The organism is Marinobacter halophilus (genome assembly GCF_003007685.1).
Classification (GTDB): Bacteria; Pseudomonadota; Gammaproteobacteria; order Pseudomonadales; family Oleiphilaceae; genus Marinobacter; species Marinobacter halophilus.
The window spans coordinates 275,071-318,728 of the sequence record NZ_PXNN01000016.1; the positions used below are offsets into that span (position 1 = coordinate 275,071).

The 43,658-nt window shown below is 55.3% G+C and carries 38 protein-coding genes and 1 pseudogene; 21 read left to right on the top strand and 18 right to left on the bottom strand.

Features of this window, described 5'->3' with window-relative positions; translation table 11 throughout:
• The first annotated feature begins 122 nt into the window (after window positions 1-122).
• On the top strand, window positions 123-2,966 hold the full coding sequence (locus tag C7H08_RS18565; protein WP_423793514.1) for an Ig-like domain-containing protein: 2,844 nt from the start codon (window positions 123-125) through the stop codon (window positions 2,964-2,966).
• An 80-nt stretch (window positions 2,967-3,046) separates the two neighbouring features.
• Here the strand turns inward: C7H08_RS18565 and C7H08_RS13715 are convergent, their stop codons facing one another.
• The 4 genes and pseudogenes from C7H08_RS13715 to C7H08_RS13730 all read right to left on the bottom strand — a co-directional run bounded on the left by C7H08_RS13715 (window position 3,047) and on the right by C7H08_RS13730 (window position 7,494).
• Complete coding sequence (locus C7H08_RS13715) at window positions 3,047-4,966, bottom strand: bifunctional diguanylate cyclase/phosphodiesterase (RefSeq protein WP_106672800.1); 1,920 nt, start codon at window positions 4,964-4,966, stop codon at window positions 3,047-3,049.
• 52 nt (window positions 4,967-5,018) lie between these two features.
• Window positions 5,019-5,774: a transglutaminase-like cysteine peptidase gene (locus C7H08_RS13720; RefSeq protein WP_227663400.1), complete on the bottom strand. Its 756-nt coding sequence runs from the start codon at window positions 5,772-5,774 to the stop codon at window positions 5,019-5,021.
• Between the two features lie 346 nt (window positions 5,775-6,120).
• A pseudogene (locus tag C7H08_RS13725) lies at window positions 6,121-6,291 on the bottom strand (SAM-dependent methyltransferase); the annotation flags it as partial.
• A gap of 201 nt (window positions 6,292-6,492) precedes the next feature.
• Entirely contained in the window at window positions 6,493-7,494 is a 1,002-nt protein-coding gene (locus C7H08_RS13730; RefSeq protein ID WP_106672801.1) for a sensor domain-containing diguanylate cyclase, read from the bottom strand.
• Window positions 7,495-7,766: 272 nt separating this feature from the next.
• Between C7H08_RS13730 and C7H08_RS13735 the strand changes: the two genes are divergently transcribed.
• A complete protein-coding gene (locus C7H08_RS13735) occupies window positions 7,767-9,086 on the top strand; it encodes a serine hydrolase domain-containing protein (protein ID WP_227663399.1) in 1,320 nt (439 codons plus the stop codon).
• Between the two features lie 22 nt (window positions 9,087-9,108).
• Here the strand turns inward: C7H08_RS13735 and C7H08_RS13740 are convergent, their stop codons facing one another.
• Window positions 9,109-11,301 (bottom strand): OsmC domain/YcaO domain-containing protein, encoded by a 2,193-nt coding sequence (locus tag C7H08_RS13740; protein WP_106672802.1) that lies wholly within the window; start codon window positions 11,299-11,301, stop codon window positions 9,109-9,111.
• Between the two features lie 24 nt (window positions 11,302-11,325).
• Here C7H08_RS13740 and C7H08_RS13745 point away from each other — a divergent pair, with 24 nt between their 5' ends.
• Window positions 11,326-11,553 (top strand): hypothetical protein, encoded by a 228-nt coding sequence (locus C7H08_RS13745; RefSeq protein ID WP_106672803.1) that lies wholly within the window; start codon window positions 11,326-11,328, stop codon window positions 11,551-11,553.
• Here C7H08_RS13745 and C7H08_RS13750 read toward each other — a convergent pair.
• Together C7H08_RS13750 and C7H08_RS13755 are read right to left on the bottom strand one after the other, a co-directional pair.
• Window positions 11,534-12,367, bottom strand: a complete 834-nt coding sequence (locus tag C7H08_RS13750) for a M90 family metallopeptidase (protein ID WP_106672804.1) — start codon at window positions 12,365-12,367, stop codon at window positions 11,534-11,536. The two genes, C7H08_RS13745 and C7H08_RS13750, sit on opposite strands and share 20 nt — an antisense overlap.
• Before the next feature lie 42 nt (window positions 12,368-12,409).
• Window positions 12,410-12,829 carry a universal stress protein gene (locus C7H08_RS13755; protein ID WP_106672805.1) on the bottom strand — a complete coding sequence of 140 codons (420 nt, stop codon included), beginning with the start codon at window positions 12,827-12,829 and terminating at the stop codon, window positions 12,410-12,412.
• Window positions 12,830-12,919: 90 nt separating this feature from the next.
• Here C7H08_RS13755 and C7H08_RS13760 point away from each other — a divergent pair, with 90 nt between their 5' ends.
• A complete protein-coding gene (locus C7H08_RS13760) occupies window positions 12,920-13,243 on the top strand; it encodes an antibiotic biosynthesis monooxygenase family protein (protein ID WP_106672806.1) in 324 nt (107 codons plus the stop codon).
• Window positions 13,244-13,334: 91 nt separating this feature from the next.
• Here C7H08_RS13760 and C7H08_RS13765 read toward each other — a convergent pair whose 3' ends face one another.
• Window positions 13,335-14,306: a ribonuclease Z gene (locus tag C7H08_RS13765; protein WP_106672807.1), complete on the bottom strand. Its 972-nt coding sequence runs from the start codon at window positions 14,304-14,306 to the stop codon at window positions 13,335-13,337.
• 71 nt (window positions 14,307-14,377) lie between these two features.
• Here C7H08_RS13765 and C7H08_RS13770 point away from each other — a divergent pair, with 71 nt between their 5' ends.
• The 6 genes from C7H08_RS13770 (at window position 14,378) to C7H08_RS13795 (ending at window position 19,820) form a co-directional block, all read left to right on the top strand.
• A complete protein-coding gene (locus C7H08_RS13770) occupies window positions 14,378-14,749 on the top strand; it encodes a YidH family protein (RefSeq protein ID WP_106672808.1) in 372 nt (123 codons plus the stop codon).
• Window positions 14,750-14,787: 38 nt separating this feature from the next.
• Window positions 14,788-15,642 (top strand): crotonase/enoyl-CoA hydratase family protein, encoded by an 855-nt coding sequence (locus C7H08_RS13775; protein ID WP_106672809.1) that lies wholly within the window; start codon window positions 14,788-14,790, stop codon window positions 15,640-15,642.
• A gap of 27 nt (window positions 15,643-15,669) precedes the next feature.
• Window positions 15,670-16,230, top strand: a complete 561-nt coding sequence (locus tag C7H08_RS13780) for a CPBP family intramembrane glutamic endopeptidase (protein WP_106672853.1) — start codon at window positions 15,670-15,672, stop codon at window positions 16,228-16,230.
• A gap of 32 nt (window positions 16,231-16,262) precedes the next feature.
• Window positions 16,263-16,868, top strand: a complete 606-nt coding sequence (locus tag C7H08_RS13785; protein WP_106672810.1) for a LysE/ArgO family amino acid transporter — start codon at window positions 16,263-16,265, stop codon at window positions 16,866-16,868.
• 95 nt (window positions 16,869-16,963) lie between these two features.
• Window positions 16,964-17,446 (top strand): DUF4442 domain-containing protein, encoded by a 483-nt coding sequence (locus C7H08_RS13790; protein WP_106672811.1) that lies wholly within the window; start codon window positions 16,964-16,966, stop codon window positions 17,444-17,446.
• Between the two features lie 88 nt (window positions 17,447-17,534).
• Window positions 17,535-19,820, top strand: coding sequence for a putative bifunctional diguanylate cyclase/phosphodiesterase (locus tag C7H08_RS13795; protein ID WP_106672812.1), 2,286 nt, complete (start codon window positions 17,535-17,537; stop codon window positions 19,818-19,820).
• Window positions 19,821-19,998: 178 nt separating this feature from the next.
• On the opposite strand, the gene C7H08_RS13800 is transcribed toward C7H08_RS13795, so the two are convergent.
• The gene (locus C7H08_RS13800) at window positions 19,999-21,069 is read right to left on the bottom strand and encodes an alpha/beta hydrolase (protein ID WP_106672813.1); all 1,071 of its coding nucleotides are present in this window, start codon (window positions 21,067-21,069) and stop codon (window positions 19,999-20,001) included.
• Between the two features lie 85 nt (window positions 21,070-21,154).
• Between C7H08_RS13800 and C7H08_RS13805 the strand changes: the two genes are divergently transcribed.
• The 3 genes from C7H08_RS13805 to C7H08_RS13815 all read left to right on the top strand — a co-directional run bounded on the left by C7H08_RS13805 (window position 21,155) and on the right by C7H08_RS13815 (window position 23,221).
• Window positions 21,155-21,469, top strand: coding sequence for a putative signal transducing protein (locus tag C7H08_RS13805; RefSeq protein WP_106672814.1), 315 nt, complete (start codon window positions 21,155-21,157; stop codon window positions 21,467-21,469).
• Window positions 21,470-21,559: 90 nt separating this feature from the next.
• Window positions 21,560-22,552, top strand: coding sequence for a CobW family GTP-binding protein (locus C7H08_RS13810; RefSeq protein ID WP_106672854.1), 993 nt, complete (start codon window positions 21,560-21,562; stop codon window positions 22,550-22,552).
• A gap of 9 nt (window positions 22,553-22,561) precedes the next feature.
• Window positions 22,562-23,221, top strand: coding sequence for a DUF2238 domain-containing protein (locus C7H08_RS13815; protein ID WP_106672815.1), 660 nt, complete (start codon window positions 22,562-22,564; stop codon window positions 23,219-23,221).
• Between the two features lie 33 nt (window positions 23,222-23,254).
• On the opposite strand, the gene C7H08_RS13820 is transcribed toward C7H08_RS13815, so the two are convergent.
• The 3 genes from C7H08_RS13820 to C7H08_RS13830 all read right to left on the bottom strand — a co-directional run bounded on the left by C7H08_RS13820 (window position 23,255) and on the right by C7H08_RS13830 (window position 27,277).
• Window positions 23,255-24,097 carry a DUF6160 family protein gene (locus C7H08_RS13820; protein ID WP_106672816.1) on the bottom strand — a complete coding sequence of 281 codons (843 nt, stop codon included), beginning with the start codon at window positions 24,095-24,097 and terminating at the stop codon, window positions 23,255-23,257.
• 94 nt (window positions 24,098-24,191) lie between these two features.
• Window positions 24,192-26,006 carry a choice-of-anchor D domain-containing protein gene (locus C7H08_RS13825; protein ID WP_106672817.1) on the bottom strand — a complete coding sequence of 605 codons (1,815 nt, stop codon included), beginning with the start codon at window positions 26,004-26,006 and terminating at the stop codon, window positions 24,192-24,194.
• Window positions 26,007-26,254: 248 nt separating this feature from the next.
• Window positions 26,255-27,277, bottom strand: coding sequence for an AraC family transcriptional regulator (locus tag C7H08_RS13830; protein WP_106672818.1), 1,023 nt, complete (start codon window positions 27,275-27,277; stop codon window positions 26,255-26,257).
• A gap of 189 nt (window positions 27,278-27,466) precedes the next feature.
• Between C7H08_RS13830 and C7H08_RS13835 the strand changes: the two genes are divergently transcribed.
• Complete coding sequence (locus C7H08_RS13835) at window positions 27,467-28,123, top strand: class I SAM-dependent methyltransferase (RefSeq protein WP_227663398.1); 657 nt, start codon at window positions 27,467-27,469, stop codon at window positions 28,121-28,123.
• A gap of 2 nt (window positions 28,124-28,125) precedes the next feature.
• On the opposite strand, the gene C7H08_RS13840 is transcribed toward C7H08_RS13835, so the two are convergent.
• From C7H08_RS13840 to C7H08_RS13865, 6 genes are all read right to left on the bottom strand, one after another.
• A complete protein-coding gene (locus tag C7H08_RS13840) occupies window positions 28,126-29,070 on the bottom strand; it encodes a PA2778 family cysteine peptidase (RefSeq protein ID WP_373284946.1) in 945 nt (314 codons plus the stop codon).
• A gap of 65 nt (window positions 29,071-29,135) precedes the next feature.
• On the bottom strand, window positions 29,136-29,537 hold the full coding sequence (locus C7H08_RS13845; RefSeq protein ID WP_106672819.1) for a PA2779 family protein: 402 nt from the start codon (window positions 29,535-29,537) through the stop codon (window positions 29,136-29,138).
• Window positions 29,538-29,628: 91 nt separating this feature from the next.
• Window positions 29,629-31,074, bottom strand: a complete 1,446-nt coding sequence (locus C7H08_RS13850) for a phospholipase D family protein (RefSeq protein ID WP_106672820.1) — start codon at window positions 31,072-31,074, stop codon at window positions 29,629-29,631.
• A 99-nt stretch (window positions 31,075-31,173) separates the two neighbouring features.
• Complete coding sequence (locus C7H08_RS13855) at window positions 31,174-31,899, bottom strand: YebC/PmpR family DNA-binding transcriptional regulator (RefSeq protein ID WP_106672821.1); 726 nt, start codon at window positions 31,897-31,899, stop codon at window positions 31,174-31,176.
• Between the two features lie 121 nt (window positions 31,900-32,020).
• Window positions 32,021-32,821 carry an oxygen-binding di-iron domain-containing protein gene (locus C7H08_RS13860; protein WP_106672822.1) on the bottom strand — a complete coding sequence of 267 codons (801 nt, stop codon included), beginning with the start codon at window positions 32,819-32,821 and terminating at the stop codon, window positions 32,021-32,023.
• A gap of 177 nt (window positions 32,822-32,998) precedes the next feature.
• Window positions 32,999-33,427: an SRPBCC family protein gene (locus tag C7H08_RS13865; protein ID WP_106672823.1), complete on the bottom strand. Its 429-nt coding sequence runs from the start codon at window positions 33,425-33,427 to the stop codon at window positions 32,999-33,001.
• A gap of 169 nt (window positions 33,428-33,596) precedes the next feature.
• On the opposite strand from C7H08_RS13865, the gene C7H08_RS13870 reads away from it, so the two are divergent.
• The 7 genes from C7H08_RS13870 to C7H08_RS13900 all read left to right on the top strand — a co-directional run bounded on the left by C7H08_RS13870 (window position 33,597) and on the right by C7H08_RS13900 (window position 43,618).
• Window positions 33,597-35,732 (top strand): type VI secretion system Vgr family protein, encoded by a 2,136-nt coding sequence (locus tag C7H08_RS13870; RefSeq protein WP_106672824.1) that lies wholly within the window; start codon window positions 33,597-33,599, stop codon window positions 35,730-35,732.
• A complete protein-coding gene (locus tag C7H08_RS13875) occupies window positions 35,725-36,558 on the top strand; it encodes a DUF4123 domain-containing protein (RefSeq protein ID WP_165793969.1) in 834 nt (277 codons plus the stop codon). Before C7H08_RS13870 ends, C7H08_RS13875 begins: the two co-directional genes overlap by 8 nt.
• A 2-nt stretch (window positions 36,559-36,560) precedes the next feature.
• Window positions 36,561-39,749, top strand: a complete 3,189-nt coding sequence (locus tag C7H08_RS13880; protein WP_106672826.1) for a hypothetical protein — start codon at window positions 36,561-36,563, stop codon at window positions 39,747-39,749.
• Window positions 39,750-40,763, top strand: coding sequence for a tetratricopeptide repeat protein (locus tag C7H08_RS13885; protein WP_106672827.1), 1,014 nt, complete (start codon window positions 39,750-39,752; stop codon window positions 40,761-40,763).
• Window positions 40,764-40,774: 11 nt separating this feature from the next.
• Entirely contained in the window at window positions 40,775-41,767 is a 993-nt protein-coding gene (locus C7H08_RS13890) for a tetratricopeptide repeat protein (RefSeq protein WP_106672828.1), read from the top strand.
• Between the two features lie 26 nt (window positions 41,768-41,793).
• A complete protein-coding gene (locus C7H08_RS13895) occupies window positions 41,794-42,486 on the top strand; it encodes a DUF3592 domain-containing protein (protein ID WP_106672829.1) in 693 nt (230 codons plus the stop codon).
• Window positions 42,487-42,530: 44 nt separating this feature from the next.
• A protein-coding gene (locus tag C7H08_RS13900) for an IS3 family transposase (RefSeq protein WP_106672347.1) occupies window positions 42,531-43,618 on the top strand; the annotation gives its coding sequence in 2 pieces (ribosomal slippage) (window positions 42,531-42,783 and window positions 42,783-43,618; 1,089 coding nt in all).
• Window positions 43,619-43,658: the final 40 nt, after the last annotated feature.

Genomic DNA, 43,658 nt, shown 5'->3' on the forward strand with positions numbered 1-43,658 from the left:
CCGGTACCAGCACCGACGTGGGTGCCGGTGAGACCGTCAACCTGACGATCACCGACCAGAACGGAAACACCGTGACGGCCACGGCCACCGTGGATGCGGATGGCAACTACAGCGNNGCCGGCGTGGACGTTAGCGGCCTGACCGACGGCCCGCTGACCATCGATGCGAGCACCGAGGACAACAACGGCAACACCATCACGGCCCAGGACAACGCCGAGCTGGACACCACACCTCCATCGATCGAAATCAGCGCCAGCGAGCAGACGTTAGCAGATGGAGAGGAAGCAGAGATCACCTTCACCTTCAGTGAGCTCGTAACCGGCTTTGAAGTTGGCGATGTGGATGTTAGTGGTGGAGCGCTCATTAACTTTAGTCAGGTGGACTCAATTACCTGGTCTGCAACCTTTACTGCAGATGCCAGTGGGCCTATCGAGATTTCGGTAGCTGATGGTAGTTTTACTGATTTGGCTGGCAACGCGGGCGTTGGTAACAATGTGTCGATCAACGCAGCTCCTATTGCCAACGACTTGCATGCGGTTACTGATGAAGATGTAGCGCTTTCTGGAAATGTTCTGAACAACGATACGGACCAAGACGGTGATGAGTTAACCGTTACGGTATTTGAAGTAGACGGAATACAGTATGTCGCTGGCGATTCCGCAACCATTGCCGGAGAAGGAACAATTACGCTCCAAGGGAATGGTGATTTCGATTTTGTTCCGTTTGAGGACTGGAGTGGAACTTTCCCTGATGTTGCGTACACGGTTGAAGATGGTCGGGGTGGTGTCGGATCAGCTGCTTTGCAGATTGAGGTAACCCCGGTAGCCGATACTCCCAACTTGTTGCTGGTTGCTGATAATAGTGTACCTGAGGGTGTTGGCTTAAAAATTGAGACTTGGGACGGTCTGTCTATCGGGAGCGGTGGCAACGGCGTAGATCCATCTACTCTTATAACAGCGTTTGATGACGCGGGCGAGCCAGCTTTAACGGCGATTTCGACAGAGGTTAATGTAGATCGCAGTAATGGTCTGGATGCCCAGCAGGGGACGAAAACATCAGGGTTGATCTATCTGGAAGCCGGCAAAGAATATACCTTTGGCGGTTATGCTGATGATAGCGGTGCGATTGTTGTAGGTGGTGATCTGGTGGCCGCTGGTCGCTGGGGTGTAACGGGAACCGCACCAAACGGTGAGGAAGGACCAGCACGGTATAGTGGTGCATTTGAACCATCTGAAAGTGGTTACTATTCCATTGATATCTATAAGCACAACAATAGTGGTCCTGGAGGGTACGATGTATGGATGTCTGTGGATGGTTCAACGGCGGAGATCTTGTCGACCGATAATGCGGCCTTGTTCCCCGATGTGAGTTCTCTGGAAGAACAGGGAGTACGTCCGTCAGAATTTGACGAAGAAGGTGGGTTCTATACGACTTTTGAAGTGAATGAAGGCGTTGCTGGCCGGTGGATTCCGCTCTCTGAGGTTGAGGCTGAGTTAACCGATACGGATGGCTCTGAGACTTTGACGGTCAGCATTGAAGGTTTGCCAGAGGGAGCTGTTTTGTCAGATGGCAATAATGCATTTACCTCGACTTCAACAAGTGATGTGGTTGATGTGACAGAGTGGGATCTGGACGAGCTTATACTCAAGACTCCTGAGGCTGTCACGGGTAATTTGGAACTCACCGTTACTGCAACGTCTACTGAATCAGCAAATGGCGATACGGTGACATCTTTCGATAGCATCTCGGTAAATATTGTTCCGCCTGCTGTTGCTATAGAGAGTGTTAGTTGGGTTACTGGAGGAGAGTCGACTGATATAATAGACACCGTTTGGAATGAGTTGTCAGATGCTGAATTTGGTGTTCGGCAATATGAGATTGACGTTACCGATTCCGGTGAGACTATATCTGCTGATTCTCTGAATGCATCGGCTACTAGAAATCTTACGATTCAGGCGACCGGCGAAAGTGCAGATACTTACCTGTTTGGCATAAACGATGTTTACTCGCTGACTTGGGAAGAAAACGTGGGGTCAGAGGCAAATCCTTATTGGATTAGTCGAGAAATGTTAGGTTCTTTGACGCGTTCAGATGTTTTTGCCAATGAATCGGGTTTTTTCGAAGATGCGGTAGTCATGTTCTCTGGTAGCATCAATGGTGCGAGTTATGCCCTGGCCGTCGATACACTTGGCATTGATAATTGGGGTGGCAATTACTTTACGAATGATCAGGACCCGTCTAGCGTGGTCGGATACCAAATGATAAGTATTGTAGGAACCTCACAGCCTGCAGCGTCGGTTGAGGTCTTCGATGAAAATGGTGACTTGATCGACACAGTCCTGGCAGATAACCAGGGCGCTTGGAGCACTGTAATATATCCTTCGACTAGCAACACTGGATCGGTTTCTGTCATTGCAACCGACACTGCAGGGAATACAACAAGTGATGTTAAGAACTATCTACTCGGTACCTCAGGAGATGATTCGCTCATCGGTTCGAGCAATTCGGACGTCCTTTACGGTGGTGAGGGTGACGACATCCTTGATGGCGGTGCTGGTAATGACGTCTTGATTGGTGGTGCCGGCGACGACATCCTGACCGGTGGCGCTGGAGCGGACGTCTTCCGCTGGGAGCTCGGTGACCAGGGCACCACAACAACGCCTGCACAGGATGTGATTCGAGATTTCACTGAAGGTAACTACACAGGCACTGGTGAAGCCGATCGTCTTGACCTCGCAGACCTCTTGCAAGGCGAAAACGAGACAAATCTACTCAACTACATCATCGCGGAAGAAAACGGAAGCGGGGACACCGTTCTGTACGTCAATAGCCAAGGTAGTCTGAGTGGCGAGACGGCTAACGCTGATCAAGTGATTACGCTTGAGAACGTCAGTATGGATGGCCAGACGTCTGAACAGTTCATCCAGGCATTGCTCAATAATGGTCAGCTAAATATTGACTCTTAAGGCTCATAATGCCCCGACGTGAGTCGGGTTCTTTGGAAGCACCCCGCCACAATTGCTGTGGCGGGGTGTTTTTTATGGTTTCAGTTTTTTCTGTAGCGGAACCCATCTACCCCGCACTGAAGCGCCTGTTTTTTCTGATCAATGGCAGGCTCATCAATAAACACTTTCATCCCGACTGAATGTGCAACGCTGCAGATTCGCTGGATGAATAGTTCTTCTTTGCCGTTGTTCATTATGTCCGTTGTGAGGTTTGGGTCGAGGTGGATAAATGACAAACCCAGTGACGGCAGCAAATCAGATGAGAGAAATTCCGCTGAGGCATCAACGAGGCCCACTTTGGTACCGAGCTCACTAACCATTTTCGCAAAGGCTGCGAAATGAATCGGGCTGGTAACGGCAGTGGATTCTCGGATCGCTAATGTCAGGCGGTGGCCCTGATCAGGATAGCGTTTTAGTTGCTCGGTCATATTGGACAGAAAGCTAACGCTTGAGACGGTATCTTGGGACAATCTTACGGAAAGCTGTTTGTCTTGATTGGTTTCTAATAGCGCGAGTGCTTCCGAGAACAGTCGTTGATCGAACGCTTCCTCAATGCCAAATCTGCGAGCCCACGGCCGGAAATGCTGGGCTGGAATGTTCCAGTTCGGAGTTGCAATAGTCAGAGTCAGCTCTTCCAGCACTATGTCATCAAATGACGTTTTGACTTGGTCAACGGCGAGGCCCAGATTTCCTGAGTCAAGTGCGCCAGTCAGAACGGCGCGCCACTGATCCACGGAAAAACCATAACCGGAGTATCTGGATTTCGAAATGACCGAATTCTGTTCGGGCCATTCCATTTCGGCTTGGGCTAAAAGGCCATCCAGATGTGTCATAATGGCCTCCCTCTGATCGTCTCCTTTTATGTTGGTTGCCGCGATAATAATGGGCACTCGTTGGCCTTCGCTCGGTAAACACTGCTCCCACGAGGTCCGTAGGGCTTCGTTTAATTTGGTAACCAGTGCTTTCAGATTAGCTTTGCCGCTTATAAGAAGAGCGAAGTCGGATCCGTTCAGCCGGGCAGCAACAACGGTTTGGGCGACATCCAAGGAACCCTGAAGTTGACTGAGGCAGTCAGCAACTCCACACAGTATCTGGTCGGTTTGTTTGCGACCCAGGCGCTGGTTAAGTTCGAGCAGGTCCATTACTCGGAACATTAATAGCCTGTGCTCCTGATCCGCCGAGCCCTCATCAAGGAGTGTTTGCAGTGATTGCATGAAAACCGAACGGTTCGCGAGCCCTGTGAGCGCGTCATATTGGAGTGACTTTCGGAGCGCTTCCACATGCTGTCTTTCGTTTACGAGGAGTTGTTTCACATTGCGTGACAGCAGATTCATCGACTTAACGACTCGTTTCAGCTCTTCTGTGTTCGGTTCTTTAGCCTCGATAAACTGCTGTCGGCCGATGGATTCTGCTTGCCGCACGACGTCTTCCAGTGGGCGAGTGATGGTTCTTACCAGATAGCGTGCAGCGATGGCGACAAGGATCAGCAAGGCCATCAGCCAAAGCATGGTTCGTATTATGTTGCTCCACAGGAGGCCATAGGCGCTGTCTGTGTCGCTGGCAACGCGCAACAAACCATATTCTCCCCACCCGTCCATCACCCTGGCCGTCGCCTCTGGTGAAGATAAAGGCAGCAGTGTTTTAAACCAAATGGGCACTGTTTTGCTTTCTGAGGGTCGGCCCGACTCAAAAATAATAGGTTCACCGGTTAAAGGCTGAAGCGATATATGTTTGAAATGACCCAAATCGAACTGGGTTGCCATGAACGTTTCTATCAGGGCCTCATCTTTTTCTGTTTGCGAAATCGTCAGTGCAAGCGCATTCGCCGTGTCGGTATTTTTCACCACGAGCTGCTCCTCCACGTATGTGCGGATGCTCAGGCTGCTAAATACAAAGCTCCCTAAAAAGGCACTGACCAGCAATATAGATATGAGTAGCCAAAGCTGTTTGCTTAAAGTCATAAGGTCACCTTGCTGCTAAATATTCTGTCGGCAAGCGCTTCGCGCCTAAAGTTCAATCTTTGTTCCATGTGATTCCTTCGGTATTCATTCGCTCGATCACATCTCTCCAGCGAGAAAGGCGTTGGGTTGGAGATGCTGCCGAAGAGCGTTGGTTGCCCACCCACAAGCCGTCACTATTAAAACTGAAGACCGGGAGTAAGTCTGGTCTTTCGCTTGCGGGGTGGATGTCTCGGGTTAGGCTATCGAGAATCAGTGGCTCTGATTGGGGGCTTTCATAGTAGGCAAGAACCATGTGTGGCCGTGATATAGGGGATGAAGCGCCACCGATTTTTGCACGGACGTAGATTAACCGGAGGCGTTCATTTGGGATGCCTAAGTGGAGCAGACTGACATATTTGCCGATTGCGTAGTCTTCACAGTCCCCTTTGCCGCGGGTCAGGGTTTCGAGGGGGGTAGCCCAATAGTCGCTTTTGTTCCAGTTGTCGATGTCTTCAACATACGTGACGTTGGCATGGAAAAAACGGTTTGCGGCTTGGAGACGCTCACCTATGCTCAGCTCGTGAGCATTATCTAACAAGATTTCCCACTCGCGGAGAACTGGCGTGTGTGCATTGCCGGTCAAGGATGCCGCGGACTGCCTCAAAGTGTGGAAGTCGATATCCAGTGGCTTTTTGTTGTTGGCGACTGTAGCAGCTGAGGCAAGGGCTGCCAGCATGACTACCAAGACAATTGCAGGGATTTGCGAAGCACACAAAAACATTGTCAAACGCAGAAAGATGGCCCCACAGATTGACCTGGAGTTCTTCATAATGTGGGCTTGTCTCAAACGCCAGTACCTCAGTGCAAACGCAGTCAGCCTAGGCTAAACAAATTGCCTGAATGATCAAAGCGATTGCCTGTAAGTTTATGTGAGTCCGGGGCGTGTCAGCTCTGCTTTGCCCGCCTGGCCCGATCCAGGCAGCCCGGAAGTGGGAACCCCGAACAAGGAGCGCTGCCACGTGCCTGCGGCTTGTTGAAGATGACGCAATTCCGGCTGGGTTTCGTTACCGTGAACCAGACGGCTGTCACTGCTAAGGATGTAATAAACGCCGTTCGGTGGGAGCGCAAGCCCATTTCAACATCGGCTGTATGACCATGGATCATTCCGGGATGCAATGCCGGATGTGCGGCCCGGTCCCGCAGGCCAGGTCAAGATGGCGGGTGCCGCCGTTGCCGAACAGCTGGTGCAGCCGCCGGACACCTTGGCTCTGCGCCGGGTAATCGATGTCGGCACACATCAGGTCGTAGCAGCCTGACAGGTCGGTATACAAGACGTTGGCAGACATGGCAAGTCTCTGTGTGAGTTGCAGGAACACCTCTGGCGATCAGCGGCTGCAGATAAAACAGGTTGGCAGGCGGGCGTGTTGAGGGCTGCGTATGTTAAAACAATCGATGCCGGGCAGATAGGCTTCGGAGTGAATCGGAACCGCTTATTCACGCCAGGCGCGAATGCCGCTTTCGTTGCCAGCTAATTGTCATGCGGAGGATTACGGCGCTAACCTCCCGTTTTCGCCAGCGATCCGTATCTGGTTCCTGCCCTTTTCTTTTGCCTGGTACAAGGCCTTGTCCGCGGCATTGATGATGTCGTCTGGCAGCAGGCCGTGATCGGGAGCGGTGGCAAGACCAATGGAAAAGCTGACCTCGATTGGCTTGTTGGTGCCGGTGATGTTCATGGGGCTGTGTGTCTTTTGCCATTCCATGATTCGACACTTGGCGTCAGTCAGGGCCAGTCCCGGCATCATGATCAGGAATTCTTCCCCGCCCCAGCGACAGACCACATCTTCTTTGCGCATGCTCTGGGCGAGGCGCTGACTGAACTCCACCAACACCTGGTCGCCGAAGGAGTGGCCATGCTGGTCATTCAGTTGCTTGAAGTAGTCAAGGTCCACCATCATCAGGGTGAGTGAGTACTGCCCCCTTTGAGCCCTGTCCAGCTCCCGCTGCAGGCTTTCCATGAAATACCGGCGGTTAAACAGGTTGGTCAGCGGGTCACGGATGGCCTCTTGCTCGAGCTGGTCGTGCAGGCGGCGATTTTCCTCCAGTTGTTGCTGGAGGATGGCGTTGGTTTTCTGCAACGCGGCCTCTGCATTACGACGAGCGGTGATGTTCCGGGAAATGCCGCAAACGTAAGTCGTGTTGCCGTCCCTTCCAAGCAGCGGCGATAAGGTGGTCTCAAAGATTGTGATGGGAGTGGAGAAGCCTTCGGTGTCTTCCTCATAACGCATTGGCGCACCTGCCTGGATCACCCTGGTGTAGTTATCAGAGATTTTCTTGCAGAGACCCGGGTCCGGGACGATTTCATCAAGGTAGCGGCCACACAGCAGGGCATCGCTGTGATTCATGAAGGTGTCCATGGCGGGGTTGCAATACACCAGCCGATAGCGAGCCCCTTCGGCGCGGAGGATGAACACGTGGTCACTCATGGTGTCCAGCATGCCCTGAAGCAGGTGAAGATCGACGGCGTCCTGATTCTCATCCGATGGTGGCACGTTTTTTCACTCTCGTTTATAGGCTTGCTCTAATATAGTTCAGGGTGGCGCTGGATGGCTATTCGCAATCGGATTGAGTGTGGGAATGCGGTGGTGACGGAAGTGGTGGCGATCTGCGCCTGCGTTGGATCAGCTCCCGGATAAAAACTGCCCTCGCGGCGTGTTTTGGTAGGGCATTTGTGGGAGCTACCACCTAGAGATTGAGTTAGTATTTGAACAGTCACTGCATGGGATTGGGTTGTGCTATCCACTTTCATTATTGAGGGGTTCGAATGGTGTTGAATCGATTTCTGGCCTTCGGGTTTGGTGGTGCGTTTGTTTTGGCCAGCCTGTACTCAACGGTGGCGCATGCGACCAGCCCATTGAGTGCAGAGGACTCAGACCCAGGCAAAATGGCCTGGATGCAGGGCTTCCCGCCGCCGGCCGAGAAATTGATCATGCAGCCGGAATCGGACTTTTTCAGTTTTCCGAAGATGCGCTGGACGGTGTGCCACATTCGCGAGCTGATGCCCACCAAGCAGGTGAGCCGGGGGATTGGAGCGCCAGTGCCACTGGCTTCCGCACCCGATGAGGGGATTGATGCGGTGCGCTTCCTGCCTTTGGGCAGCGACACCGCGATGACCTGGCGCGAGTCCTTGTTTGCCAACTACACGGATGGTCTGCTGGTTTTACACGAGGGTCGGGTGGTCTATGAGCACTACTCTGGCTGCCTGAGTGAGGCGGGCAAGCACGCCGCTATGTCGATGACCAAGTCGTTGACCGGTTTGCTGGCGGAGATCCTGGTGGTTGAAGGCCGCCTGGACGAGGGCGCAAAGGTTGGCTCCATTATTCCCGAGCTTGAAGACAGCGCCTTTGGCAGTGCGACCGTGCGCCAGGTAATGGATATGACCACGGGCCTTCAATACAGCGAAAACTACGCCGACCCGAATGCCGATATCTGGGTTTATTCGAAAGCAGCCAGTCCGTTGCCGAAACCGGAGGGCTATGTGGGCCCGAACGGATACTTCGAGTACCTGCAGACCGTGAAACAGGACGGTACTCATGGCGAAGCCTTTGGATATCGCACCATCAACTCCGATGCGCTTGGCTGGATTATCTCGCGGGTAATCGGGAAGGATGTTGCGCATTTACTCTCTGAACGAATCTGGAGCAGAATGGGGGCCGAGCAAGACGGCTATATGACGGTCGATGCCAAAGGCACACCGTTTGCCGGCGGCGGCTTGAGTGCCGGCCTCAGAGACCTGGGGCGAGTTGGCCAGTTGATGCTCAGTGATGGTGTGATCAATGGTGAAGCGCTGTTCCCGCGCAAAGTGGTCGACAACATCCGTGCGGGTGGGGACAGAGAAGCATTCGCCAAAGCGGGCTATTCAACCCTGGCTGGAGGCAGTTACCGAAGCATGTGGTGGTTGTTCCATAATGACCATGGCGCTTTCGCGGCACGCGGGGTGCACGGCCAGACTATCTATGTGGACCCCACAGCCGACATGGTCATCGTACGCTTTGCCTCCTTCCCTACCGCCGCTAACTCCAGAATCGACCCGACCTCGTTGCCTGCCTATCAGGCGCTGGCTGAGTACTTGATGGCCAAGTGAAAGTCGGTATCCGGCCTACAGCCTAAGGCTGTAGGCCGGCCTTTCGGGCCCTGGCCGCATGGAGCTTTTTATAGCTCTCGATCATCTTCAGGTGCCGGTCCAGACCGCGCAGGTCCATGCCGGTTTCTTCGAGACCAAAGAAACGCACGGTGCCGTTGATGGAGCCCACGACGGCGTTCATCACCTCATCGCCAAACATGCGGCGGAAGTTGAAGAGGTAATCGTCCAGCGCCAGTTCGTCATCCAGCGTGGCTTCCAGAGCCGCCTGCATGGCTTGGTAGAACAGGCCGCGCTCAACCGTGTTGTCGTTGAACTGCCTGAACATCTCGACCAGCTCCTGGGCTTCTTCCAGCTCGCCAATGGCCAGGTAGATCAGCAGTTTCAGTTCCAGGATGGTGAGCTGGCCCCACACGGTGTTTTCATCAAACTCGATGCCGATCAGTGTGACGATGGTCATGTAGACGTCGAGCTCGGCCTCTTCCAGGCGGGCTACCAGGCCGGTCAGCTCGTCGTCACTGAGGCGATGCAGGTTGAGGATGTCTTCCCGGAATGCCAGCGCCAGGTTGGTGTTGTCCCAGACCAGGTCTTCCACCGGGTACACTTCGGAGTAGCCCGGCACCAGTATGCGGCAGACCGGTGCGCCCAGATCTTCGAATACCGCCATGTAGCATTCCTTGCCCAGGTCTTCGAGGATGCCGAACAACGCGGTGGCTTCTTCGGCGTTGGTGCCGGAGAAATCCCACTCGGCAAAGTCGTAATCTGACCGGGCACTGAAGAAGCGCCAGGACACCACACCGCTGGAATCGATAAAGTGCTCAACATAGTTGTTGGGCTCGGTCACCGCCATGGAGTTGAAGGTGGGCGCCGGCAGGTCGTTCAGACCTTCAAAACTGCGGCCCTGCAGCAGTTCGGTCAGGCTGCGCTCCAGCGCCACCTGAAAGCTGGGATGGGCGCCGAAGGAAGCAAACACGCCGCCGGTTTTCGGGTTCATCAGGGTAACGCACATCACCGGGAACTGGCCGCCGAGGGAGGCATCTTTCACCAGTACCGGGAAGCCCTGATCTTCCAGGGCCTGGATGCCTTCGACGATGTCCGGGTACTTGGCCAGTACCTCGTTGGGCACGTCCGGCAGGGCGATTTCGTTTTCGATAATCTCTTTCTTGACCGCCCGCTCGAAGATTTCCGACAGGCACTGTACCTGGGCTTCCGGCAGAGTGTTGCCGGCACTCATGCCGTTGCTGAGGTACAGGTTTTCAATCAGGTTGGAGGGGAAGTACACGGTTTCCCCATCCGACTGGCGCACGTAGGGAATGCTGCAGATGCCGCGTTCCGGGGTGCCGGAGTTGGTGTCAAACAGGTGGGTACCGAGCAGCTCGCCGTCCGGGTTGAAAATCTCAAGACAGTAGTCGTCCAGGATGCCCGCGGGCAGCTCGCCTTCCGGGCCAGGCTGGAACCATTTCTCGTTCGGATAATGCACGAACGCGCTGTTGGCGATGTCCTGGCCGAAGTACTGATCGTTGTAGAAGAAGTTGCAGTTAAGCCGCTCGATGAACTCACCCAGGGCCGAGCACAGGGCGGCTTCCTTGGTGGAACCCTTGCCGTTGGTGAAGCACATGGGCGAGGCCGCATCGCGAATGTGCAGCGACCACACGTGGGGCACGATGTTGCGCCAGGAGGCAATTTCGATTTTCATGCCCAGATCCGCCAGAATGCCACTCATGTTGGCGATGGTGGTTTCCAGGGGCAGGTCTTTGCCTTCGATGTATGTGCTTGCTTCGCCTTCCGGTTTGACGGTGAGCAGGGCCTGGGCGTCTTCGTCCAGGTTTTCCACCACCTCAATCTGGAAATCCGGGCCGGCTTGTATGGCTTTTTTGACGGTGCAGCGGTCGATGGAGCGCAGAATGCCCTGGCGGTCCTTGTCGGAGATGTCTTCCGGTAGTTCCACCTGAATCTTGAAAATGTGCTTGTAGCGGTTTTCCGGGTCTACAATGTTGTTTTGCGACAGGCGGATGTTTTCCGTGGGAATGTCGCGGGCGTTGCAGTACACCTTCACAAAGTAGGCTGCGCACATGGCCGAGGAGGCCAGGAAGTAATCAAACGGGCCGGGCGCCGAGCCATCGCCTTTGTAGCGGACGGGCTGGTCGGAAATGACGGTGAAATCGTCAAATTTGGCCTCAAGCCTCAGGTTGTCGAGATAATTGACTTTGATTTCCATGGGCAGCTTACCGGATTCAGAAATATGAGCAGTTTACGCGGAATAGACGAGGTGATCCCCGATGCGCGGGATGGTCTCACAAAAACCGAAAGGACGATACTGTACGTACTGCAGGAGACCCAGAAGGAGCGGGGCGGCCGCAACGTGCCCACGGTGATGCTCTATGGCCGGGTGCTGGAATACGTGAACATCAGCGAGCAGGAGTTGCATCTGTATCTGGACCGCCTTGGCGTCAGGGGTGATGGCTGCTGAAATCCCGCGGGTCCAGCCGGTAATAGCCGCACAGGGTTTTGTACACCTCGGGCTGCACCTCGAGCAGGTGCTCCGGTTGCTGGAAAAAGGTTTCAGTCAGTACCGCAAAGAACTCCGCCGGCTCGGTGGCGCCGTAAGGGTCCAGCCAGGGCTTGTGATGGTGCGCCAGGCGGTGTTGCAGGTGGTCCCAGGCCTTGGTCATGGTTTCTTGCCAGTTCCGGGCCTGCTCGCCATACAGCGGCGGTGCACCATCGGCGGTGCCGTCCAGATAATCCAGCTGGTGGGCGAATTCGTGAAGGATCACATTGTGCGGGCTGTGCGGTTCGGCGATAGCGCTTTCGCACTCGCGCCAGGCCAGTACCACCTGGCCACGGGAGGAGGCTTCACCCGCGCGGATCTGGTTGCTTTCACTGACCACCAGTCCATCGCTTTCCATACCCTGAGCCCGATACACGTCCGGATAGACCAGAATGCTGCGCACGTCGTCGTAGTCTGAAAACGGCCGCTCCAGAATCAGCAGGCAGGCGTGGCCGGCGATGGTAACGCGCACTCTGTCATCGACTTCAAATCCGTCGCAGCCGTAGTAATCTTTCTCAGCGATAAAAAGCTGAACAAGGCGTTCAAGCCGTTTTTTTTGCGGCGTTCCCAGTCGTCTGTACGCGGGCACCTGTGTTTTCAGAAAGCGGCGCCAAGGCTTCGGGAATGGCTGCTGCAGTTCCCGCTGCCGCTGCCAGTTGCGGTAGAAGAACAGGTAGAACAGTGAGCCGGCAATCAGGGCTGTGGCAAATACGGCGAAGACGACAGGAGCGGACATGAATAACTTCCCTGTGAATGTTCGGTCAGTCTAACCCAAGGATCAGCGAACGATGAAAACCGAAATATCGCTATGCTTGACGATTTCGGCACCGTTGGAACGCAGCAGGTGCAGCTTGTCGCCCAAGCCGGGCGCATGCGATGCCATAATGACGAGGTCGGAGCCAGTGTCCTTGATCGCGTCCAGCAGTTTTTTGTCCAGCTCAACGGCTGTGTCGACGGACTCCAGTACTTTTGAGTCAGTTTGGATTCCATGAACCTGGCCCTGCTCCTCCGCGAATTCCGCCAGTTTTTCAGCGAGCTCTTCGGGATTGTGGGCGGCGGCGCCGGGCGTGCTGTTGGTAACCGTGACGTAGCACAGTGATGCTTGGTAGTGTTTGGCGACATCGATGGCGGTGTTGAGGGTTTTCGGCATGTTACCCAGCTGGGATAGATCTACCGGCACCAGGATTCTTTTATACATCTCATATACTCCAGTGGTGAGATTTTAATCATGTAATGTCCAGTCTGGACCACAAGACGGAAATGCTGCAAGTCGTCAGAGGAGCGCCCGATGAAATTCATCTTTGAAGTCACCGTACAAGAGGGCCATACCGCCGAGGAATACGCCGATGCCTGGGTGCGCGCCAGTGAGCTGATTCAGCAGGCACCAGGCGCCCGGGGCACAGAGTTGCACCGGAAGATTGGTGAGCCGAACAAACTGATTGCCATTGCCAGCTGGGACAGCAAGACCCACCGGGACGCGATGGAAGCCGACAAGGACCCGAGAATTTCGGAGATCATCAAAACTGCGGCGCCGTTTGTGGAAATCCGGCCCTTGGGTGAGTTCGACGATCCGGAGTGGCTGGTGATGCCGCCAGGCAGCCAGGCAGAGTGAACCGAAAGTGTCTGATAACATCAGGTCAGTAATCGTTTAATGCTTTGCGATATTCGAAGACGTGCTGTCGCAGGCCTGAGGGCGGGTGTGGCTAGCGGTCGGTGAGGCGGTGCAGTTGCAGGTCGGTTGTCAGTTGGTAGGTGTCAAAATCGTTGGCGAGGAATAAATGTCCCTTGTAATGCTGCAGGGCTTCAGCCGCCAGTTGGTTGATATTCGGTGTGCCACCGGGATAGGACTGGTAGCGCGAGCTGAAGTGGGTGAGCACCAGGTTGGGCAGCTTCACGCTCTGGGCAAACCGCGCGACCTGCTGGGCTGAGCTGTGTTGTGGCCAGGGGCCAACCCGGTCCGCCACGTCCTGGGTGTAAGTGGCTTCGTGAATCAACACATGGGTGCCGGGGCAGGCGTCTCTCAGCAGCTCAGGGGTGTCGTTGTCGCCGCCGACAATGAGTTTGCGGGCGGTTCTGGGGATGTGGGTATAGTCGTCGCTTTTCAGCAGGCGGCCATCCGCCAGCAGCACGTCTTTGCCCTTTTGTAGGTCGCCCCAGTTCGGGCCGGCCATTACGCCATCTTCCAGAAGTTTGTCCTGCCGCAGTTTTCGTTCCAGATTGATTTCGGTGAACACAAAGGCTCGGCAGGGCACGCGGTGGGACAGTGCCACGTTGGTCACGCGAAACTGGTCATCCTGCCAGTAGAACTCCGGCGCTTCCGAGTTGATAAAGTTGAGGGGGTAGCTGAGGCTGGAGTCGCTGTTGTCGATCACAGCATGGATGAACCTCTGAACCTGCACCGGCGCGATGATGTCCAGTGGCTCGGTTCGGCCCAGCATGGAGGCACTGGTGAGCAGCCCGGGCAGACCGAAGATATGGTCACCGTGGATGTGGGTGATGAAAATCGCCCGCAGCTGCATCACCGAATAGCGGGTGCGCATCAGTTGGTGCTGGGTGCCCTCGCCACAGTCGATCAGGTACCAGGGTTTCGGGCCGGAGCGGCAAAGCGCAAGCCCGGTGACGTTTCGTGACCGGGTGGGTGTTCCGGCGGATGTGCCCAGGAAAGTAAATTCCATCGTGCCTCGTTTCGCGGTAATGTGCGCCCTGATGATACGAAACCTTTTTCTGCGATGATACGGAATCAACCATGTCTGACCTGAAAGATCCCCGCGTTCTTTTTGCCGCCGAGCGCACCTTGCTGGCCTGGAACCGCACCAGTCTGGGCCTGACCGCCTTCGGGTTTCTGGTGGAGCGGGCGGGTCTGTTGCTGGCGGCACTAACGCCAGAGACTGCCGATGGCATTAATCTGGTGGTGATGTACTGGTTGGGCTTGCTGTTTATCCTATTGGGTGCGGCCACCGCGTTTTACGCCACCCGCCAGTTTGGGGCAGTGTTGAAAACCCTGAGCCCGGAAGAATTTCCCAATGGTTACAACGCCCGCTGGGGCATGACGATCAACCTGATCGTGGCTTTCCTCAGCCTGGCGCTGGCGGCGGCGCTGATTGTCAGCCAGCAATAACACGTTTTCAGAGCAACAGCGTTTAAAGGAGCTACACCTTGTCTGAATTAGCCAACTACGAAAGCTTTAACATCAACGTTAAAAATCACATCGCCCACGTGCAGTTCAGCCGGCCGGAAGCCATGAATACCATGAACAAGGCGTTCTGGCTGGAGTTGCCGCGCTGTGTACAGGACATTGAAGCCAACACCGATGCCCGGGTGATCGTGATTTCGTCAACCGGTAAGCACTTCTCTGCCGGCATGGATCTGGGTGTGTTCTCCGATCCGAAATCGGTGCCCATGAGTGGTGATCCCGGCCGGATGGCCGAGAACCTGCGCCGGGTGGTGTTGCAGCTGCAGGACACGCTGACGTCTCTCGAAAAAGTGCGCCTGCCAGTGCTGGCGGCGGTTCACGGCGGCTGCATTGGTGGTGCTCTGGATCTGGTGTGTGCGGCCGATAGCCGTTACTGCACGGCGGATGCCTACTTCACCATCAAAGAAACCGAGCTGGGCATGACCGCCGATGTCGGCACTCTGCAGCGCCTGCCCAAACTGATGCCTGAAGGCGTGGTGCGTGAGTTGGCTTACACCGGTCGCAAGTTCGGAGCTGAAGAAGCTCAGCGCCTGGGCTTCGTAAACTCGGTGTATGAGAGCCAGGACGCCATGCTGGAAGCGGTGATGGCCATCGCCGCACAGATTGCTGCCAATGCGCCGCTGGCCGTCACCGGTTGCAAGGAAATGCTCAACTACAGCCGCGACCACAGCGTGGAAGACAGCCTGAAGTACATGGCCACCTGGCAGGCTGGCATGTTCCGCCCCACCGACATGATGAAAACCTTCCAGGCCAAGGCCCAGAAAAAGGTCCCCACTTACGACGACCTGTTCCCGGTCAAGGATCTGTTCTCCAACTGATTCATGCCTGAGCGCAAAGGTTCCTCGATGTCCGCATCGGCCGCCCTGTTGTTTCAGGGCGGCATCGGTGTGGTGGGTCTGGCTGCCATCTGGCTGTTTGACATTCCGCTCTTGTCAGGTGGACTCGGACTGACCGAGGCGCTGTTGTTTGGCGTGCTTGGTGCCGTCGTCACCTACCTGCTGTTGTTGTTTCTGACTCAAATGTCTTGGCTGTTTCCGGACGATCTCACCAGTCAGATGCAGGGCTTGTATGACTTCGCCGCCAGCTTTCGCTGGCCCGTGCTGGTGGCGTTGTCGATGCTGGCGGGGGTGGGGGAAGAGCTACTGTTCCGGGGCGCAATCCAGGGCTGGTTGCTCCAGTACACCGGCCCCTGGACCGCGGTCTTGGCAGCTTCCGTGCTGTTCGGCCTGGTGCACTATGTGTCGTTCACCTACTTTCTGGTTGCCACCGGGCTCGGTCTGGTGCTGGGTGGTGCCTATCAGCTCAGCGGTAGCCTGGAGCTGGTGGTGGTCTGGCATGCGGTTTATGACATGCTGGCGCTCTACTGCCTGTTGAGCTATCCCCATTGGTTTGGTGTTCACCGGTGATCCGGTAGTCCACCGTGTTCTGGAATCGTGACGTGTTTGAGAGTTATCTGACAGGTTTGTTGGTGTGCGGCGGCATCATTGTTGCTATTGGAGCTCAGAACGCGTTTGTGCTGAGCCAGGCCATCCGTCGTGAGCACCACTGGTGGTCGGCAGGTGTCTGTATGACTTCCGATATCTTGCTGTTTACCCTGGGCATGTTCGGTGTAACGGCGGCGCTCCTGGCCATGCCCCAGGCGCTGGAAGTGTTGCGCTGGCTCGGTGTTGTGTTTTTGGGGTGGCTGGCGGTTCAGGCATTCGTGCGGGCTGGTCGTGGCAGGGCTGTGCTTGAGACAGGCGAGGACACCCGCCGAAGTCTGAAAGGCGTGTTGCTGACCACGCTTGCGGTGACCTTACTGAACCCCCAGGTGTATCTGGATACGCTTTTGCTGATTCCCGCTGTGGGTGCCCAACAAGCCAGTGCGTCCGGTTTTGTTGCCGGCGCAAGCAGTGCGTCGGTTCTCTGGTTTGGCGGCCTGGCCTGGCTAGGTTCTTCATTGGCTCCGGTGTTGTCTCGCCCCGGCGCCTGGCGGGTTATCGACGGTGTCATCGGTTTGATGATGCTGGCGATTGCACTGCAGTTGGCTTTTGCTGGTCTGTAATATTCAAACGACCGTATGAACCCGCATTGAATATTCTGTCCGTCTGGAACAAGATAGCCGGCTATGTACTTCTCCCGCTTTAATCAGGAATTCCTATGAACTCTACCGTTCGCCGCTGGTTTGCCAGTGCCGGTGCCATGCGCCGGGTTATGAGCACGTTTGCGCCTTACCTTGGTGCGGGTATCAAGGTTACCCAGATTGCGGATGACTTTTCATCCGCTACCGTTGAAATGCGCCAGCACTGGTACAACACTAATTACGTAGGTACGCATTTTGGTGGCTCGCTCTACAGCATGGTTGACCCCATGTACATGCTGCTGCTGATGCGCCGGCTGGGCAAGGATTACATCGTCTGGGACAAGGCCGCCAGTATCGACTTCGTGAGGCCCGGTAAGGGCCGCGTAACGGCTCGTTTCGAGCTGACTGCCGATCAACTGGACGAGATCCGCCAGGCGACGGCCGGCGGCGACAAATACCTGCCGGAATGGACCGTAGACATTGTTGACGAGTCCGGTACGGTGGTCGCACGGGTGAACAAGATTTTATACGTGCGCAAGAAGCCACCGGTAACAGGCTGACCAGTTCGCCTGTTTCAGATTTATGCCTATACTCACGTCAGAGTAGATGGATTAAAGATAACAACAATTACTCACTGGCGGAGTTATTTTGACTCTCTTCAAACGCAATTTATGGACGCTGTTCTGTGTGGTTGTGGCGGTTGGCGTGCTTGTTCTGTCGTATATCCTCACCAGCATGTGGCGGGCGACGCTGAGCAAACAGGAATCGCACCACCAGGCAAGGGTTCAACTCATCAGCCAATCGGTTACCAATGTGCTGCGCACCCAGGAGTTAATTCTGGACGTGGCGGCGGCTGAGCTTGTTCGCTCAGACCTGATCAACTCTACCCGTGAAGTGCTGCCCCTTCTAGACAGCATCATGGAAGCCAGTCCTGCGTTGGCCGGTTTCGGAATGGCACTGCCGGATGGCCAGCTGGTCAAGGTTACCTCCACTGTCGATATCAGTTTGATGCCCAATCTTCTGGAGCAGGAAACCTCCCGCGAGGGTTTCCGTCGGGCTATGGAGTCAGACCGACTGATTGTGGGTCGCACCTATTTTTTGCCTGCGGTGAACGCCTGGATCATTCCTGCCCGAAAAGCGGTGAGGAATGACAAGGGAGAAGTGATTGCCGTGATGTCTGCCGGCATTCGTGCCGATGGCGAAAAGGGCGTATTCGGGAGCAAACTTCACGCCGGGCCAGATGATGCTGTCATGATTTTTCGGGAATATGATGGCTACATGCAGTTTATGTCCGGCGAGGGGGTCACTCCGGAAATCTTCGCCGCTATCTACAGAACTCCCGAGCAGAGGGAGGCCGACAGGCAGAATTTGCTAAAGGCCAATAACGCCACCCTGGAAGTGTTGAAAGCCCGTCCCGTGCCAAGCATCTACTTCAACCAGCGTGGTGGTGATCGCTACATTGGGGGAGCCTGGTTCTCGCCTGAATACGAACTCTGGATTGCTTCTGAATCCAATATTCGCGCGGTATGGAGCAGCTTTCTTGAGCGTGGACTGGTTCTTCTGATGGTCTTTGTGGCTTTGTTTGTGCTCTTGTTTTATCTGGTACGACAGATTGACCGGGCAGAGGCGAGACGCCGGTCGGCATTGATGTATCAGTCAAGGCACGACGATCTCACGTCGTTGCTTAATCGCGTGGGTTTGATTGACCAGATTCAGCACCTTGTTAACGAGGGCGAGAAATTCGGTGTTGTGCTGCTGGATATTGATAATTTCAGAGGTATTAATGATCGCTTCGGTCAGGAGCAAGGCGATAAGGTACTGGCTGAGTTTGCCCGCTGCCTGCAAAAGCTGGCGAGCGATCAGCATGGTGCGTCCAGGCTGGGGGGGGATGAATTTGCCCTGATCAGCCGTATTCGAGAACCTGATAAGCTTTTGACTTACTGTAACGATTTGCTCCGGGCACTTGCCCGGGAGATGGCGTCTGGGCCGTTGAAACTGCAGCTGGGCGCCAGCCTGGGTGCGGCGGTATTTCCGGACCATGGTGATTCCTTTAATCGTATTGTCCGGAGTGCCCATTTGGCGCTGTATCAGGCCAAAAGGACCCGTAACGACGTGTGCCTCTATCGTCATGATTATGAGGCTGGTTATTTACGGCGCGTGCACATTGAGCAGCGGCTTCGGGGCGCTATCAACCAGATGCAGATAACCATGGCGTATCAACCGCAACTGGATACCCATAGCCGGGTAGTGGGAGTTGAGGCGCTTGCCCGCTGGAATGACGAGGAACTGGGGTATGTGCCACCCAATGAATTTGTCGAGGTGGCAGAATCCTGCGGATTGATTGCAGAGCTTGGGAATTACGTGTTGAGTCGCAGCCTGGCAGACTTCCGAAAGCTTCTGGATCAGGTGCGTGAGCCCTTGGATTTGTCCGTGAATATATCGGCCATGCAGTTCATGCAGGCGGGGTTTGGTTATTTGGTGCTATCGGAGCTGAAAAAGCATGGTGTGCATCCCCATTATCTGACCCTGGAGATCACTGAGACGGTGTTCATGTCTGGTTTCGATCAAGTCATTCCGATACTGGAACAGCTGCGCAATGCCGGTGTCAGTTTGTCCATGGACGATTTCGGCACCGGCTACTCATCGCTGAGCCTGCTGCGCAAACTACCGATTGATGAACTGAAGATTGACAAGAGTTTTGTGGATAACATCATCGAAGATGAATCGGCCAGGAACATGGTTGAGAGTATCATTGCCATCGGCCAGAACCATCGTATGCGACTGGTCGCCGAAGGGGTTGAAGAGCGCGCGCAGTTTTCAGCCCTGGTGGCGATGGGGTGTGGACGTTTTCAGGGTTATCTTTTCAGCCGGCCGATACCGGTGACTGAGGTGGCTTCATTGGTCAAACACTTCAATTCCGGTGTCACGACCTGAATCATTCAACGCTCAGAAGCGTAACACCAAGCCGGCACTGGCCTCGACTTGCAGATAGCCACACTACTTCGGATGCGGATTTCACAGCCGCCTGAGCAGAACACAGAGCCACCGGAATCCAGCGCGGGCAATGCTCCGACCATCAGCGCAAACATAGCCGTGGTCGCTGGCAAACGCTTCATGCGGTTTTTGCCTCAGTCTGCCCTGATTCCACCCGCGCCAGAAACTCGCCAATATCATCGAAGGCCTGCTCCGCCTCTGGCAGTAGCGGCGAGAAAATATGCCACACATGAACCATGTTCTGCCAGGTGTGCACCTCCACCGGCGACCCCTCGGACCGCGCCTTGGCGGCATAGCGTGTGGCGTTGTGCAGCAGCATTTCGGTGGTGCTGGCGTGGATCAGGGTCGGGGGCAGGTCATTCAGATGGCCCCGCAGCGGTGATGCTACCGGGTTGGTCGGGGAAATCCGGAAGGCGGCCAGGGTGCCCCACCAGAGTATCGGTAATGGAATCTTGGAAAGGCCACCAAAGACCGGGCCCAGCAGCGCATCGGTGCGGATGTTGTCCCGATTGCTGGGGGCGGTCAGGGTAAGGTCGGTGGATGGTGACAGGGCAATGGCGGCATCGGCCTGTCGCACTCCGTTGTCCCGAATCCAGGCCAGTAGTGACAGAACGTGGCTGCCACCGGCGGAATCCCCCGCCACCACCATAAACTTGGCTTTTTCCTCACCCTCCGGACCGTGGTTCAGCAGCCAGGTGTAGGCTTGCCGGCAATCACGTATGCCATCCATAAAGCGGTGTTCAGGCATCAGGCGGTAGTCGAGGGCAAAGACCGCGGCGTTGGCGACGTGAGAAAACCGATCAGTAATGGCCCGGTGGCTGCGGGGGCTGCCAGCGGCCCAGGCGCCACCGTGAATGTAAAGCACGCGTCGGCGAGTGTCGGCCCCTGGCGCGATCACCCATTCACCTTTCGGATAGTCGCAATGCCGGATGTCGGACTCAATCTCCACACCTTCACCCAGACTGTCCAGGTGGTTTCTCAGCGCCATCAGCCTCGCCTTGCCTTTCAATCCTTTGGAGGCCCGCCCCATGTCTTTGATGCGTTCCATAACCTCATCGTGAGCGGGATTGGGTGCAACCTCCCTGATTGCCCAGTCGTCATCATCAAACTGCGAGAGATCGTGAACACGGAACAACACAAAGGTGGCCACAACGATAAGAGCAACAATGGCAAGCAGAATCCAGAGCATGGGTTTTCCTTTTGGAGCCCGGTAAAAAGGGAACTATGCTGAAATTACATTCGTAGCATGATAAAGCATACAGAGGAAAGCCAACTTGCAAATAGCCTATCGGGCCCGGGACATCACCGAAGCCCATATCGTCGCCGGGATGTTGGGAGCCCACGGGATTGACGCCCACGTGGGAGGTCATTATCTGCAAGGCGCGATGGGGGAGATTGGTGCCGCCGGGTTCAGTAATGTGCATGTTGACGATGAGGACGTTTTCCGTGCGCGGGCATTGATTGATGAATACGAATCTGACCGGCCAGTGCCGGCGACAAAGCCGGCTGATCAGGACACGTCGGATCAGTATGCCCGCTGGTTTATCGTTGTGCTCATCGTTGGCTTGTGGCTGCTATGGCGATTCTGAGCTAACGGGCAATCGTTTATTGTTATGGAGTTCAAGCTGGTACTGGTGGGCCAGTATTTGTTATATTGTAACACTTTTGAGGCTCCTCCGATGCCAGACCCTGTCCGTGCCATTCCCACCAACCTGATCCTTGGTTTTCTTGGCGTTGGTAAAACCACTGCGATCCTCGATTTACTCAGGCGTAAACCGGAAGGTGAGGTCTGGGCGGTGTTGGTTAATGAATTCGGTGAGGTGGGCATTGATGGCGCGATACTCGAAACCGAAGGGGCGGTTGTCCGGGAGATTCCCGGAGGCTGTATGTGCTGTGTTGCTGGCCTGCCCATGCAGATTGGCCTGAACCAGCTGATTACCCGCGCCAAACCAGATCGGTTGCTGATAGAGCCTACTGGCCTTGGCCATCCGTCCCAGATTCTGGACACCCTGACGGGTGAACATTACCGAAGCGTACTGGCGCTGGGCCCGGTGATAACCCTGGTTGACCCTCGTAAACTGGAAGACCCCAGAGTGCTCGAGAACGTGCAGTTCCGGGATCAGGTGGCGTCTGCGGATATTCTGGTGGCAAACAAAACCGACCTTTGCACTGAGGTCCAGATTCGGGCCTTTGCTCAGTGGGCGGCATCTCTTGTGCCCGCCAAACCTCAGGTATACCACACCCGGCATGGGCAACTGGCAACTGAGTGGCTGGATGGCATCGCAACCTTGCCTGAGGTGTCTGACCCCCACGCCCATAACCATCATGATGCCCGGGCCGCTTCACTGCCACCATCAGTGGACGACATTCCCTGGCAATTGGTAACGAACCGGGGGCAGGGTCATCACAGCATCGGGTGGCGGATTCATCCGAAATTGTCATTGGATGAACATGCGGTGCTGGCGATGGCTCTGGACGACCGCTTGCTGCGATTCAAGGCAGTAATCCGCACGTTTGAGGGTTGGCGCGTGGTTAATGTGGCAGAGGGGGCGGTCTCGATCCTGCCCTGTGAGCCAAGGGCACTTTCCAGAGTTGAACTGATTGCGGCCGATGCACTTGAGGCGTCGGAAATGGACCAGCTTCTGCGCGCTGCCGCTGGGCTGACCGATTAGGAAGATAGCATGAGAATTCGTATTACCCATCAGAGAATCACGATATTCCTGCAGCTCATCCTGCTGCTGGAAGCGGTCTTGGCTATCTGGGGCCAGCGATGGTTCACGGCGTTTCTGACCAGCATGATTATCCTGATCACCTTTTTCCCGGTGCTGTTTGAGCGCCGGTTTCGTATTCATATCCCGCCGGAACTGCAGCTGGCGGCCATTGGATTCGTGTTTGCATCACTGTTTTTGGGCGAGATCCGGGATTACTACACCCGGTTCTGGTGGTGGGACATGGCGCTGCACACCATGTCGGGGTTCTTGCTCGGAATCCTTGGTTTTTTGCTGGTTCACATCATGAATGAGACGGAAAAAATCAATGTGCACATGAATCCGGGATTTGTGGCGTTTTTTGCGTTCATGTTTGCACTCGGAGTGGGCGCTTTATGGGAGATTTTCGAATTCACCATGGACAGCCTGTTCGGAATGAACATGCAGAAACCGATGCTGAACGACCCTTCCGGCCTGACCGATACCATGTGGGATTTGATCGTTGATGCGACCGGCGCGCTGATCATTTCGGTATTGGGCTGGCGTTACCTGAAAAGTGCCAACAGGACGTCGTTTCTGGAGCGCTGGATTGATTCCTTTATTGAACGCAATCCACGATTTTTCAGGAAGTGATAGAAAACCCGGCAAGTGCCGGGTTTTTTGCATTTAGTGACCGTAGATATGCATGGTGGTGTCCTGAACAACCAGGTTGTCCAGCATTACCGAGCCAATGGAAGTACCACCGACCAGCACCTGATCTATCGACATGTCTGCCGCGAAGGTGTTCAGGTCGATGGCCAGTGCGTCGCCGGTGCCACTCAGGCGGGTTGCTTTGTAAACGTCCATATCAATGGTGGCGCCCAGGGTAAGAACGTTGGCGTTTCCTGCAGTGCCGTCGAGTTTAGTGCCCATGTAATCAGCGCCTGTCATCTTCAGGCCACGAATACCGAGAGCCAGAAAGTCGACGTCGACGTTCAGTTCAGAAATACCGACCTGAGTGTTCAGGTTCAACGTGTCTGTTGCGGTGTCCACCCGGATACCAACTTTGGTGAAGGCGCCTACCATGTTGAAGTTGCTGGCCAGCACGGTTGAGTCGGTGTGGCCTTCCAGGGTCCAGTCGCCGGTGCTGATGCCAAAGTCGATCGGGGCAGCGGTGATCGGGAAGATGTTGATCAGGGCATCGCCATCGTCGGCAATATCGATGTCGATCTTGATGTTGTCGATCAGGTCACTGGTCTGGCCGAACAGGGCATCACGGAAGTCCGTGATCTCTTCGAACAGATCGGTGCGGTTGGCACCCCCAATCTTGATGTCTTTGATGGACAGCGAGCCTTCGTCGGTATAACGGAACTCGCCGATATCGATGCGGGTTTCCAATTCAATGGTGACACCGGCCTGGCCGGTGATGTTACCCATGTGAGCGTCGTCAAGGGCTTGCATGTCAGCTTGCGCGGCAAACGGCAGTCCTGCCATGGCCAGCACTAACGCAGTTTTTTTCAGGCTTTTCATTGTTTCGTTCCTTTTTGGTTTTGTTATTCCACTACTTGACCCCAACCAGCTGGTGCCGGCTGGGGTCTTTGTTGTCCGGCGAGGCCGGATTTCCTTACAGCTCCGGAGTCAACGCCAGTTCAATGGTGTTGCCGGAACCAGTCAGGAACTGGTTGAGCAGGCGGGTGAGCAGGCCGCAATTCTCAAGGGCCGGTAGGTCATAGACGCCGCTGACCGTTCCGCCAGTGGCGGGTGAGAAGTTGGTGCCGTCTACAGACGCCAGCTCAATGTTGACGGGCTCACGAGTCATACACTCGGAACCGCCACCCACTCGAAGCGGCAAACCGAAGATCTTGATCGCCACCTTGGGCACTTTCACAAACAATTGGGAGTTGGCGGTCAGCTTGCCGTTGATCAGAGTACCGGTGGTGACAGCGGCCGGCACAAATTCAACGTTGGCAGAGGCATTCAGTCGACTGAAGAACACCCTGATGGAGAAGTTACCGAAGGTCGGGTCAATCGCCAGATCTGCTTCAAATGTTCCTGCTGCCAGGTCCAGTAAGGTGGCTATGGAACCGTTCAGAGGCAGAGTACCGCCAGAGGCTTTGATGAGGGTGGAACCTTCCAGCCCCAAAAGAAGTTCAAGCTCGGAACCAGCCTGCTCAAACGCTTCGGCAGATACCGGTATGCTGATTTCCGGGCTTTCTGGATCGCTTGACCGAATCACCAGGTTGGCGTTGCTCACGCCCACCGCATTTGCGGTATAGCTCAACTCAACGGTACAGCTGGCGTTGGCCGCAACCGTTGTACAGTTGTTGGTCTGCACGAAGTCCGCAGCGCCGGTGCCTTCCAGAGCAATGCTGTCAACCAGCAAGGTTTCGTTACCGGCATTGTTGATAGTCACCTCTGCAGATGCGCTTTGGCCAAGCTGAATTCGGCCCAAGTCAACAGTCTCCGGATTGACGCCGATTTCAGGTGTCGGAGCCAGCACACCACGGCCCGTCAACGCGACATCCACGGCCGGGTTGTCGGCATCGGTAGACTCGATGGTGAGGGTGGCACTGCGTGTGCCGTCGGTGCTTGGCGCGAAGGTGACGTTCACATCACAGGATTCGCTCGGCGCCAGGGTTCCGCACTGGTTGTCCAGCAGGAAGGTATCGGCATCGGTGCCGCTGATAACGACGTTGCTGATGCCCAATGCCGCACTGCCGGTATTGACCACAGACACCGTTTCTTGAGCGTTCAGGCCGGCCTGAACGTTACCGAAGGCAACCTCTTCCCGGTTGACGCTGATGCGCGGCGTTTCAACGATCTCGCCGCCCACGGTGATGGTTTGCAGCAAATTGTTCTGGCCGGCCACCTGTACGCAGTCGGTGAGAATTTCACCAATCGGTGCTGGCGCAATGGCACCGTTGGGGGTGCGTGACGTCAGGTCCAGCGTCAGGCCGCCAACGCGGATCTCTGCCTGACCGATGTCGTCTTCGGTGAACAGCACTGCCGGCGCCATACCGGTGGCGGGTACATTAAACTCGCCACTGACATCGGGTATGAGCGTCGGGGGAATCGAGAGTTCGACAATTTGTTGCAGGGTGCGATTGGCGGTTACCACACTGTTGGTGCTGATGGCGGTGCCTTCAACGGTCTCGGAGCCAACCAGCTTCAGGCCGGTGCGGGCGTTGTCGTTGACCACAGTAATTGCGGTGACTTCGAATTGTGGCGTTGGCTCACCAACGGTTGCAACGCTAGGAATATCGGCGCTGATCTGGGCCCGAATTGGCTGAGTTCCGATCAGCGGGAACGGGCATTCGAACGCCAGTTCAATGGACACCTGCTCCGCCGATGCGTTGCTGGCTCCACCGGCCATCAAGGCTGCAGTCGCAATGGCTGGCCCGATCTTGCGAACGCTCGTATTGAGGTTCCTGAGTTTCATGAGTTCGTCCTCTGTATAACTTTCGTTGTTGTAATTGGGGTTGCAGACACCACCGATGAAGGACAGCTCAACCGGACTTGCAGGGATCCCTTTGCCACGCGCGGTTTGCGCATGAGTGCATGCTTATTTAACGGGTTAGGGTGGCCGCAGGTCATTGCTTGCCGCGGCAGCTTTTTTGTTCAAAGCGGAGAGAGGCGGGGTTGATTGCTTAAAGCGTGAACGGCATCAAATTCAACGCTGAACTGTGTTCACTTTTTCTGTCGGGCCTGTCGGCGAACATCGCCAGGCGTCATGCCCGTCCACGAGCGGTAGGCTTTGGTAAAACCGGCCTGGTCGCTGAATCCCAGCTTTTCAGAAATCGACTCGAGCGGCACGTTGGTGTCTTTCAGGTAGAGGGTGGCGAAGTTTTCCCGGATTTCATTACGCAATTCGCGAAAGGACGTGCCGGCACTGGCGAGGTGCTGTCTTAGAGTTCTCGGGCTGATGTCGAGCCGGCGTGCGATATTCTCAGTGGTACATGGCCGGCCGGGCTGGCTCATGACCAGCTCCCTGACCTGAAGGGCGGTTTCGTCGGCTTCGAGGGCATTCTGCTTGCGATCGTGACGGGTGCGAGCCACCAAAAATTCAAGGCTGACGTCATCCTGCCGAATGGGAATGCCTGTCAGAGGCATCATCACCTGACTTACCTCTGCGTTGAACTCGAACTCAGAATCCGGCGCCAGTCGTTTCCAGTCCTGCTCGGAGGTAGTGGTTGGAAAGTCGAACTGAAACGTGAAATGGCTGCACACCTGGCTGGAGACCCGGTAAATACTGCCCATGTAGATTTTGGTCAGGCATGGCAGCAGCGACCCCAGACCCCAGGTATCCACCAGTCGGATGCGGAAAGTGGAGCCAATGGAAGCCAGTTCCATATCCATCAGCGGCAAGCCGACACGCAGGTATTGCACGATCATGCTGACCAGGCGCCTCGGGTTTTCCTGGCCCAGAACCGCAAAACCCAGTAGCCCGTGGCTTGGCAGGTCAAGCTGCTGACCAAATTCGAACGCGGCTCGTTCATCGGTCATCAACCAGTCCGCTTTGCCCAGAACCGTCAGTACCTGGGTCATGGACAGGCTACCTTCCGGGTTATTGAGCATGTCTTCGGTAACGCCGGTTTTCTCAAGGATGGTGTGGCGCTTCACGCCGCGACTTTCCATAAACTGGACGAAGCGAAGGGCATAGCGGGCCGATAGAATCGGTACCTCAAGGGCAAGGTTATTCAACGTATCCATGTATCCGTCTCTGAGCCGAATATTTCCGGCGTTTCGCCATGAGTCGTTCGGTTGTTATTATTCCAGCCCTGAGCAGGCTGTTTTGAGCGCCAGTATAGGCAGCGTGCTGGTTCACCTTTCTGGCGGCGATCACAAACTGACCATATGGCCGGATATGACAATGAAACTTTCGACAGGTTGGATAAGTCCATGAGCGAGCAACGCTGCCCGGTTTGCGAGTCCGGCCGTCTGATGCCATTCCGTGTGGTGGATGGCAAAATCTATCTGCGCTGCCAGCAGTGTTCTGCAACGGTGATGGAGCCCAGCTGTCGCTTGTCTGCTGATGAAGAGCTGGCGATCTACGCGCTGCACGATAATCAGCCAGGTGATGCCGGCTATCGTCGCTTTCTGTCCAAACTGTCACACCCCTTGACGGAGAAGCTTGCCAGCGGTGCCCAGGGGCTGGATTTCGGCTGTGGCCCGGGCCCGGCCCTTGCCGCCATGCTTGAGCAGGCCGGGTTTGGCATGGCGCTTTATGATCCGTTTTTTCACCCGGACCGTTCAGTGCTGGAGCGGCGCTATGATTTCATCACCTGTACCGAAGTGGTTGAGCATTTGCATCGCCCGGCCGAGGTGTTCCGGCAGCTTGATGCACTTGTGAAACCCGGTGGCTGGCTGGCGATCATGACCTGTTTTCAGGCCGACGATGACCGGTTTAATCACTGGCATTATCGGCGAGATCCGACCCACGTGGTGTTCTATCGGGAGGAGACCTTCGCCTGGCTGGCGGACCATTATGGTTGGCGGCTGGAAATTCCGCGCAAGGATGTAGTGCTGTTGCAGAAAGCACAGAACGTTGCCGGGTAGCGCTATTGGTCGATGGTGGCCGGGCAGGCAGGTAATTCAGGGCACTCGCTAATCACCGGCCCGGCGGCATTGGTCCACTGGTGACCGGCCTGGCCAAAACGTTCCGGATCCAGCTGCGCTGCACAGGCCAGGGCGTCGCTGGCCTGTGCAGCGCAGGCGGAGGCGCTCAGGGCATAGGCCAGGTTGTTCCAGCCTTCCGGAAAGCCTGGGAAGCGGTTAACCACTCTCAGGAAATTCGAGGCCGCCGTAGCGGGTTTGCGCTGATCATAAGCCAGGTTGCCCTGGGCCATAATCGGTGCCGGTTGGTCTGGCCAGCGGTGTTCGGCGGTTTCATAGGCGCGTTGCGCCGCCACCGTGTGCCCGGTGCTTTCCAGATCGTGAGCTGCCCGCAGGAACGGCAATGTCTCGGCCGTTGCCGGCAGTTCGTCGGGGGGTAGGATAACCAGCGCCCAGCGCTCGGCCCGGTCCCAGGTGGCGTGGAACACCTTATAAGGCATTTCATAATGCTGGCGGGTGTCGGTATTCAGAATAAGGGCTTGCTCCTGACTATCGAAGCCCATCACCACCGCAAAGTGCCACTGGGGCCACCAGTTAAACCGGAGGTTCTGCATCACCAGCACGGGGTTGCCTGCGGCCACCTCAGTGAGCAGGGCCTCAATGTCGGGTTTGAGCGGGTAGGCCACCATGTTGTGGGATCGTGCAGCGGCAACCAGTTCCACCTGGAGTGAGCCTCGCCGTCCGGGCAGGTACACCAGTTCTTTCAATATCTCGGGATCGGTCGCCAGGCCCTGGGTGTTCAGCATGGTGGCCAGAGACGCCGGGCCACACTGATAGGCTTCCTGGGGATAGAAAGGGACTTCAGTCAATAGCTGCCGGTTCGGCTGAGAGAGCTCTGCGGTTTGAGCCTGATCCGGCCACTGCGGCGTGCTGGCGCAACCTGCCAGCAGGAGCAGCCCCAGAAGGGCTGCCCACGTGCTGGCCCGGCCAGTTCCTTTGGTCAGGGTCGGATGTGTCAACGAAGACACTTGACGAAGGAGAACACGTTCGTGGCGCACAGCATGTCTGTGATGATAAACACCAGCAGGAACAGGACGATAACACCAACCACACCTTCACCGGCGGGGGCTTGCGCCAGTTGTTGTTCAAAATCCGCGAGTTCAGCGGGGGTCAGCTTCTGAATGCGTTCGGCGACCTGATCTTCGCTGACACCCATTTGAGCGAGTTTGTCTTTCACTTCCTGGGTTTCCAGCATGCTCAGCAGCTGTTGCCGATCCAGATCCACCTGTTGCTGCTGGATCAACTCCCCGGTGCCAACCATACCGGCGTGTGCGGAGACAGACACGGTAGTGGCGAAGGCGAGCAAGATGGCCATAACCAAAGAAAATTGCTTGAGGTGACGTCTGATGCCGTTCATGTCTTGTTCCTTATTTGTTTATTTAGAAAAAACAATAGATTGGAATCTTTATTGATTCAACATACAAAACGTTCACGCTTGGGCCTGAGTGTCAGAAGGTCGACAGTCCGGTCGCCTCCATAATCCGGTATTGCCAGTACCTGAGTCGGGAAGGATCAGCCCAGGCTGAGTAGGGCAGGCTCAGCGTTTGGTCATCGCCCGAATCAGTGTACCAGTATTGATTGAACAGCATCGTTACTTTGCGTGCGACGGGGCTGTCGGCCGGGGTTGCCAGCCAAACGTTGGTCTCCAGATTCAGGTCGTCCAGGTTGCGGCGGGTGAAATTGGCCGAGCCAAGCAACGCTTCCTGCTGGCTATCCTGCGTGGTGTAAATGACCAGTTTGCTGTGGCACTGCTCGCCCTGGGTGTTGCACCAGCGGATCGGTATGCCTGCCTGTTGCAGTTCGTGGGCGACCGGTCGGTTGGGAATGCCGTTTTTCTCGTGACCGAAGGCGTCTTTATTGGCATCCAGTAACAGGCGAACCGTCACGCCACGACGGTGTGCAGCCAGTAGTGCCTTGATGATCGGGCGGTGTGAGAGGTAAAACATCGCCATATCCAAGGCCTCGCCGGGCTGGCTGCGCTCAATCATATCCAGCGCGGCGTCGCGGATCGCCGATTCGGTCAGCACCTTCACGGTGCCGGTGGCATCATCGCCAACGGCGGGGCTTTCGGCAATTGTCGTTAACCAGCGGTCCAGAGTGGCGGTACTGGCGCCAGACATGCGCACAACCGCCTGTTCACTGCTGACCACATCAAGCACGGCCGGCCCGCTGAAAGCCAGGCCAATGTTGCTGTGCCGGCTGCTGCCGTCGTGGGGATTGGCAGAGGTAATAACGGCTCTGAACCTTTGCCCTTCATCGGTCACCAACAGTTTGCGGTGGTTCGCCTTGAAGTTGGGCAGTGCCAGATAGCTGCGAATCGTCGCCGGCTCGGTACCCAGAGCATTCGGCAGCCAGCCACCATCGGCATTGTTGTCAAACCACTGGCAGCACAAGCGCCAGAACGAAGACCAAACCGGGTTGCTGTCACGAAGCGGTTCCAGACGGGTGACTACCACCTCGATGCCGGCGCTGGAAAGCGCCTCGAAAGCCGGCGAGCGAGTGCCGCCGTAAAAGGTGTTCAGAGGATCTGAAATCACCACAATGTCGATGTCGGGCCGGGCGGCTTTGCGCTCCAATAGCGCCTGGGTGAGCTGATCCGCCAGCGGCCGGAGGCCGTTGTCTTCAGACCCGGTACTGTTGAACAGGAACATGTCGACCAGGATGAAGGTTTGCGCCCGGGAAATCAGCCGGAAGATTTCATCAAAGATCTCGTGATCCAGCACGGTTGTGCCATCGCTTGAGTGACGTGTGACGTCCGCCAGCAAATCGGGAGCGACCAAGGGCGCGACGTCGCCCTGGTGCCGGATACCCGCGGGCAGCGGCTTGAAAGCATGCCACAGACCAATACCGGTCAGTATCAGGAGCAAGACAAAGGCAAGTAACTTCATGGTCATGACCGATTCGTTCCATCGAGCGGGGTAGAAATGTCGGTTTGGCGGCCGTAGAGGATCCCGGGCAGCGTGATATCCGATTCCGCTGCCCGTGACTGGTCGTTACTCCTGCGGGAGCTCAGCGTTGTGGAACACGTTCTGCACGTCATCCAGGTCGTTTAGCATGTCGAGAAATTTCTCGAACATCGGGATGTCGTCACCTTCCACCACGGTGGTGGTTTTCGGCAGGAACTGGATCTCGTCGACCTCGAACTCGATACCTTCGAACGCCGCTTCCAGTGCCTGTTTGGCTTTAGCATACTCGGTGTTTGGTGCAAAAACGGTGACGTTGCCGTCTTCGGTTTCGATATCGGTGACATCTACGTCGGCTTCCATCAACGCTTCCAGAACCGCTTCTTCATCGTGGCCGGAGAAGGCAAAAATGGCGCAGTGGTCGAACATGTGGGCGACGACGCCGGGGGTGCCGATCTTGCACTTGGTTTTGGTAAAGGCCAGGCGGACATCACCAAAGGTGCGGTTCGGGTTGTCGGTCAGGCAGTCAACGATGACCATGCAGTTGCCGGGTCCGTAGCCTTCGTAGCGGGCTGGGGAGTAATCCTCACCGGCGCCACCTTTGGCTTTGTCGATGGCTTTGTCGATTACGTGGCCGGGCACCTGGTCTTTCTTGGCGCGCTCAATCAGGCCGCGAAGGGTCAGGTTGGCTTGCGGGTCTCCACCACCAGATTTGGCGGCCATGTAGATTTCCCGGCCGTACTTGCTGTAGACCTTGGTTTTCGCCGCGGCCGTCTTGGCCATGGACTCTTTACGGTTCTGGTAGGCTCTGCCCATCTGTGGTGCCTCTCGGGTTTTCGGTAAAAGCACGGATTTTACTGAACCTGAGGGAATAGCGACAGGGTTGTTTGCAGATAAAGCGCAGGGAGGTTTCCGCGTCCTTGCGAAAACCGGGGTATCAGACGTATTCCACAGGTTGACGGTAGTTGTCCTGGGAGACCAGATCGATCCCGCAATCCATGTCGCTGACCCAGTTCAGGAACTGGTCAATCATCACCGGGCCTTCAAAGCGCTTGCCATGCTGCGGCACGATCATTGCCACATCCATGCCCCGAACCATGTTGGCCCAGAGGCGGCACACCTTTTTGGAAGCAATATAGCGCCGGTGAAAGCCGATCATATTGGGAATATGCTTGTCGAAATCCTGTACCGGCTTGTGATCATCCTCGCCACCCATGGAGGCGCCAAGGTCGCCGGAGAACAGAATCTTCGAGACCGGATCATAGAACTGCAGGTTGCCAACGGAATGCATGAAGTGAGCGGGCAAACACTGCAGGTAGCTGTCACCGAATCGTACGTTGGCGCCGCCGTCCGGAATACTGACGATGCGGTCGTAAACACTGCCGCTGAGCTGATTGGTGACGTAGCTGGACACCAGGTGCGGCAAAAACCGCGCCCACAGTTTCGAGGTCACGATTTTGGCGCGGGTGTGCACAATCCAGCGATCGATGGCACCGATGATGTCCGGGTCCTGGTGAGACGCAAAGACATAATCCATATCACGGATGTTCATGTATCTTGACGCGGCAACCGAGAGCGGGGTGTAGGTGAGGTCTCCACCCGGGTCAATCAAGGCTTCGTGTTTGCCATCGACAACAAGAAACTGATTAGACTGAACGCCTTCGCCAGTCACCAGAGAATCGAACATCAGGCACTTGTGGTGTCCGTTGTCGAAAAGAACAATCGGTTCGGCCGCCATTTCGGTCTCCCGCAGAAGAGTGGGTATTCGGCATCAGGAAGTCTGATGGCCGGATATTGCAAGCTGCGCGGGAGAGTACAGAATTGACAAATATGAAGTGTTGCCTCAGGTCAATTATCTGATATCCATCAAGTAACGGTTTGTTGCCTGGATACCAGAAGGTCCGCGCTTGGGTGACTAGGCCAGCTTGGGCACACGACGAATGCCACGGCGCAGGCCTTGTTCAAGAGCGGCGCTGACCACTTTGCCAGAGTAGGGCACGATGTCTTCAAAGCTGATGGTGTAGTGCAACCGGGTTTGCCCGTCTGCCGTGTCTGTAAAACGAATGCGACCGATGTGGTTTCTGATCGGGCTCATACTGGTGATGGCGTATTCAATCAGCGAGTCCGGCTCAAAGCCGAGTACCGTCTCTTCAAGTGAGAGCGGGCCAATACCGATTTTGCGAACCGAGCCAATGCCGTTGGGGTCTGCCTGGTCGCTGTCTTTGATGCGTTTGACCGGTGCGCCGATCATTTTTCCGAAACGATGGTGATCTGCAAACAGGGCGAAGACCTTTCTGCGGGGAACGTCAAAAGTTTCATTTATTTCAATATGGTACATGGCCATGGTCACACTCTTGTTGGGCATTGTTGACATAAGAGTACCCGTTCACGAAGTTCAACAAAAGTCGTAGATGTGGGCAGATGTGAGGTTGGCCTTACCGGCCACACTGGTTATAATCCGCCCGGCTCAGGACGAGTCAGCTATATACCACCAATCTTCAGGGACCGAAGTCATGCCCCAGGCAAGCGGATTGCAGTTTACCGCCCGTGTAGGCGAATTCCCCTCAGATCACTTCTCGGTTGCCGGCTTTGCGCTGACCGAAAGCCTCTCCCAGTTGTTTCAGGGCCGTGTGCATCTGGCCAGTACCGACGCCGATGTGGCCGCTGCTGACGTTCTGGAGCAATCGGTGGACCTGGTGGTGTGGCAAGATGGCCAGCCGGTACGGCGTTTCACCGGCGTGGTCAACGAGTTCGTCCGGGGCAACACCGGCCATCGCCGCACCGCCTATGAAGTGGTCATTCAGCCCCCGACCTGGCGCCTGGGCCTGATGCACAACAGCCGCATCTTCCAGACCCAGAGTACCGACGCCATCGTGCGCACCCTGCTGGAAGAGCGGGGCATCATTGATACCGTGTTCGATTTCAAGCGCCCCCCTGAAGAACGCGAATACTGCGTCCAGCACCGGGAATCCGATCTTCAATTTATCGAACGCCTGGCCGCCGAAGAAGGCTGGCATTACCGTTACCAGCACGGCAGCGTGGACGGTGAAGAACAACCGGCGTTAATCATCGCTGACCACCACGGCGATGCTCCTAAGCTGGACCCGGTCCCCTGCAACACCCAGGCCGGCGGCAGTACCAAGCAGGCCTGTGTGTTCAGCTTCGCCTACGAAGAGCGTATCAAAGCCGCCTCCGTGGCCATGAAGGACTACACCTTCAAAAACCCCGCTTACGCCCTGATGCACGAACAAAGCGCCGGCAGCCCCAATCACCGGGAAGACTACCAACACTACGATTACCCCGGCCGCTACAAAGCCGACGCCAGTGGCCAGCCGTTCACCCAGGCCAGACTGGACGCCCTCAGAAACGACGCCAGCCTGGCCAAAGGTGAAAGCAACCGCCCCGACTTCACCCCCGGCGCCAAAGTCGAGCTGCAGGACCACGACAGCCAGAGCCTGAACCGGGAATGGCTGCTGACCGCCATCACCCACACCGGCAAGCAGCCTCAGGCGATGCAGGAAGAAGGTGGCAGCCAGCCCACCAGCTACCACAACGACTTCACCGCCATCCCCGCCGATAAAACCTGGCGCCCGCTGTGCGAACACAAACCGATGATGGACGGCCCCCAGATGGCCATCGTCACCGGCCCCGAGGGTGAAGAGATCCACTGCGACCAGTACGGAAGAGTCAAAGTAAGATTCCCCTGGGACCGCTACTCGAAAAACGACGAACACAGCAGTGCCTGGTTGCGCGTCGCCCAGGGCTGGGCTGGCGGCCAATACGGCTTTATGGCCCTGCCCAGAATCGGCAACGAAGTGATTGTGTCCTTCCTGGACGGCGACCCGGACCAGCCGATCATCACCGGTCGCACCTACCACGCCACCAACACACCGCCGTACGCGCTGCCAGAACACAAAACAAGAACCACCCTGAAAACCAAAACCCACAAGGGTGAGGGCAGCAACGAGCTGCGCTTTGAAGACGAAGCCGACCAGGAGCAGATCTACGTCCACGCCCAGAAAGACCTGGACCTGTTGACCGAAAACAACCGCACCGAAGTCATCAAGAATGACAGCCACCTGACGGTGGAAAACAACCGCTTCAGCCACACCAAAGGCAACAGCCACCACACCACCGAAGGCGAACACCGGGAAAGCATCGGCTCCGACTACAGCCTCACCGTCAACGGCAGCCACCACAGCAAGCAGGGCAAGAACCAGCTGGTGGAAGCCGGCACCGAGATTCACCACAAAGCCGGTATGAAAATTGTGATTGAGGCCGGGGCTGAGGTGACGCTGAAGGCCGGTGGCAGCTTTGTGAAGGTGGACCCCAGCGGGGTGACGATTTCCGGGCCGCTGGTGCGGATGAATTCCGGGGGTGGGCCTGGGAGTGGGAGTGGGGTTGGGGTGGTTAATCCGGAGTTACCTTCAGCGCTTTCCGAGATGGCGCCAGAGCGCAGTGATCCGGATACACTGGCTTCGTCTGAAACACGTTCGTCAGTAGGCTCTGGGCAGTGGCCGGTAGAGGGGTTAACCGGGGTAGTTCCTCCCGCCTCCGCTTTTGAAAAGGCAAGTGATAAAGGGGTTCTTTTAGTAAGCGGTTGTGCTCTTGGCGATGATGGTAAATGTAAGGTTCACGATCATGGCTGAGCAAGCGGTAACAGGCATTATCCAGGAACTTCCATCCAGAATTCCCTTTGTGATCCTGGATCTGGCCTTTCACCCATCGGTGTTGGAGTGGATCTATGAGGAGATCGAAGCCCGGTACCCTGGGAGTTGGAGGCCGTTATTGTTGGGAACGGATTATCAAGAGCGTTGGCAAGTGGGGCCAGCCCTGGTTGATCTGCGCTATGTGCCCGGTGCTCGTGACGATCTGATTAGCAAATATAAAGAGACCTTGCCGGGGATCTTTCTGACGCACCCGGCAGAGAGTTTGGATGAGGTGGCTGCTTGGCTCCAGCAGTTCCTATTGATTTCGCGTGGGACGCAACAGAGTTTGCTGCGGTTCTATGATCCTCGGGTATTCGGTTCGTTTCTGTCGGTGCTTGATCCGCAACAATATGGGCATTTTATTCCGCCAGGCGTCACTTGGTATTGGCAGAGCGGTGTGGAATGGTACAGGGCATCGTCAGGCTCCGAGGTGGATGGGCAGGAGAGGCCTAACGCATTCACGTGGCATTTTCGAGACTCGCAGATCAATGAGTTCACCGCTGAGCGACGCCGTGCGTTTGTCGATGCGCTTACCGATAACTATGGAAAGTTCACTCCCTCTGAGCGCCCACAGAAGTATGTCGACGATGTCGTGACATTGGCTGAGGCTCTGGGGATGGATTCCAAAGCCGATATTGAGAAAGTTCTCCGGCTCCTGATTCAGAAAAAGAGTCAGCCAGCGGACCCCTTTTATTCATCGCTTGTTGAAAGAGCGGACCTAACCGCTTACCAGCAACTAGAAGCTATCGAAGACGGAAAGAGCTGATCATGGACGATGTTCAAACCTCAAACGGTGCAGATAATACAATCGAACTGCCAGAGCCTTCCTATGAATGCTCACAGGAATCGACCAGCGCTGAGGCCAGTGATTGTAGTAGCACCAACTATGCTTCGTTGATTTACATAACTGGCCAGCGTTGTTTCTGGTTGCTTACTGATGAAGCACTGAATGCCATACAGAAAAGCACGGCCAGTTTGTCGCAGGTTATCAAAGCGGACCAGGTTTCCGAGAGAATAGAAGGCCTCAAGGCAATCGGGATTTCAGACCTGTTTATGCCTCCTCATCCCAGAACCTTTCTGCCTAAAATGTTGCAGGATGAGTGGAAAGGGGCAGAAAGAGATAGAGATAGAATTGAGACTGAAGCGGCGGCGCTTGCGGACTCTTTCAAGGAGCTAAATGATGAATATGCGAGCTTGTTTCACGAGGTGCGCAATTCCCCAAATATCTCAAAGGCAACGAAGCAAAGATACAATGACATCGCAAACACTCATTATTCAGCAAAGCGGGATGTACCGAGGAAGCATCGAGAGCTGAGGGCAAGCATTCATAAATGCACAAAACGTATCGAAGAGCTTCAGGACATGGGCTTTTCGGCCGCTGAATCAGCGGGTTTTGTGGTTCAGGACAACACACTTTATTCGCCCCATCAGCAGAAAGTTTTTCAGCTTCTACGAGAGTACAAAAAAGCAAAAACTGATTTTCTGAATCATGAGCTACCGGACGAGGCAAAGTATCACACGTTTATGCGGCTGTGCCGCGGCCACGGCCGAAGTGTGGAGTGTCAGCTATCGCCCACCAAAGAGAACCTGGTAGAGATTGAAGAATTCCTTGAAGAGTACTACGGCCATTTCAGTCATATCGGGCCCTACCTGAAAAAGGCCATTGAACTGGCATCCAATGGTGTGGCTGTGGCTGAGTATGTGCTGGCGCATCATGATGATATCCGCACGGGACTGGACAAGCTATCCGGGTATCATCAAATGGAGCGAGACTACCGGAAAGTAGAGTCCGATCTCGAAAGTGCGGTTGTGGATTGGGCCAAAGTGCTTGGCAGGAACGGGCCGATTCCAAAAGTCGAGATTGAGCAATACCGGAAGCGGCTTGAGGAACACCGCGGCAGAATGTACCGGTTTCAGAAGGAGACAGAAGCACTGTCCAGAAAGATGGAACCCGTGCGATTGTTTGTCTGGAACCCTGATGATTTTGCAGCCGAGCCCTTCAAGGTTTTGATGAAGCCAGGCATGCCGCTTCGTGAATATACGCAGATCGGCAATGATAAGGTCTTGAACCATTTCTGCCTTAACGACTTGCCCGGAGTTGTGAGGCACGTTGATGGAGTACACCCACTCCCGGAGCATGATGTCTACAGTCAGGAAACCGCCGAACACATAGCTTTGTCACTGAAAAAAGCTCAGAAATCCGAGCACGATGAGATCCTTGAACGAGTGCTGACTGGCCTGGGATGCCAGAAATTAGATATGGCCCCGGCCTGGTTCAGTGATCGTGGGCTGTTTCACCACGATCTCTTTTATGCACAGGTTCAAGCAAAGTATTCCGTTTCAGCGCTGCAATCGGAGGAAGACAAAGAAAAATGGGGCATTAACCTGCGAAGTGTCCTGTTTGAGAAAGATGCGCGAAAGCACCTCATGGTGTTTGATGATAGCTACATGGCTCAGTTTTCCCGTTATGTTTTGGGTGGCATTGATCGTGATGTTGCGGATTATGTTCGAACGAACGTCAAAATATCTGCGCAATCCTCATTTTCGGGTCCCGACTCCGGTGTGGAGGGGACAACAAAAATAAGGGAAAACGGAGAGCAGGGCGACGGGATGAAAGTCGAGTACGGATTAGCCAGTGCGAGCGTTGGTGGAAGGCTAACGGTTATGCAGGGGCATCTTGATCTTTTCGATATTCGGCTCCCGGAACCCCAGAATGCACGTCCATTTAAAGTGCGCTATGAGACAAAAAATGGCCCCGCAAAAATGCATGTCGGTCGATTTTACTGTGAGCTGAATGCCAAGCTCACCGGCTATGTTGGCGCCAACGTGATGCTGACTGGCGGGTTGGGGATCGAAGTTGAGAAGGGGAAAGGTTTAACCTTATCGGGCATCAATAACGGAATGCCTGAAGGGCAAATGGATGCCTTCGCCGGAGCACAGGTGGGAGTGGTTGCTTCAACCAGCCTGTACTGGAACTTGCCGGACGAGGTTCGGAAAAAGGTCAATTACATGAGAGCCCACGAACCGGTAGAGGAGTGGGCCTGCGTCGGGATGCTTAGTGCCGGGCTTACAGCAAGTTGGGGTGTGGGGTATAGCCGGTCGTTCCAGTTGGGCATGAACAATGGCAAGTTGGTTTTTGTTGGTGATGCGGGAATGACAACCGGCCTTGGCCTGAAAGGTAAGTTGGCGTTTGAAATAGATTTCAAGACGGTATCCTACTGGATGGCGGTAGTGCAGAACGAGCTGCACAAGAACGATTACCGTCACATTGAATGGGTAACGCCGGGGGCGTTCGATTTTTTGAGCATGCTTAGTTACTTGCAGCTGACCACTGCGCTTGATGCATCCTTTTTTGCGGCTCGCCAATTGAGCTTTGTGCAAGAGGTGTTTGACTCGATTAACAAGAGTGAACGGGCGGGGATGGTGGCTTTGCGGATAGTCGAGGCGATAGATGATCCAGATGCCGACAGTGGCCCAAGTGGCCAACCAGTCTCAGGGCTTGGAAATTACGGGACTAAGTCTGTTGATTATCAAGAATGGTTTAGAGGGCTACAGCCGGAGGCGATTGGGCCACTGCTGCATAATTTAGTCTCGAAGCCAGTCGATTACGTTGGCGAAGATGGTGTTCGAAGGTCGTCTGAGGAAATGCTCAAAATTCAGCAGGCCTCCATATTGCAGTGCCTCAAGTGGATGAGTAAAGCGGAAGATACGTTTCCTGGATCCTTTCGTGAAGTGACACCCAACCGCCCTCAGCGCCAATTTGAGGAGTCGGTAATCCGTATGAATGCCCATGGTACGAAACCGGAAGGGGGTTCCTTGTTGGCTGCTCGAAATAATGTGGCGAGACTGGATGAATTTATGTCGCAAGAACTGGTTGGCGCTCAAGACATAGTTCGCTTCCAAGAGTATAGGGCTTTGTTAAAAAATCTCAGTTCTCATCTATGGGGTCACGTATAAATGACTAAATACTCACCGGTCTGGTGCGTAGTGTTTTGGTTAATGATTGCTCCAGTCACAGCCCAATCTCAAAGTGATGATGGGCGTGCTGATGAGCTTTTTCTCGAAGGCTACATGTTATATCAGCAATACGCCGGTGGAAGATCGCTTCCTAAGTTCAAGAAGGCAGCTGAACTGGGGCATATAGAAGCCGCGTATTACGCAGGTAATGTTATTCGTCGGAATCATACGTTCATGACTTCGGAGTCCGAACATTACTATCGTCAGGCTGCCGATGGTGGTGATGTCTACGCGATGCTCAGACTTGCTCAAAAAGATAGTGTTTGCGGAACGCTTCGCAATTGTGATTATGATCGCGAGGCTTGGCTAGAGCGTGCTTTGGAGTTAAGCCTTCCAAGGGCGGAAGCTGGTGATACAGAGGCAATGATGGCTCTTTCCTCGGCCTATGCGATTAAGGGAGATAGTGCTTCGGATCTCAAATGGGTTGAGCGTGCAGCCGAAAATGGCCATGCCTTCGCTCAGTACTGGATGGCTGTGATGTTGAGTGAACAGGAGCGAGGTTTTTACTGGACTGAAGCAGGCCGTCAACGAGACGTTCTGAAATGGCTGAAAGCCTCGGCAGTAAGTGGGTACCCAAAAGCGATGTATAAGTTAGCTGTTACGCTTCGAGCGCAAGGACGGCTCGAGGAAGCTCGATATTGGGTTGAGGTCATGGGTAAAACGGATTATTACGATGCAGTCTTGGAGTCCGGGGTTCAGCTCATGATGGGGCCAGATGTAGGCGATATATTCTCTCCAACTATTTCTTATCAATTCGAGAAACCTCGACCAGTGGAAGGTGCAGCACTTCTACTTGCACTTCATCGCCAAACCGGAAAAGACGCTCCGCTGGAAATGATTGAAGCCTATCAGGAGCATTTGACGCCGGAAATTATGGCTGAAGTGGAGACTCGATCTAAAGAGCTTCTGGTGGATACTCCCGTGATCTACTACCTGCCCAAATTTGGGATCTAAGGACGATGAGAGTGTTTCGGCATGTAGCGTTATCTTTGGTGGTCTTCTTGGTCTGGCCTTTGTCAGCTCAGGGCGAAACAGACCGGGAGCGCGCTGATGCTTTGTTCCAGCAAGGCTACACGCTTTACCAGCAACACTCTGCCTCCAGTGCACTGGCTAGGTTCAAGGAGGCCGCGGAGCTTGGCCATACAGAAGCCGCTTACTATGCCGGCAATATTATCCGCCAAGACTATACCTACATTACGATGGAATCCGAGCAGTACTACCGTCAGGCTGCAGAAGGCGGTGATGTCTACGCCATGCTGAGGCTTGCCCAGGAAGACAGTGTTTGTGGGACGCTTCGAGAATGCGACTATGACCGCGAAGCTTGGCTAGAGCGTGCTCTAGAGACCGCTATTCCAATGGCCGAAGCGGGGGATACAGAGGCTATGATGGCGCTCTCTTCCGCATACGCGATCAAGGGAGATCGGTCCGTGGATTTCGAGTATGTTGAGCGCGCAGCAGAAAAGGGCCATGCCTTTGCTCAGTACTGGATGGCCATGATGTTGATTCAACAGGAGCGCGGTTTTTACTGGACGAAGGCTGGCCGTCGTAAAGATGCTCTGCAGTGGCTCCGAGCATCCGCAGAGCAGGGCTTTCCGAAGGCAATGCATAAGCTCGCAATAGAATATGCCAAGGATAATCGGACGCTTGAGGCTAATGTATGGGTCGATCGCATGGGGAAGACGGACTACTTTGAGGCTCTTTTTGAGTATGGATTGGTCCTAGTTGCTGGACCGGATGGGGCGAAAGGCAGGATTCAATACCCCGAAGCCAAGCCAGTTGAAGGTTTGGCTGTACTCCTAGCTTTACACAGAGAAACAGACAACTCCTCAGTTAAGTTTGGTATTGAGCAACTTTTGACTGACTTAGAACCCGAAACAATATCCGAAGCAAAAGTAAAATCCGCAGAGTTGCTGGTTGATACACCAATTCTTCACTACTTGCCCAAGTTTGGGATATAGGCAATTCGCTTTCAAGGAACGAAACATTGAAAACCCTCAAAATCCTCAAGTACACCTTCACCCTCATCGGTGCAGCCATGTTGTTTGGCGCCTTCGCCAGCTACAACAGCACCTCTGCATTTATTGAGCGCGCCACTGAAACCAACGGTACGGTGATCGATCTTGTCGCTTCTCGATCCAGCGACTCAACCAGTTACTATCCAGTCGTTGTTTTTGAGGATGCCAGTGGCCGTCAAGTTCAGTTTCAGTCCGGCTCCGGATCAAACCCTCCATCCTTCAACCGGGGAGAGCCGGTGTCGGTTCTTTATGAACCTGCAGCACCGGAGAGCGCCCGGATCAATAGCTTCTTCTCTCTGTGGGGTGTAGCTGTGATTGTCGGGGGCCTGGGACTGGTATTTGGGCTGGTCGGCGGTGGGATGGTGCTGTTCGGCATTTTGAAAGGTCGTTCCAAGGCTTATCTGGAGGAACACGGCACCGAAGTGCTCGCAAAGTTTGCCTCCGTTGAACAAAACACTAGCCTTACCGTCAACGGCCGCAACCCGTTTCGCATCGTCTGTCAGTGGCAGCATCCTCAGACCGGCGAGCTCCATCTGTTCCGCAGTGACAACTTGTGGTTTGATCCCAGCGACCATATCCAGCAGGAAACCGTGCCGGTTCTGGTTGATGAATCCAACCTCAAACGGTACTGGGTGGGTAATCCCCCCGAAAAACAACGGTGATCAAAAGTAGAATTTTCCGTAAGCTACACGCAGGGAGATTCTGCATGAAGAAGTCACGTTTTTCCGACAGCCAGATCTTGTCGATCCTGAAACAAGCCGAGAATGGTGTACCGGTGCCGGAGCTGTGTCGTGAGCATGGCATGAGCAGTGCGTCGTTTTACAAATGGCGGGCTAAATTCGGTGGCATGGATGCGTCCATGATGGCCCGCTTGAAAGAGCTGGAGGATGAAAACCGCCGGCTCAAGAAGATGTATGCCGAGGAACGGTTGAAGGCTGACATCCTCAAGGAAGCCATCGAAAAAAAGTGGTAAAGCCGTCTCGTCGCCGTGAGATGGCGCAAAAAGCCGTTAATGAAAAGCGCGTCAGCATTCGGCTGGCGTGTTGGATGTTCAGCATCAGCGAGACCTGCTACCGCTACCAGCCCAAGCTGAGCAGCGAAAACGCCGAGATCGCGGACTGGCTGATCAGATTGACCCACAACCAACGTAACTGGGGGTTTGGTCTGTGCTTCCTGCACCTGCGCAATGTGAAGGGCTTCGCCTGGAACCACAAACGGGTCTATCGGATTTACCGTGAGCTGGAACTGAATCTGCGCATCAAGCCCAAGAAACGCCTGGTTCGTGAAAAGCCGGAGCCACTGGCTGTGCCGGAAATGATCAACGACAGTTGGTCGATGGACTTCATGCACGACCAGCTCAACGACGGACGCAGTTACCGGCTGCTGAATGTGATCGATGACTTTAACCGCGAGGGGCTTGGCATCGAAGTGGACTTCTCGCTTCCGGCAGAGCGGGTTATCCGGTCACTGGAGCAGATCATTGAATGGCGGGGTAAACCGCGTTCTATCCGCTGTGACAACGGACCTGAGTACATCAGCGGCAAGCTGGCAGCGTGGGCCGAACAACGAGAGATCAAACTGGCGTTTATCCAGCCGGGCAAGCCGCAGCAGAACGCCTACATCGAACGCTACAACCGAACGGTCCGTTACGATTGGCTGGCACAGTATCTGTTCGACAGCACCGAAGAAGTTCAGGACTATGCCACCCGCTGGCTCTGGCACTACAATCACGAACGACCCAATATGGGACTCGGAGGAATTACTCCTCAACAGAAGTTGGCCATGCTGGCCTGAGGTCTACTTTTGAACCCCGTTAAAAATGGGGGGATTACCG

Bases quoted from the DNA above. Each gene is read 5' to 3' on its own strand.
- C7H08_RS13865 (WP_106672823.1), bottom strand. From the start codon at position 33,427: ATGGCCATGTACCATATTGAAATAAATGAAACTTTTGACGTTCCCCGC.
- C7H08_RS13755 (WP_106672805.1), bottom strand. From the start codon at position 12,829: ATGTATAAAAGAATCCTGGTGCCGGTAGATCTATCCCAGCTGGGTAAC.
- C7H08_RS13760 (WP_106672806.1), top strand. From the start codon at position 12,920: ATGAAATTCATCTTTGAAGTCACCGTACAAGAGGGCCATACCGCCGAG.
- C7H08_RS13860 (WP_106672822.1), bottom strand. From the start codon at position 32,821: ATGGCGGCCGAACCGATTGTTCTTTTCGACAACGGACACCACAAGTGC.
- C7H08_RS13845 (WP_106672819.1), bottom strand. From the start codon at position 29,537: ATGAACGGCATCAGACGTCACCTCAAGCAATTTTCTTTGGTTATGGCC.
- C7H08_RS13830 (WP_106672818.1), bottom strand. From the start codon at position 27,277: ATGGATACGTTGAATAACCTTGCCCTTGAGGTACCGATTCTATCGGCC.
- C7H08_RS13880 (WP_106672826.1), top strand. From the start codon at position 36,561: ATGGACGATGTTCAAACCTCAAACGGTGCAGATAATACAATCGAACTG.
- C7H08_RS13870 (WP_106672824.1), top strand. From the start codon at position 33,597: ATGCCCCAGGCAAGCGGATTGCAGTTTACCGCCCGTGTAGGCGAATTC.
- C7H08_RS13850 (WP_106672820.1), bottom strand. From the start codon at position 31,074: ATGACCATGAAGTTACTTGCCTTTGTCTTGCTCCTGATACTGACCGGT.
- C7H08_RS13820 (WP_106672816.1), bottom strand. From the start codon at position 24,097: ATGAAAAGCCTGAAAAAAACTGCGTTAGTGCTGGCCATGGCAGGACTG.
- C7H08_RS13770 (WP_106672808.1), top strand. From the start codon at position 14,378: ATGTCTGACCTGAAAGATCCCCGCGTTCTTTTTGCCGCCGAGCGCACC.
- C7H08_RS13765 (WP_106672807.1), bottom strand. From the start codon at position 14,306: ATGGAATTTACTTTCCTGGGCACATCCGCCGGAACACCCACCCGGTCA.
- C7H08_RS13790 (WP_106672811.1), top strand. From the start codon at position 16,964: ATGAACTCTACCGTTCGCCGCTGGTTTGCCAGTGCCGGTGCCATGCGC.
- C7H08_RS13885 (WP_106672827.1), top strand. From the start codon at position 39,750: ATGACTAAATACTCACCGGTCTGGTGCGTAGTGTTTTGGTTAATGATT.
- C7H08_RS13800 (WP_106672813.1), bottom strand. From the start codon at position 21,069: ATGCTCTGGATTCTGCTTGCCATTGTTGCTCTTATCGTTGTGGCCACC.
- C7H08_RS13750 (WP_106672804.1), bottom strand. From the start codon at position 12,367: ATGTCCGCTCCTGTCGTCTTCGCCGTATTTGCCACAGCCCTGATTGCC.
- C7H08_RS13715 (WP_106672800.1), bottom strand. From the start codon at position 4,966: ATGACTTTAAGCAAACAGCTTTGGCTACTCATATCTATATTGCTGGTC.
- C7H08_RS13735 (WP_227663399.1), top strand. From the start codon at position 7,767: ATGGTGTTGAATCGATTTCTGGCCTTCGGGTTTGGTGGTGCGTTTGTT.
- C7H08_RS13855 (WP_106672821.1), bottom strand. From the start codon at position 31,899: ATGGGCAGAGCCTACCAGAACCGTAAAGAGTCCATGGCCAAGACGGCC.
- C7H08_RS13740 (WP_106672802.1), bottom strand. From the start codon at position 11,301: ATGGAAATCAAAGTCAATTATCTCGACAACCTGAGGCTTGAGGCCAAA.
- C7H08_RS13835 (WP_227663398.1), top strand. From the start codon at position 27,467: ATGAGCGAGCAACGCTGCCCGGTTTGCGAGTCCGGCCGTCTGATGCCA.
- C7H08_RS13825 (WP_106672817.1), bottom strand. From the start codon at position 26,006: ATGAAACTCAGGAACCTCAATACGAGCGTTCGCAAGATCGGGCCAGCC.
- C7H08_RS13745 (WP_106672803.1), top strand. From the start codon at position 11,326: ATGAGCAGTTTACGCGGAATAGACGAGGTGATCCCCGATGCGCGGGAT.
- C7H08_RS13720 (WP_227663400.1), bottom strand. From the start codon at position 5,774: ATGAAGAACTCCAGGTCAATCTGTGGGGCCATCTTTCTGCGTTTGACA.
- C7H08_RS13875 (WP_165793969.1), top strand. From the start codon at position 35,725: ATGGCTGAGCAAGCGGTAACAGGCATTATCCAGGAACTTCCATCCAGA.
- C7H08_RS13810 (WP_106672854.1), top strand. From the start codon at position 21,560: ATGCCAGACCCTGTCCGTGCCATTCCCACCAACCTGATCCTTGGTTTT.
- C7H08_RS13815 (WP_106672815.1), top strand. From the start codon at position 22,562: ATGAGAATTCGTATTACCCATCAGAGAATCACGATATTCCTGCAGCTC.
- C7H08_RS13780 (WP_106672853.1), top strand. From the start codon at position 15,670: ATGTCCGCATCGGCCGCCCTGTTGTTTCAGGGCGGCATCGGTGTGGTG.